Genomic DNA, 49536 nt, shown 5'->3' on the forward strand with positions numbered 1-49536 from the left:
CTCGTACGGACCAAGGAGCGACGACGTCAGCGAGCGACCAACACGATTTTCAGCCCGGAACGGGCCGCATCGCCAGAGGCGACAGGGACTAACCCCACCCCACCCCCACCCCCACCCTCCGACCGCCCGCCCCGCCACCCCTGCCCTCCGGCCGTTGATCATGGAGTTATTGCCCCTCGCCTCGGCGTGTCGTGGCTATAACTCCATGATCAACGGGGCCGGGCGGGTTGGGGGGCGCCGCGGTGGGCGGGGTGGGAGTGGGTGGGCGGTGGGAGTGTTTGATCAGGAGTGCGGTCAGGACCAGGGTTCCCAGCGCGGCCAGCAGCACGGGTGGGCCTACGGCGTCCAGGGTGGTGGACAGGGTTCGTTGCAGGTGGGACGCCGCCTCGATCACCGGGTCCCGCAGGGCGTCGCGGCGGCCGGCGGACAGTCGTAGTTCGTACCAGCCGTACCAGGCGACGTACCCGCCGGCGAGCAGTAGCACCAGGCCGCTGAGCCGGGGCACCAGCGCGCCGGCGACGCGCAGCCTCGCCACCAGCCCGTCGCGCAGCAGCGCCACAGCGAGCGCGGCGACCGCGACCACCAGGCCCATCCCGAGGGCGTACGCGCCGAACAGCGCCAACCCCCGCCCGGTCGAGCCGGCCTGGAGGCTGGTCACCACGATGGCCAGGAACGGCGCGATGGCGCAGCCGAGCGACGCCAGCGCGTACGCCGCGCCGAACAGCGCCATCGACGGCCAGGTGCGGGTCAGCCGGGGCGCTCGGGCCGACCAACCGGGGGCGGGCAGCCGCCGGCCGGCGAGCAGCCAGCAGCCGGCCGCCACCAGCAGCACGCCGAGCACCACGGTCAGCCACGGCAGCCGGGGCCGCAACCAGCCGGCCAGCGGCGCGAGCGCCAGACCGAACGCGCCGAACACCAGCACGTACCCCAGGGTCAGCCCGGCCGCCGCGGTGAGCGCGCGGCCGACCGCGCCGCGGGCGTCCGACGTACCGGCAACCAACAGCGAGAGGTACGCGGGCAGCAACGCGAAGCCGCACGGGTTGACGGCGCCGAGCATGCCGGCGGTCAGCGCGAGCAGCAGGGCGGCGGTCACGCCCCGGCCAGGGCGGCGACCCGGGCGGTGAGCGCCTCACCGTCCAGGAAGCCCTGGTGGACGACCCGGCCGTTCCGGTCGATGATCACGAAGATGCTCTGCTCGGTCACCCTGAACCGCTTCCAGAGCGCGCCCTTGCGGTCGTCGATCTGCGGCGTTCCGCCGAGGTCGAACTCGGTGACGAACTCCTTCATGGCCCGCTGCTCGCCCAGCCCGGCGACGCCGATGATCGGCACGGTGTCCCGGTAGCGGGGCTCGATCTCGGCGACCGTCCACGCCTGGCTGGCGCAGGTGGCGCACCACGGCGCCCAGAACCACAGCACCACGGGCTTGCCGGCGAGCTGCGCCGCGTCGAACGCCGCCCCGCCGAGGGTGGTGCCGGTGAAGCGCAGCACGTCCGGGACCGCTGCCGGGGCCGTGCTCGGCGAGCCGGTCGCGGTGACGGTGGCGGCTGGCGGGGCACCGGTGGTGGCCGGCGCGGCGACCGCCGCGGGCGGGGCGGCCGTACCGGTGCAGGAGGCCACGCCGAGCAGCGCGGCGGCCAGCGCCACGGCGGCGCCGGCCCGCCGGCCCACACCGAACCGGGACCGTCGCCCCCGAGCGTGCCAGCTGCGCATCCGTGTCTCCGTTCGACAGTTGTCCGGGAGGTGCCCTTCCCTACTCGGCCTTGGCGAGGCGGAGAGCCAGCTCGGGGCACACCTTGACCGCCTTCAACGCGCCCTCCCGCAGCCAGGTCGGCACGGGGGTGGGCGGGAAGGCGGGATATCCGTTCGCGTCGAGCCGGATGAAGTCCGGTACGACGTGCGCGCACAGGCCGTGCCCGTCGCAGCGTGACCAGTCCAGGGTGAGCTTCTGCGGGTTCGCGTCGGGTGCGCCGGGCAGCCCCATCACACCCTTGACGCGCCGGCCACAGCCGTCACCGGTGCTGTGCAGCCGCAGGTCCTCGGCGAAGACCTCGATCGCGGAGAGCGCGAACCGGGCGGTGCCGTCCGGGTGACTGCACGCGCCCCGACCCTTCACCTCACCGGCGGCGGCCCGCACCACCTCGGCCGGCTGACTCCCGGCCACGGCCAGGTCCACCGCGCGGGCCAGGTCCGGCAGGCCCATCTTGCACGGTCCGCACTGGCCGGCGGACTCCCCGGCGAGATAGCGCACCACCTGGGCGGCTTCCCCGAGCGGGCAGGTGTCGACGCCGAGCGGGATGATGATGCCCGCGCCGAGCGTGCCGCCGACCGCCGCCAGGCCCTTGCGGGACACCTCGGCCGTGTCCGCCGCCTCCGGGGTGATCCACTTGCCGTGGTAGCCGCCCATCAGGATGCCCTGGATCTCCGGCACCTCGCACAGGTCGAGGACGTCGCGCAGCGGCATCCCGGCGGTGCACTCCACCACCGCCGGCCGGCCCGCCGCGCCGGTCACGGTGAGCAGCACGGTGCCGGGCTCGTCGTCGGTGCCGAGGGCCGCGTACTCGTACGGGCCGAGTCGGGCGCCGACGGCGAGCTGCGCGTACGTCTCGGCGTTGGACAGCAGGGTGGGCAGGCCACTGACCCCGGAGTCGCTGGAGCGCTTCTTGGTGCCGGGCGGGATGTGCGGCAGCCCGTTGATCCCGTTGACGAGCGCGCCGCCCTCGCCGGAGATGAACCGGTGCGGCACGGTGACGATCGTGGTCAGCACCGGCATCCGGCGCTCTTCGAGGGCCTCCATCAGCGAGTCCCGACCGACCCCGTCGTCGGCGACACCGATGACGATCTCGTCGGCGTCCAGCGCGTACGCGGCGAGCGCCGCACCGTCCAGGATCAGGTGCGGGGCGCGGGTGAGCAGCACCTTGTCCTTCCAGCTGGCCGGCTCCCCCTCGGTGGCGTTGACGACCACGACGGCGGCGAGGTCCTGCCGTTCGCAGGACTCCAGCACGGCACGCAACTTGCGGGCGAACGGGAAACCCGCCCCGCCCTTGCCCTTGAGCTGCATGCCCTCGGCGAGCCGGAGCAGTTGCGCCGGTTCCATCGGGCCGATCGGTCCGTGCACCTCCTCGTGCGCGGCCAGGTCGAGTCGGCCGTACTCGGCGAAGCCGGCGGTGAGCCGGGGCTCGCCCACGCAGGCGACCGGTGGCACCGCGGTGCGCATCACTTCGCCTCACCCCGCAGCCCAGCCCAGTACGCCCCGTCCACCGCGTCCGCACTGGCCTTGCGACGCTTGGCGGACCGGCCCTCGCCGGCTGCCCGCCGAGCGCGCCGGGACGCCAGGTCGACGAGGGTCGGGGTGTCGTCGACGGGCGGCGCGACCTCGTCCGGCACGTACCGGGCCGGCGGACGCCAGTAGTCCGGCTCCTCTGGCACGTCGTCCTCGACGCTGTGCCGGCCGCTGCCGCTGCGCGGCGTCGCCGAGATGGGGCTGGCCGAGATCGGGCCGGCGGAGATCGGCTCGACGGAGACCGGGCCGGCGGAGATCGGCTCGGCGGCCTGCCACCGGCGCGGGCTGTCCCACGGCTCCTCCGGCTCGACCGTCGGCCGTGGCGGTGCCGAGTACCGGGTGCCGTCGTCCTCGTCGCGGGACCGGCGGCTGGACCGTTCGGCGGCCGGTTCCTCGACGCGTCGCCGTCCGGTCGGCACCGCCTCGTCCCGGGTACGCGAGCCGCGCCGCCGGGTCACCGGCTCCGCCTCTTCGTCGTCGCGCCCGCGGGTGACGGTCTCCTCGACGCTGCGCCGCGACCGGCGGGTCGTGGGCTCCAGCTCGTCCCGCCGGCCGCGCGAGGGCCGTTCGGTGTCGCGGCCGGCTGCCGGCTCTTCCACCCGCCGGCGGCGGCTGGGCCGGGTCGGCTCGACGAGGGAACCGGGTTCGGGCACCACCGGGACGGTGAACCGGTCCGGGTCGCGACGCGCGGCCGGAGCGGCCCACGTCGCGGTGGTGGTGTCCGCCCAGCCGGGACGCGTGTCGGCGTCGGCGTTCTTGCGTCGGGTCAGCCCGGCCAGCAGCGACCGGCCCGTGTTCGTCTCGTTGGCCCGCCCGGCCAGCACCGCGTTGCGCACCGCGGCCTGGTGCTGTTCGCGGCTGCGCCGGCCGATGGTGACCGAGAGCCGGACCAGCAGTGCCAGCACCACCAGCAGGATGCAGCCCAGGTAGCTGAACACCACCCAGGGCGCTGCGGCCCGGCCGGCGTTGAGGCCGTGCAGCACGGCGAACGGCCAGGCCAGGTACGCGGTGGAGTGCAGCGTGCGCCACAGCCACTTGGGACCGACGCCGGCGAAGCGAGCCCGGATGATGCCGGTCCAGATCACGCTGACCATGAGCAGGGCGGCCACGGTGCCGAGCCCGACGTAGAGCCCTCGGCCGCCGACGAACGGCACCAGCGCGTCGGTCGCGGCGGCCCGCCCAGTGGCGATCTTGGTGAGGACGTGGAAACCGAGTCCGGCCACGCCCAGTACGCCGGTGGCCCGGTGCGCCGACTGCATCAGCACCCGGTGCGAGATGCGCAGCACCAGCCGGTCGGTGGCGAGCAGCCCGAGCATCACGGTGAGGCTCAACGTCACCAGGGAGATCACCCCGGCGAAGAACTCGGTGAAGAAGAAGCCGTACGCGTACGCCTTCTGTCCGGCGCCCGTCAGCATGACCGCCGCCCACAGTGCGGCGAGCACCGACGCGATCAGCATGGTGGCTGCCGACCGGGACGGTGTGCGTACCCCCCGACTGCTGGCGCTGGTCCGGACGGTGGCCGCCTTCTGGTTCTGCTGTGCCCGGGCCATGTGCTCCTCGATCGTCTCGCGGCGGCGTACCACCGGCCGACCCCTGCTCCCCCATCCAGTACGGACCGGCGGGGCGCGCGGATCATCCGTCAGGAAAATTTCTGGGCCGGGATCGAACCGAGTGGCGTCGACGTGCGTTGCCGTCCACCTCGGACCGGGTCCGGACCTTCGGCTGGCGGGTATCACCGAACCGGGGTCCTTGGACCGTCCGCCACCTTAGAGTGGTTTAGTGCTGTTTGACGGAAAGTCCCCGTACCGCCGCCGTGGCCCCTGGGTGGCCGCCGTCATCGCCGTGCCGGCCCTGCTGGTGGCCGCGCTGCTGGTGGGCCAGGCCCTGACCCCCGGCACGACAGCCCCCGACCGACGGATCGCGGCGGCCGACCCGACGCCGAGCATCGTCGACCAGAGCCCCGAGGAGCCGATTCCCCCGGCCGCGGCCGCCCCGGCGGGGCTGCCGGTGGTCGACTACGACCCCGCGCCCGGAGGCTTCCCCACGGACCCGGCCACCATGGACACCACGCCGCTGACCGAGGGCGCCCACCCGACCAGGCGGATCACCGCGTACGACGCGCCGGGCGGCCGTCCACGAGCCTTCCTCGAACCAACGATCAGCGGCGTCGACCTCACCATGCCGATCGCCGAACGGCGCTCCGGCTGGATCGCCGTCCTGCTGCCCTCCGCCAATCGGCGGCTCGCCTGGCTGCCTCCCGGCGGGTTCGACACCGTGGCGTTGCGCGACCAGATCGTGGTGGAACGCAAGGTCCACCGGCTCACCTGGTACCGGGCCGGCACGGCGGTGCGCTCCTGGGAGGTCAGCCTCGGCCAGTCGGGGCAGGACACTCCGCTCGGGCGGACCTTCGTCCTGGGCCGCACCCCGCCGCCCGAGGAGGTCTACGGCGGGGTGGACATCTACGCCCTCGGCTCGGTGCCCGACGACCCCGAGTCGGTGCCGGCCGGGCTGCGGGGCGCCCACATCGGGGTGCACACCTGGCACAACGACGACGAGTTGGGCGAGAACACCACGAACGGCTGCATCCGGCTGACCCGCAGTGGCCAGCGGGAGTTGCTCGCCGAGGTCCGCCCCGGCAGCAGCGTGGTGGTTGTCGACAGGCTACCCACCCCGCCCCCGACCGCCTGACCGGCGGCCGTCACTCGCCGAGCAGCCAACCGTTCTGCTCGGCGGCCCGGATCGCCTCGGCCCGGTTGCGGGCACCGGTCTTGCCGATCGCCGCCGACAGGTGGTTGCGTACCGTCCCCTCGGACAGGTGCAGCGCCCCGGCCAGGTCGGCGACGGTGCCACCCCCGCGGGCGGTCCGCAGTACCTCGGTCTCCCGGTCGGTCAGCGGGCTCACCCCGGCGGCCAGGGTCTCGGCGGCCAGCGTGGGGTCGACCACCCGCAGGCCGGCGTGCGCCCGACGGACCGCGTCGGCGAGTTGCCGGGCCGGGGTGTCCTTGACGACGAAGCCGCTCGCGCCGGCCTCCATCGCCCGACGCAGGTAGCCGGGCCGACCGAAGGTGGTCACCACCAGCACCCGGCAGGTCGGCAGCGCGGTCCGTAACGCGGCGGCGGCGGCGATCCCGTCCAGGCCGGGCATCTCCACGTCCAGCAGGGCGACGTCGGGGTTGCTGCGGCGGGCCGCCGGCACCACCTCGTCGCCCCGGCCGACCTCGGCCACCACGCTCAGGTCCTCCTCCAGCGAGAGCAGCGCGGCTAGCGCGCCGCGAACCAGCGCCTGGTCGTCGGCGAGCAGCAGCCGGATCGGGTTGGACCGGCCCGGGCCGGAGGCACTCACCGGGCCTCCGCCGGGGCGTGCACCCGCAGCAGGAAGCCACTCCCGTCGGACCGACGGCCGACGCTCACCACGGCGTCCAACTCCCGCGCCCGCTCACGCAGGCCGACGAGTCCGTGCCCGGTGGTGTCGGGAGTGGACGGACCCCGACCGTCGTCGCTCACCTCGACCCCATCCGGGCGTACCCGGACCGTGCAGCACCGCGCCCCGCTGTGCCGGACCACGTTCGTCACCCCTTCCCGTACCGCCCACCCGAACAACCGGTCCCAACCGTCCGGCAGCGCCGGCACCTCGGCCGGCAGATCCGCCGCGATGCCCGCCGCGGCTAGCGCGGAGCGGGCGCCGGCCAGCTCCGCGGCGAGGGTGACCTCGCGGTACGCCCCGACGGTCTGCCGCACGTCGGACAGCGCCGCGCGGGCCAGCGCCTCCACCTCGGCGATCTCGGTGGCGGCGCGGTCGCGGTCCACCTGGATGAGCCGGCCCGCCAACTCCGCCTTGATCGCCACCACGGTCAACGAGTGCCCGAGGATGTCGTGCAGGTCGCGGGCGGCGCGGGACCGTTCCTCGGCGACCGCGAGCCGGCCGATCTACTGCTGGGCGGCCCGGAGTTCGCTGTTGCGCTGGGCCAGTTGGGACACCCCGAACATCGCGAACGAGGCGAGCAGCACCGCGAAGACGATGCCGCTCTCCGCCTGCCAGCCCGGCACCAGCCAGGACGTCAGCACGGGGGTCACGGCGCAGAGCAGTACGACTGCCAACGCCTCCCGGGGCGGCAGCAGGAACACGCTCGCCGCCGCCACGTAGACCAGGGTCGCCAACCAGTCCCCACCGGTGCCCGGCATGCTGGCCAGGCCCACCCCGAGCAGCAGCACCAGCCCGGCCCGCGCCCGACCCGCCGGGACCGGCCGCAGGGTCTGGCGCTGCTTGCGGGCCCACTGGAACAGCAGCACGTAACCGACGCCGAAGGCGACCAGGGCCACCACCCCGACGGCCCGCCGCCACGGCTCCGGCTGGTGCAACGCGGTGGCGAGCGGCACGTTGAGGAAGAACAGCCACACGGCCGCCAGCAGCCAGCCGGTGAACCGCCAGTGGCGGCTCACCGGCCAGGGCTTCCCGGTCGAGAGGTCCATCGGGTCCACGCTAGCCGGGGGCGGGGTCAGACCCGCGCGGTGTCCCGACGGAACAGCCGGGCCGCACCGACACCGAAGACCAGCGCCCAGCCGACGAGATTGACCACCGCCGCCACGCTCACCCCGTCGCCGGTCAGCGGGGCGCGGGCCAGCACACCCATGCCGTACACCGGGGTGAACTTCGCGACCTGCTGGAGCACCTCCGGCAGCACCTCGACCGGGACGAACAGCCCACCGAACATGGCCAGCACCGCCAGGATCGGGCCGATGAACTGCATGACGTTCTCGGCCGGCACCAGGTAGCCGATGAACAGGCCGAACGCGGCGAAGACCAGCGAGCCGAGCCAGGCGGCGAGCCCGGACAGCAGCCAGACGTACACCGGGATGCGCACACCGGCCGCCGCGCCCACCAGGAACTCGACGACCACGGCGAGCAGGCCGAGGGTCATCGCGGTGACCAGTTTCGTCGCCACGTACGCGGTCGGGCGCAACGGGGTGAGCCGTAGCTGACGGCTCCAGCCCAGGGCCCGCTCGGTGGCGACCGCGCCGCCCGCGCTGGTGGTCGCCACCATGGCCGCGTACACGGCCAGGCTGATCATGACGTACGCCGTGACCGGGCGGCCGTTGTCCAGCGACTGCCCGCCCTGCGGCAGACCGAAGATGAGGAAGAAGACGCCCGGCATGATCAGCGTGAAGGCGAGGGTGCGGCGGTTACGCAGCACCCGGCGCAGTTCGATGCGCAGGACGCCCGGGGCGAACCCGCCCAGGGCGGGCAGCCGACGGTCCGGCTCGACGGCACGGGTGGGGGTGAGTGTGGTCATCTCAGGCTCCGGGGTGCGCGGTGGTCAGGGCGAGGAAGGCGTCCTCGAGGTTGCGGGAGGTGATCTCCACGTCCCGGGCGTCGGTTCGGGTGAGCAGGTGCCGGGCGATCGCGTCCGAGTCGCCGGTGCGCACCAGCACGCTGTCGCCGCGTACCTCCACGGCGTCCACGCCGGGCAGCGCGGCCAGCGCGGCCTGGTCGGCACCGGGCAGGGTGGCCCGGACCGTGCGGCCGGCGGCCAGGTTCTTGATCTCCGCGGTGGTGCCGTCGGCCACGATGCGCCCCTGTCGGACCAGCACGATCCGGTCGGCGTACGCGTCGGCCTCGTCCAAATAGTGGGTGGCGAAGATGACGGTCCGACCGGCCCGCGCGTCGCGGCGAAGGGCCTGCCAGAAGTCCCGCCGGCCCTCGACGTCCATGCCGGTGGTCGGCTCGTCGAGCACCATCAGATCCGGGTCGGGCAACAGTGCCAGCGCGAAACGCAACCGCTGCTGCTGGCCGCCGGAGCACCGCCCGACGACCCGCCCGGCGATGTCGGCGATACCGGCCCGCTCCAGCACCTCGGCCGTGGGGCGGGTGTGCCGGTAGAAGTGGGCGGTCAGCTCGACCGTCTCGCCGACGGTGAGGTCCTTGAGCAGCCCGCCGGTCTGGAGAACGGCGGCGACCCGACCCTGGGCCACCGCGTTGTCCGGGGTGCCGCCGAGGACGCGGACGGTGCCCCCGTCCGGGCGGGCCAGACCGAGCAGCATGTCGATGGTGGTGGTCTTGCCCGCCCCGTTTGGGCCGAGGAACGCCACCACCTCGCCGGGCTGCACCCGCAGGCTCAGCCCGTCGACCGCGGTGACCGCGCCGAAGGTCTTGGTGAGGCCGTTCAACTCGACGGCCGGATGCGTACTGGTCATGGCACTCATGCTCCGGCGGCGCGGACCCCGGGGCCCGGAGCGGTCGTCACGTTCCGACCGTGACATTTGTCAGGGGTCATCCCGGCGCGAGCCCATCGCGTTCTCGGAGGAATTCCGCGTGTGGGAGCGGGTAACCGCCGGGCCGGACGCCGCGACACCGGGAGGATGCGATGGGTGCCATGCCGCAGGGCCAGGTCGACACGATCGTGCTGATCCACGGACTCTGGATGACCCCCCGTAGCTGGCAGGGGTGGGTCGAGCGGTACACCAGGCGTGGCATGCACGTCATCGCCCCGGCCTGGCCCGGGATGGACCGGTCCGTGGAGCAGTTGCGCGACGATCCCAGCCCGATCGCCGACCAGAGCATGGCCACGATCGTCGCGCACTACGACAAGATCATCCGGGCGCTGCCCCGACCGCCGATCATCATGGGCCACTCGTTCGGTGGCCTGTTCGCCCAGGTCCTCGCCGACCGAGGGCTCGGCTCGGCGGTCGTGGGGGTGCACCCGGCGGCGGTGAAGGGGGTGCTCAAGGTGCCGCTGAGCCAACTGCGCTCCGGCTTCCCGATCCTGCGCAGCCCCGCCAACCGGAGCAAGGCCGTCCCGTTCACCCCGGACGACTTCGCCTACACCTTCGGTAACGCGATGAGCCGTGCGGACTCCGACCGGGCATATCAGCGCTACGCCGTCCCCGGTGCCGGCCGGGTGTTCTTCGAGGGTGCCTTCGCCAACGTCGACCCGCGCTCGCCGGCCCGGGTCGACACCACCCGCGACAACCGCGCACCCCTGCTGCTGCTGGCCGGCGGGGCCGACCACGTGGTGCCGGCGTCAGTGGTCCGGGCCAACGCGGCGCTCTACCAGAAGTCCCGGGCACTCACCGCCTACCAGGAGTTTCCCGGCCGATCACACTTCACCGTCGGGCAGGACGGCTGGGAGGAGGTCGCCGACTACGCGCTGGACTGGGCGCTGCGGGCGGCGGCCCTGCCCCGGGAGGCGACCATCGCCAGCGAAGCACCCCGCCGCTGAAACGGCCATCAGGCGCAGCTCAAGTAGGTGAGCACGGCCACGGGGGTCATCGCCGTCTCGCGAGACGCCGGGAACACGCACCGTCGTGGTCGGCCCGCAGCAGGCAGCGCCGACCCTCGGACAGGATGCGGTCGCAGAAGACCCAGTGGCGTACGTTCTGGTCGTCCTCGGCCGACACGCTGGTGCCGCCGGCTTCGAGCTGCGGCAGGACGTGCGCCCAGTGCGCGACCACCCGGGCAAGACGCTGGGCGGAGGGCAGATCGGTGGCGACGACGAGGCCCAGCGACCCGGCAACACCGTCCAGATCCTGACCTTCGAGGCCGGCGAATACGGCTCGATGGGCAGCGCGTTCAGTGTGCTCGCGTTTCCCGAGCCGGCCGACCCCGGGGTGGTCTACATCGAGACCCGCGCCGGTAGCCTCTACCTCGAAGGCCAACAGGTCAGGGAGTACAGCCGCATCTTCGACCACCTGGTCGCCACGGCGGCCAGCGCTCGTGAGTCGCGCGACCTGATCCAGGGGGCGATCGACGAGCGATGAGAGGACGGCGCGTAATGGAAGAGATCCACGTGGCCCCCGTGATCTGGCGGAAGAGCACCCGCAGCAACGGCTCCGGCGACTGCGTCGAGGTCGCGGACAATGTGCCCGGCCTCGTCGGGCTGCGCGACAGCAAGGACCCGACCGGCCCGGTGCTGATGTTCGGCCCAACCGCCTGGTCGACCTTCGTCGCCAGCGTCAAGCAGGGGGCACTGTAGACGTGAGCGCGCCGTAGGGTGCTGCGACAGCAGCGCCCGGCAAGCCTTCCGGCCGGTTGACATGGACGCTTCACCGCTCGAAGGTTGATGCAGATGCGCCTCGAAGCTCGCTGGAGGGCGGACGCGTCAAGGACAAGTCAGCATGCCGTCTCGGCGGGGCGTGACATCAAAACTTCGCCATCTTCATATCATCGATGGCGATCGCCATGCTGAGGAGACACCGTGAGCCGGACGATCCTTGACGTCGAAGACGAACTCCTAAACGAGGCTGGCAGGATTCTCGGCACCACGACGAAGAAGGCCACTGTCAATGCCGCCCTGAAGGCCGTCGTCGATCGGGATAAGCGGCGACAGTTCGCCGACTGGCTCAAGAGTGGCGGGTTGCCCGATCTGTCCGGCCCCGTCGGGACCGTGGAGCCGGACACGGCGTGAAACGGGGTGACCCGTTTTGCATGACGACAGCGACTTCGCTTTCATCAGCGCGATGACCGGCGTGCCCATGCTCACTTGCCCGGCCTGCGCCGGACTGGCGATTCAGCCCCAGCCCAGCGAGATGTCGAGGATCTCCAGATCGGGTGGTGCCGCTGGGGCCACCCGCTTGGGGTCGCGGGTGACCAGGTAGCAGCGGTACAGGACGGCGGTCGCCACGGCGTGGGCGATGTCCAGCGGCACGTCGAACCGCGCGGCGATCCGGGCCACCCGCCGACTGCTCGGCGCGTCGTAGACCGCGACGTTGATGTCCCGCTCCTCACTGAGCAGCAGGTCGAGCAGGTGGACCGCTGGCGTGCCAGCCACCTCCAGCTGGGCCTGGCCCAGGCAGAGCGCGGGAATCCAGACCACCTGCTCCGGGTCCTCCTCGGCGAGGGTCAGGATCGCTCCCGGCTCGATGCTCGTGCCGGAGGCATAGGCGAGGAGTGCTGACGTGTCCAGGACGAGACCGTTCACGCGGCAGCCGTGCCGTCCTGGTCGAACTGGCGCAGCCACTCGGCGTTGCGGGCGTGCTGTTCGTCGGTGATCGGCGCTCGCGCGGCAAGGTGCGACCGGGTTCGCTCGATGTCCTCGTCGGTCACCACGTAGCCGAGTTGTGCCCAACGGGCGCGAAGGCTGTCGGCACGCATCTTCCGGCGCAGGATCCCGGTGATGAAGCCTGACGTGTTGCCCTGCGTGCGCTCAACGTACGCGGCCACGTCATCGGGCAGGCTGATGGTGATGCGGCGAGTCATACTCTGACCCTACCCGCTGCATACTCAGACAGGGACGACAGCGTCGCGTGTCCGGCTCAGTCGGGTCTCGCATGGGCGGGCCCGACTGGGGTATCTCGGTGGGATGAGGGCCAGTTTCCGACTTGGTCGGATCGCGGGAGTGCCGGTCGGGGTCAACTGGAGCGTTCTGGTCATCTTCGCGTTGATCGCGTGGGGTCTGGCCGCCAATCAGTTCCCCCGCTCGTACCCCGATCGCTCGTCCGTGGCGTACACCCTCGCCGGGCTGGCCGCGGCGGTGGTCTTCTTCGTCGGCCTGCTCGCCCACGAGGTGTCGCACGCGGTGGTGGCCAAGCGCAACGGGCTGGCGGTCGACGGCATCACGCTGTGGCTGTTCGGCGGTGTGGCCGAGCTGCGGGGCGAGCCGCGCGACCCGGGCGCGGAGCTGCGCATCGCGGGGGTCGGCCCCCTGGTCAGCCTGCTGCTCGGGGCATTCTTCGGCGTGATCGCCGCGCTGCTCGCGCTGGCCGGGCAGGACGGGTTGCTCTTCGGGGCGGTGGCGTGGCTGGCCGGCATCAACGTGCTGCTGGCCATCTTCAACGTGCTGCCGGCCGCACCCCTGGACGGCGGCCGGTTGTTGCGCGCCGCGGTGTGGAAGGCCACCGGTGACCGGACCAGAGCGTCGGTGGTCGCCGCGCGGGCGGGTTGGGTGCTGGGCGTCCTGCTGATCGGCCTGGGGCTGTGGCAGTTCCTGTCCGGAGTCGGCTTCGGTGGGCTCTGGCTGGCCCTGATCGGTTGGTTCCTGATCGGTGCAGCCGGGACCGAGGAACGGCAGGCCCGCACCGGCAGTGCCCTACGCGGGGTCCGGGTGGGTGACGTCATGACGCCGCACCCGCAGACCGCCTCGGCGGAGATGACGGTCGCCGACTTCGTCGACCACTACCTGTTCGCGTACCGGCATTCGGCGCTGCCTCTCACCGAGGAGGGCCGGCCGATCGGCCTGGTCACCGTCGACCGGGTGCGCGGTGTGCCGGCCGAGCGGCGGGCGTCGACCACGCTTGCCGAGGTGGCCTGCCGGGCCGACCAGTTGGTCCTCGCCCAGCCCGGCGAGCAACTCAACGACCTGCTCCCCCGGCTCAGCGAGTGCGCCGACGGCCGCGCCCTGGTGGTGAGCGAAGACGGCCGCCTAACCGGAATCGTCTCCCCCAGCGACATCAGCCGAGCAGTCCAACGCAGCACCCTGCGCACCCCGGCCACCCCCACCCCGGCCCACACCCCCGACCAACCCCGTTGATCATGGAGTTATTGTCACGACACGCCGGGCAGGGCGGCAATAACCTCATGATCAACGGGGGTCAGGGGGCGGGGCGGGGGGCGGCGGGGGTGGGGTTAGCGGGGGAAGTGGCGGTCTAGGAGGGCCGTGCGGAACTTGCCGGTTGGGTCCAGGTGGGGCAGCAGGGCGGCGAAGTCGGCATGGCGGGGGTAACGGGCCGCCAGCTCCGTCGGGTCGGTCACGAAGACCTTGCCCCAGTGTGGGCGCGGCGCGAACGGCGCCAGGCGCTCCTCCACCGCGGCCACCACCGGCAGTACGGCCGCGGTGTCGGCGATCCAGGTGAAGTGCACGACGAAGCTGTCCCGCTGGTGGTTCGGGCTGAGCCACAGCTCGTCCGCCGCCACGGTCCGCAGTTCGCACACCAGCAGTACCGGTGCGATCAGGTGCGCCACCTCGTCCAGCGCGGCGAGCGCGTCGGCCGCCGCCGTACGCGGCACGTGGTACTCGGACTGCAACTCGTCGCCGCTGCTCGGGGTGAAGCCGAGCTTGAAGTGCGGCAGCCGCTCGTGCCACGGGCCCGGTTCGCCGAGCTGCGGGGTGCAGTTCTCCGGCGGCATGCCGAGTACCGGGTGTCGTGGCTCGGTGGCGGCGGTGGTGCCCAGCCAGTCCGCCGAGGGCGGCGGCTGGTCGGCTGCCTGCTTGCGCCACACCTCACGCAGTCGGGGCGTACGCCAGTCGGTGAAGACGCTCACGCTGTACGCCGAGCCGAGCGCCTCGTCCAACGCCTCCCGGTCGAGGTCGAGCGCCACGTACTGGCGCAGCTCGAAGGCCGGCACCACGTCCAGGGTGACCCTGGTGACCAGGCCGAGCGCGCCGAGACCGACCACCATGCCGGCGAACGTGTCCGGGTCGGTCTCGCGGTCGACCCGCAGCAGGTCGCCGTCGGCGGTGACCAACTCCAGGCCGGCGACCGCGGTGGCCAGGTTGCCGTGCGCCTGACCGGAACCGTGGGTGGCGGTGGCCACCGCGCCGGCCACCGAGATGTGTGGCAACGAGGCGAGGTTGGCCAGTGCGTACCCCTGGGTGTGCAGGTGTCGGGCGAGGTCGCCGTAGCGCATCGCGCCGCTCACGGTGACCTGCCCGCGCTCGCGGTCCAGCTCGACGACCGGGGGCAGCCCGGCGAGGGTGACCAGGTCACCGACGGTGTCGCCGAGGCGGTTGAAGGAGTGCCCGCTGCCCACCGCCCGGATCCGGGTGCTGCCGGCGACCAGGCGGCGCAGGTCGTCGGTGGAGGTCGGTCGGTGGAACGCCCGCGCGGCGTACCGCACGTTGCCGGCCCAGTTGCGGCGCGGAACGTCGGCCGCGGTGGCCGGTGTGGCGGGCTGTCCGTGCGCGATCATGTTGCGGTCTCCCGATCGGTGGACGGGTGGTCGGCCAACGCGGCGACGAGGGCGTCCAGAACCGTATCCGTCTGGTACGTGTTGTAGCCACGCTGGGCGATCGGCAGACCGGCCGCGCCGGCGCGTTCGATCTCACCCCGGGCCGCCTGCCGGGTCGGGGCGTCCCCGGACAGCAGGGCGTCCTGGCCGCGTCGGATCAACCTGTCGACCCGGTCCATCTGGTAGCCGCGCAGGCCCACCGGGAGGTCCGGGTCGGCGAAGGCCGCTCGGCGCAGCGCCAGCAGGTCGACGAAACGGTCACCGGCGTACTGCGTGAGCGCGGCGGCCACCTGGTCGGGCTGCTCGCGGACCTGGTCGAGGACGAGCAGCTCGATGGCGGGCCGGCCGTCGACTGGGTGGCGGGCGGTCACCGGCTCCAGCGGCACTCCCGGCACGGGCACCAGCAGCAGTCGCGGCGGTTTCCGGTAGCCGTCGCGGCGGGGCGGCTCGTCGAGCACCAACGTGTCGACCTCGGCCCACGGGATGTGCCGGCGCAGGCCGGGTCGTCGGATGCTGAGCCCGTCGGAGCCGATCCCGAACCGGAACGGCCGCAGCGCGCTGGCCAGCGCCACGACGCCGAGCGCGACGGCACCGCCCGCGATGATCGTCCGTAGCAGGGCGCCGTCGCTGGGATAGACCAGGAGCAACACCCCACCGAGTACGCACACCAGAGCGAGCGCACGGGCCCCCCGATTCCGGCGTAGTTCCACGCTCGGACCCCCGTTCATGACCGTGGCGTCGGTTCCAGCATCTTCCGCCAAACCGCCCACCGGGGACACCGGTCGATCGGGCACGGTTGTTCTCGTCATCGCCGGGGAACCCTACGCCCATGAGCAGCTACCGTGATCCGGCCCCACGGGGCGATGTGTATCCCTCCGAGGAGGAGCTGGACCCGACCGGCAGCGGCGTGGAGCAGGCCAGCGCGCCGTCGGCGAGCGGGTTGCCCAGCCATCCGGCGCCCACACCCGGTCCCCGACCCACCCCGGCGCCCGCGCCGGCCCCGACGCCGGTGCCGGCACCCGGCCCGCCGCCGCGCACGCCCGGCACCGGGCCACAGTCGATCGTGACCCGGCACCTGGACGGCTCGGTGGAGGTGGTCACCGACCTGGACGGCGACGGCGTGGCCGATGTCGTCCAGATCGATGTCGACGGCGACGGGATTCCCGACATCACCTATGTGGACAGTGACCGGGACGGGCGGTTGGACACCGTGCTGAGGGACGCGAACGTGTCCGGGACGGGCGTGGGCGCCCATCGCCGCGTGTGAACCGCGAGCGGCACCCCCCAGGGCGGCTCGTTGGCTCAGAGCTTCGCCATCACCTCGTTGGCGACAAGTTCGAGGTGCGCCAGGTCGCCGAGGTCCAATACCTGGAGGTAGAGCCGCTCGCTGCCGATCTCCGCGTACCGGCCGATGGTGTCCAGCACCTCGCTGGGCGTCCCGGCCAGGCCGTTGGCCCGCAGTTCGTCCGGTTCGCGGCCGATCGCGGCGGCCCGACGCGCCACCTCGGCGTCGTCACGCCCGCAGCAGAGCACCAGCGCGTTGGACCAGACCAGCTCGGCCGGGTCCCGGCCGATCTCCGCGCACGCCGCGCGGACCCGGTCGAACTGCGCCGCCGTGTCCGGCACCGAGGCGAACGGCAGGTTGAACTCGTCGGCGTAGCGGGCGGCCAGCGCGGGGGTGCGCTTCGGTCCCGTCCCGCCGAGCAGGATCGGTGGACGCGGCTGCTGCACGGGCTTAGGCAGCGCGGGTGAGTCCCGGACCGGGTAGTACCTGCCGGCGTACTCGTAGCGCTCCCCCGCTGGTGTGGACCACAGTCCGGTGATCACGGCGAGTTGCTCCTCCAGCCGGTCGAACCGCTCGGCCAGTGGCGGAAACGGAATGCCGTACGCGGTGTGCTCCTCGGCGTACCAGCCGGTGCCGATGCCCAGCTCCACGCGACCGCCGCTCATCTGGTCGACCTGCGCAACGGTGATCGCCAGCGGGCCGGGCAGCCGGAAGGTGGCCGCGGTCATCAACGTGCCGAGCCGGATCCGGCTGGTGTCGCGGGCCAGGCCGGCCAGCGTGGTCCACGCGTCGGTGGGGCCGGGAGCCCCGGTGCCGTCGCCCATCCTGAGGTAGTGGTCGGACCGGAAGAACGCGCCGTAGCCGGCGTCCTCGGCGCAGCGGGCGACAGTGAGCAGTTGGTCGTAGCTGGCGCCCTGCTGGGGTTCGGTGAAGATCCGCAGTTCCATGATCCGAGCATAGGGTCCCCCGCTCGGACCCGGTCGGTGGTCGCACCGACCGGGTCCTCAGCCGCGGACTCAGACGTACGGCGGGGTGGAGTAGGCCGCCCGCAGCGCGGCCAGCCCGGTCGCCTTCGGCGTCAGCGTGCCCCACCCGGAGTTGAAGTAGTTGGTCCGGGTGATCACCGGCCCACGCTCGGCGTTGAGCTGCGCGATGGCCGCCGGCACGGTGGCGATCCAGGCGGCCTGGTTGGGGATCTCAGCCACCCGCACCCCCCACTCGGCGATGAGCACCGGACGGGACAGCGCCACCGGGCCGAGGTCGGCCACCGCCCAGTCCTTGGTACGGCGGAACCGGGCCAGCGCGGTGTGGCTGGCGTTGGTGCCGTAGACGTTCCACTGGAGGAAATCCAGCCGGGTCATCAACGACTCGGGGTGGACGCGCTGGAAGCAGGCTCGGTCGAAACCGCCGACGCCTACCGAGAATGTCGTACCGCCGGGCAGTGTCCGCGCCTTGAACCACGTGAGCATGTAGTTGAGCGCCTGCAACGCGCGAGCGTCGGACTGCGCCCAGGTGTACCCGACGCCGCCTTCGGTGGTACCGAACTCGTGGTCGGTGTCCAACTCGGACGCGAGTTGGATGTTCACGCCGAAGCCGAGCGTCCGGTACTGCGCCAGCGCGCGGGCGAACAACCCGTCACACTGACCGCTGACCACCTGGCCGTACCCGTAGGCCTTCGGCCAGGTGGTGCTGGGGCGCTGCTGGATGGTCATCGACGGCGCCGGCACGGTGTAGGTGGTGCCGTCCACGGTGAAGGTCTGCGGGCCGTCCGGGGCGCCGTAGTGCTTCAGCTCCAGGACCATGTTCATCTGGATTCCCGACCGGCCCAGGGTGATCAGCCAGGGCCGGTTGTAGCCGGGGAAGATGTAGCCGTCGGCGAAGCTGCGGTACTGGGTCAGTGAGCGGAAGTTGCCGCCGGCCATGTCGGCGGTCGGGTCGGCACCCCCGGAGAGGTAGTAGCCGCCGAGTACCGGCTGGCCACCCACGGTGTAGTCGGCGCTGGCCGTCGCGGTGTTGCCGGCGGCGTCGCGCACCTGCACGGTGACGCGGGGCATCACGCCACCGCCCGGTAGACGGCGACCGCGCCGTTGTCGGAGACCCGGGTCCAGGTACGCCCGGAGGTGTCGGTGACGGTCAGGGTGAGCGGGTCGATGACCGCGGTGACCTTGACGGGTGCGCTGCTGTTGCCCTGCGCGTCGGTCACCACGATGGTGACGGTCAACGGCTTGGTGTCGGCGTCGGAGTAGGTGACGGTCAGCAGCATCTGGGCGCCGGGCGGGAAGGCCGACGCGTTCAGGCTTGCGGTTACGGTGGGAGCGGCCATGGGGGTGCCTCTCTGAACTAGATCGCCGGGTCTGGGCGCGCTGGGCGACGCCGGACCGGCGGGACGCACACAGGTGCGGAAGGGAAGGCGGAGCACCGGCCCAGGCGACGCGGCCATGCGGTGGCGTCGGCGGTGATGACGTCCTTGTCCCGGTGAGGACGAACCCGCTGAGGGCGCCCCCAGCGGAGTCGGCACCTGCCCCAACAGTGCTCCGCCGGAGGCCCTACCGTCTTGTCCGTTGCACGACAGGGACCCCCGTTGAGCTGCGAAAACGTGAATCGCGGCTGCTGTTCGGCCGCGCACCCCGAACGGTCCAGACCCGCGCGCCGAGGTGGACCGAGCCGTCCGGATCGACCGGAAGGCGGGCCGCCAGCCCCTCCCGCAGAGCGGTCCGCGCACGCTCGGCAACCCGCGTGACGTACGCCGGCGTCGTGCCCTGTCCTCGTCGAGCGCCGCCGCGGCCGGATCGAGCTGTGCGGCGGCGCTGCGGGTCGGCGGCGTTGATCGCCGCCTCACAGTCCTCAGCCAAGACGGGGCTGGGGGTCGCGGCGAGGGTCGCTGGCTGTCCGCTGTGGCTGCCCGCCAGGTCGATGTGCTGGTGCGCGATATACCTGAGAGTCATAAATATGACGCTGAGGTATACCGCTCACTACCGCATCCACCCCCACGGAGGTGACCGACGGTTACCGCCGGCCGCCGGCCGCGCCTCTCGTCGGACCCGTGCAGGGCAGCGGCCTCGGCACGGCCGTGTTGCGCGACCCGCTGGACCGGTGCGACCGCGACGGCACCCTGGTCCGGCTGAACGTGTTGCGGGGCAGTGTTCATGGTGCGCGCGCCGCTACCTTTGCTGTCAATGTAACGTTGACAGATGACGTCGGAGTTGGCGCAGTTGGCGGACGTCCAGGTCGCCCGCGCCCATCTGGACGAGCGGGAACTGGACCTGATCGACCGGGCGCGGCACGACGGCGCGACGTGGGCGCAGGTGGCGCAGGCGTTGGGCCTCGGCAGCCGGCAGGCCGCCGAGCAGCGCCGACAGCGCCTGGTGGCGGCGCGGAGGTCCCGGCAGCAGCACCGCGACCTCGGCTACCCGGCGCAGATCGCGGCACTGCGCGCCGCCGTGGCCGAGCTTGAGCGATGGATCGCGGCGGACCGGCGGTGGAACGCCCGGTTCCGTCGAGCGGCGCTCGTGCGCAGCACGGTGGACGCCGCCCTGGACGCCGCCCCGGGGTCGCTGTACGCGCTGACCCTGCCCCTCGCCGCCGACCTCGCCGAAGCGGGCGACCGGCTGCCGGCACCCGCCCGAGCCGCGGCGGCGGCGCTCGACGCCGCATTGTCAATGCCACGTTGACGTGAGCCGTCAACATTGCGCCGACAAGCCTCAAGGCAAAGGATGAGTCATCCCGACTCAACCTGGAGGGCTCATGCGGCGCAACGCCGGACTGTTCGTGGCGATCTCACTGCTGTCCGGCCTCGGCAGCAGCGCCATGTCCCTGGTGGCCGGCATCTGGACCCTGGACCTGACCGGCTCCACCGGCCTCGCGGCCCTCACCGGGCTCTGCGTGTACGCCCCGGTGCTCGCCGGCCCGTGGCTCGGCGGCCTGCTCGACCGGGCACCCCGACGGCCGCTGGTCATCGCGGTCAACCTCGTGTTGGCCACCGCCCTGCTGGCCCTGTTCGCGGTACGCGGGCCGGGGCAGACGTGGCTGATCTTCGCCGTCTCGTGCGTCTACGGCGTCAGCTACGTGCTCATCGACGCGGGCGAGACGGCGCTGCTGCCGTCCGCGCTGTCACCCACGGAACTCGGCGACGTCAACGGGTGGCGATCGAGCGCAGGCGAGGGCATGAAGCTCGTCGCTCCCCTGGCCGGGGCGGGCCTCTACGCCTGGCACGGTGGCCACGCGGTCGTCGTCCTCAGCGCGTGCGCGCCGGTCCTGGTCGCCATCCTGTACGCGGCGGTGCGCCTCAACCGGACGCCACCGGTCCAGCCGACGCGGCGACGCCCGGGCCTGCGTACCGGATTGTCGGCCCTGTTCGGACAGCGGGCGACGGCCGTGCCGATCGTGCTCGCCGCCGTGTCGATCGCCATGTCCGGCTTCACGACCGCGGCGATCTACACGATCGTGACCACCGACCTCCGTCTCCCGACGACGTTCCTGGGGGTGCTGACAAGCGCACAGGGCGGCGGTTCCGTCATCGGCGGCCTGATCGTCGGCAGGCTCCTGGCCGGTCGGGGTCCGGGTGCGGTCGGCGTCGCCGGGACCGTGCTGTTCGCCGTCGGTTGCCTGGCGCGTGGCCTGCCATGGTGGCCGGTCACGGTCGCCGGCGCGGTGGTCGCCGGCATCGGCCTGCCCTGGACCCTGGTCGCCGCGGTGACGGCCGTGCAGACACACACGCCGTCGGAGCTGCTGGGCCGGGTGTCCGCGACGGCGAACACCGCGATGTTCGGCCCACTCGTGCTGGCCATCCCCCTCGGCTCGGCGGCCGTCCACCTCGGCGGTCGCCCGCCGCTCGTCGCCGCTGTCGTGATCTGCCTGACGGCGGTGGCCGTCACGCTCGCCCATCCGCTGACGACGACTGGCCGGGCACCCGGACGTGGTTGACTATCGAGCCATGCCACTCAGTCCGGACGAGGTCGAGCTCTTCGAACGCGCCAGGGCTCGCCTGGGGGCGATCGCCTATCGGCTGCTGGGCTCGGCAAGTGACGCCGAGGACGCGGTGCAGGACACGTTCCTGCGCTGGCAGGCCGCCGACCGGCAGCGCGTCGAGACGCCCGAGGCCTGGCTGACGAAGGCGCTCACCAACGTGTGCCTCAACCAGCTCACCTCGGCGCGGGCCCGACGCGAGACGTACGTGGGCACCTGGCTGCCCGAACCGATCCTGGCCGGGGACCGGATGCTCGGCCCACTCGACACCGCCGAGCAGCGCGAGTCGGTCTCCATGGCGGTGCTCACCCTGCTGGAGCGACTGTCGGCCAAGGAGCGCGCGGTGTACGTGCTCCGCGAGGCCTTCGGCTACACACACGCGGAGATCGCCGACCTGCTCGGCGTCAGCGAGTCGAACTGCCAGCAGATCTACCGGCGGGCCAAGCAGCACGTCGCCGGCGACCGGGCCCGCGCCGAGGTCGACGGCGCCACCGCGCGCCGGATCGTCGAGGAGTTCCTCGCGGCGGCCGCCAACGGCGAGACCCAGCGGCTGGTCACGCTCCTCACCGACGACGTAACGAGCATCGGCGACGGCGGCGGCAAGATCCCGGCCCGGACCACACCCGTCGTCGGCGCGCTGGCGGTGGCCCGGTTCCTGCGCGGCCTGTTCGCGCCCAGCACCGCCAAACGCGACATCGTGGGCGGCAGCCCCGCCCTCTACACCGAGGTCGTCAACGGCGGTCCGGCGCTGGTGGTGGTGCTCGACGAACAGGTCGTCGGGGTCATGACGCTGAAGGTGACGCCCGACGGCGTCGCGGCCCTGCACGTCCAGGTCAACCCGGACAAGCTCGCCCGCGCCACCCGCCACTGGTCCACATCCGCGCACGGGGAGCCCCTGCTGCACGTCTGGTGACCCAGCTCTCAGCCGACTCCTGTCAGGAATCGGGACGCTGTCCGGTTCAGGAAGCGACCCTCACCGAGACAGGAGTGACACCATGAAGCACCGGATCGTCGTCCTCGGGGCTGGATACGCCGGAGCCATCGCCGCCGGGCGTCTCGCCCGGCGGCTGCACCGCGACGACACGCAGATCACCATCGTCAACGCCGACGACGACTTCGTCGAGCGGGTCCGTATGCACCAACTCGCCACCGGCCAGCACCTCAGGCGTCGACCGCTGACCGACGTCTACGCAGGCACCGGCGTCGAGATCCGGGTGGCCCGGGTCACCGCCGTCGACGTCGACCGCCGGACCGTCGCGCTCGTCGCCGAGGACGGCACCGACGAGATCGCGTACGACACGCTCGTCTACGCCCTCGGCAGCACCAGCGCGGACCACGGCGTCCCCGGTGTCGCCGAGCACGCGTACGACCTCGCCGGCAGGCCGTCGGCAGCGCGGTTACGCGACCGCCTGGCCCAGCTCCCGGCCGGCGCGACAGTGCTCGTCGTCGGCGGCGGCCTCACCGGCCTGGAAGCGGTAACCGAGATCGCGGAGGCCCGCCCGGACCTCGACGTCGCGCTCGCCGCCCGGGGCGCGCTCGGTGACTGGCTCACCGCGAAGGCGCGGCAGCACCTGCGCGGGGTCTGCGACCGGCTCGGCATCACCGTCCACGAGCACACCGACATCGCCCGGGTCGACGCCACCGGCGCGGTCACCGGCGGCGGCCGGGTGCTCCCGGCCCAGGTGACCGTGTGGACGGCCGGCTTCGCCGTCCACCCCATCGCCGCCGCCACGACCCTGACCGTTGCGGACAGCGGGCAGATCGTCGTCGACGCCACGATGCGGTCGGTCTCCCACCCCGACGTGTACGCCGTCGGCGACGCCGCACTCGCCGAGGGGCCGGGCGGGAAACCGCTGCGGATGTCCTGCGCCTCGGGAACCCCGATGGCCTGGCAGGCCGCCGACGCCATCGCCACCCGCCTGACCGGTCGGACGAAGATCCCGAAGGCCCCGCTGCGCTACTTCAACCAGTGCATCAGCCTCGGCCGCCGCGACGGCATCATCCAGTACGTGACCGCCGACGACCGGGCGCGGCCCGCTCTGCTCAAGGGCACACTGGCGGCCCGCTACAAGGAGTTCGTCTGCGCGGGCGCGGCCTGGAGCATCTCCCGCCCGATCCTGTACCCGGTGCGCCGCCACCGCATCACCGCGACCCGATCGGAGACCCTCGCGACGATGTCGTGACCGGGTGACCCACCGGCGGACGAGGATCGACCTGCTTGACTCTTTCGTCATGCTGGCACGAGCACCGGAACTCCGGTCGTCACCGACCAACTAGGGAGGCCGGGGTACCTCACTCCGTCTACCTCGCGGGCGCGAGCCAGGTGGGCGCCGGTCGCGCGTACTCGATGGTGGCCGCGACGCGGTCGGCGGTGGCCGCGTCGAACTCTCGTTCCGTGATCCACAGGGCCAGGTCCAGTCCGGCCGCGAGCGCGCCGGCGGTGATGCGGTCCCCGTCGTCGACGACCCGCTCGTCGACGACGTCGACGCCGTAGGAGCGCAACTCCTCGTACGCGTTGCGGTTGGTGGTCGCCTGCCGCTGGCCCAGCAGGCCGGCGGCCGCCAGCAACAGACCGCCGGTGCAGACCGACGCCATCCAGCGGGTCGAGGGGGCCAGCGCGGCCAGCCGAGCGGGGAGTACGCCGTGCTGCGCCTGCGCCCAGGCACCCGCAGCGGCCCGGTTCAGCCACCCTCCGCCCGGCACGACCACACCGTCGGGCCGACCCAGCACCGCGGGCACCTGAAGGTGGACGCCCCGCATGCTGACCACCGGGCCGGGCCGCTCGACCGCGACCAGCTCGACCGCGAATCCGGCGATCGCCAGCACCTCGAAGGGGCCGAACACGTCCAACTCGTCGAATCCGTCGAACACCACGATCTCTATCCGCATTCGACGAGGATCCCGCCCCGCCACAGTGGACGGCGAGTGGCATCCTCGCCACTGTGCATAAGCAATCGGCCACGCACCGGGTCGCCGTACTGGCCCTGCCACCCGTCGTCGCCTTCGACCTGACCATCGCGACACACGTCTTCGGCCACGAGGGCGGGGGCCGGTACGCGACCACCGTCTGCTCGCCGGACGGCGGCGCGGTCGCCACCACCACCGCCGGGCTGGGCCTGACCGTCGATGCCACGATCGACGCCCTCACCGACGCCGACACCGTGATCGTTCCCGGTTTCCGCCGAGGACCAGCGCCGGCTCAGGCACTCGACGCCCTGCGCGACGCGTACCGGCGTGGCGCCCGCATCGCCTCGATCTGCACCGGCGCGTTCGCACTGGCCCAGTCCGGCCTGCTCGACGGTCGGCGGGCGACCACCCACTGGATGCACGCCGAGGCGCTGGCCCGCGAACACCCCGAGGTGACCGTCGACGCCAATGCGCTGTACGTCGACGAGGGACAGGTGTTGACCAGCGCCGGGCTGGCGGCGGGCCTCGACCTGTGCCTCTATCTGGTGGGTCGGGACCACGGCCAGCACGTGGCCATCGAGCGCGCCCGTCTCATGGTCACACCGTTGCACCGGGCGGGCGGTCAGGCGCAGTTCGTCCCCGCCCACACGAGCGGGGACGACGTGGAGATGGCCGCCGTCACCACCTGGGCGACCGCCAACCTGCACCTGCCGATCACCGTCGCGGACCTTGCCCGGCAGGGTCTTCAGTCCACCCGCACGTTGCACCGCAACTTTCGACAACTGTTCGGGTTGAGCCCGCAGGCATGGCTGACCGAGCAACGACTGCGCGCGGCCTGCGGGCTGCTGGAAAGCGACGACATCACGATCGACGAGGTCGCCAGACGGACCGGGCTGGGCACCGCCACCAACCTGCGCGCCCATTTCCGGCGAGCCTTCGCCACCACGCCCACCGCCTACCGCCGCGCCTTCACCCCCTGACGCGCCCGCCTCGGTGATCAGCTCGACGTTGCGGGCCGACGGCCGTACCGGGGTGGTTACTGGAGCAGGCCGCGCTCGGCCAGATAGGCCCGCAGCGTCTCGTCGTCCTCGGCGGACATCAGGCGACGTGGGATGACTGTCGCCGGCATCCGCCCGACGAACACGATCCAGAACTCGGGGGTGTCCTTCACCTGGCTTACCCCATCCCAGGCGATGCCGCTGGACTGCGAGCCGCTGCTCATCATGATGTTGTTGTCGGTGATGTCGTAGGCGCCCTCGACCGCGTAACCGCTGGAGCGGCGCCGGGCGCGCCACCGCACCCACGGCGAATACAGCATCGACAGCAGACCGGCCACGGCCACGGCCGTGAACAGCGGCGAGATCTGGTCGGCCCGGTCGGAGCCGCGCGAGACGGCGAGGCCGATCGCCCCCACCGCCACCAGCACCGCGCCGATGATGCCGTACCGGCGCAGGCGTACCCGGCTGAGCACGGCGGCCACGCGGCCCGGGTAGGCGGGATCGGCGGGGACGTCGAAGTGGATGTGCACGCCAGAACGATAGTGCCCGGCTAGCCTGTCCGGATGCGTGATCTTCGCTTCGAGGCGGTGCGGCCCGACGGCGACGACGCCGTCTGCTCGGACTGGCAGTACGTCCACAACCTGATCATCCCGACCAGCCCGCTCTCTGTCGACGAGATCCGTGCACGTGCCGACCGCAACCGCCTCAACGTCTCCTATCACGGCGACACCCTCGTGGGTTGCTCGACGGTCCGACCGCCAATGGACGACCAGGCGACGGCGACGGTCATCGTCCGCGTGCTGCCGGAGCACCGCCGACGGGGTTTCGGTGGGCAGCTGTACGACGAGGCACTCACCACGGCCCACGAGATCGGCGCCCGAGTCATCGAGACCGTCGTCCTGGCCTCCAACGAGGAGGGCCTACGGTTCGCCGAACGGCACGGTTATGTCGAGATCGACAGGTACGTGCTCGACGGTGACACAATCCCGTTCGTCGATCTCCGGTTAGCCGAACCCGCAGGATGATCTCATCGCCACAGCAGGGCAGCCGACACGCTCGGCGTCCCGGTCCGGGTGCTGGCGGGCGTTCGTCACTGACCCGGCTCCACCGGCACCGATGCGCTCGTCGCGCGGAGAGTGTCGTAGGGGTGGCAGCCGTACGCCTCGCGGTACGCCTGGGCGAAGCGCCCGGGGTGGGTCCAGCCCCAACGCCGGGCCGTCTCGGCCACGGCCTGCCCCGGCTTGGCGTGTTGCAGGTCCCAGTGCGCCTGGCGTAATCGGACGGCACGCAGGAAGGCCATCGGGGTCTGCCCGTGGTAACGCTGGAACGCCACCTGTAACGCGCGTTGGCTGACCTCGCAGGCTTCGGCGATCCGGCCCACGGTCAACGGTGACGCGGCGTGGGCCTCGATGAACTCGGCGGCCCGGCGCACGATCGCGCGGCCGACACCCGCCTGTCCGGGCAGGTAGTTGATGGTCATCGTGGTGTTCGGGAACACCGCGACGGCGGTGGTCGTCAGCAGGTCCACCAGGCCGGCGCGGGCCAGTGGACTGGCGGTCACCGCGTTGACGGCGAGTTGTCGCCGGGCGAACGCCGTCACCGACTGCCAGAGCAGGGCCATCGCTGGGGACAGGGGTGCCATCGTGGTGAACCGGAAGTTCGCGATGGGCAGGCCGGTGCGGACGGAGGCGGCCGCCGCGACCCGTTGCATCGGCAGCCGGACGAAGACCGCCCCCAGATCGTCGATGAGGTGGACCGCACCCGCAGCCGGGTACCGACCTGTCATGTTGGGGCCGAGGCGCAACTCGTCGTCCTCGGTACGGACGGCGTACCGGCCGTGCGTCACTGTGACGGCGGTGAAGTCGCGATAGGGCAACGACTCGGCGCGGTTCCGCATGGTGTATCGAGATTCGCCGATTTCCAGGTCCTCGACACGCAGTGTCGCCTGCCGGTAGCGGAATCGCGCGGGTGGTCCGGAGATGCGCACCCGGTGTTCCCCGTACTGGAGCGCGATCACGTGGTGTGCTTCTTCTGGGTCGTCAGTCTCGACGACGTCTCGGCTGACCGGCTCCTGCCCGTCAACATTCCCCGTCCACGGCATGGGCCGTCACCTCCGTCGGCCGTCGATCCGGCCCGATCTGTTTGAACGTGCCATGCGGTGGTTCGCAACGGCCTGTCGGAGACTTCCAGACCGCTGTCGCGGCATCCTCCGGGGCTTCGACACGCCGAGCCGACAAGTCGATCCAATTCCGGTACAAGACTGGCCATTTCACGAACTACAGGTCGCGTGGTGGTTCGCTGCTACGCAACAATCGAGTTCGATCCTGCATCTCCGGGCTGCACCGAGGCGGTCTCCGGAGTGAGCAGCATGACCGTGTCAATGTGGTTACGTGTTTTTTCGGCCAAGATTGTCGGGTTGCCGACAACCTCAGTCGGCAACGTCAATCCCCGTTCCCCACCTTTACCCCCTGCTGTCCGAGCCACTCACCCTGGGTCGGCCCGATCGGCCGGCCGATCGGGGTCCGCGACGATGCGACCCCGGTCGGCCGGTCCCCCTGACGATCCTGCTGGCTGCGCAGCGGTCAGCGCAGCCAGGCCGACGGGATCGGATGCCGCAGGATCTCGGCCAGCCCGTGCCGGTGTGGGTCGGGGTCACCGTCGAGCCAGGCGTGGGCGTGGAAACCGGCAGCCGGCGCGCTGACCCCGATCACCACGGTCCGCGGCACCCCCCGTCCGGCGAACCAGCGCTGCCGCACCAGCGCGCTCTCCAGACAGTTGCCACCGCTGCGGCGCAGCGCCCCTTGGACCACCGTGTCGGTACCGCCCAACGGGGGCGCCGTGAGGCGTACCGCGCTCAGCCCGCCGTGGGCGAGCTGGTGCCGTACCCGCCGACAGGCGAGCATCGTCCACGCCGCCAGGGCCACACCGCGTGGTCCGTGGCCACGGATCAGCCGGGCCAGCGCATTCAGGGTGCGGCCGGGGCTGGCCTTCACGGCAGCGACCCGCTGAGCGCAGCGCCGAGGAGTCGGTGGGTGGCATCGAGCGCCGCCCAGTCGCGGGGACGGGTCAGGTCGAAGCCCGGCCGGGCGGCGAGCGCGAGCAGCGCGCTCGGGTCGGAGGGCAGCTCGGGCAGGGATCGACGGGCGACGAGGCGGGCCAGCACCTCGGTCGGACCGACCGGCGTCACCGCGAGCTGGTCACTCCAGTGCAGGAAGATCCAACCGCCGATCGGCAGGCGGGGCGTGACGGCGGGCAGGGTGAGCCGAAGCCGGCTGTCGTCGCGGACGACCCGGGTGGGCAACCCGAGACCTTGGATCGGCTCTCGCAGGTCCACGCAGCGTGGACCGGCGAGCACGTCGCCGGCGGCACAGACCACGATGTCGTCGGCCAGCACCGGCACGTCCCGGGCGGCGAGCGCCGCGAGCAGTGTGCTCTTGCCGGCGGTACGACCGCCGAGCACCACCCAGGCACGTCCGGAGTGGACGAACGCGCCGGCGTGGAAGGTCTCCCGCTCGGCCCAACGGTTGACCACCACGGCCACCGGGGCGAGGTACGGGTGGGCGAGCAGGTCCGCGGCGAGCGGCGGCCCGTAGAAGGTGGCGCTGCCGCTGACCCGGTTCACGTCGAGGGTACGGCCGTCGGCGAGTATCCGGACCATCCGGTCGGCGTTCAACGGCGCGGGCGGCGGTGGGACGGCGTGCCGCTGCCGTACGGTCACCGGTCGGCTTCCCACGGGTGGGCAGGTGTCGGCGTCCAGTTCGACGACCTCGTCGAGTCCCTCGATGTGCAGCCCGTAGGCGGTTCTCATGGTGGGGTCTCCTGGTGTCGCTCGGGCGCGCGGCCGACACCGGGTGCGGCTACCCGCCCGGCGCCTGGTCCGGCGCGGAGCGTGTTCGGCGCGGCGTTTCGGCCGTCCGGGACGATCGACGCCGTCCGCCTGGCAGGTGCCCGTGGTACGGACTGGTCCATAGCGGAAATCCGCTCTCTCGGAACTACCACGTCCGGCCCGCAGCGGCCTCTTTTGGTGCCTCTGGTCGGCGTTGTCTGGCCCGTCTAGTGCGGATAATGGACAGCAAGGTTTCCGTCGTCGCTGTGGCGGGTAGGTTTCTACCCATGTCGGCGGGCGCTTGCCGTCGTTGAGGACAGTGGACCGTCCTCACATTCCAAGCACTCCGACCAATCCGCGCGTCGCCAAGCAGACGTGTCAGACGGCCCCAGCTTGGTAACGAGGAGCCGGCATGCAGCACGGTGCTGACGCGGTGGGTTCGCCCATCCGGCGCAGGTACGAGACCCGCGAGGTCTCGGGGGCGCACGAACTGATCAGCCAGGAGTGCGCGGGGATCGAACTTCGGTCGCACAACGTCACCGGGCAGTTCACCTATCAGCAGGAGTCGCTGGATGCGGGGCCGGTCCTGGTGAGTCGGGTGCGGTGCGGCGCGGACATCGAGGGTCATTTCCTCGAGCCACTGACCGACCTGATTTTCCTCTCGGTGCTGCACGGGCAGGTCGAGACACGGGATGGCCGGGACGAGACGCGCACCGGTCGCGGCGAGGTGCTCCTGAACCCGACCGGCCGCCCGTTCACCAATATCTGCCGGGATTTCGACATCTACTGCGTCAACCTGGACCCGCGCACCGTGACCGAGGCCGCCATCGAGCGGACGGGCATCGACCCGGTTGACTTTCGGTTCGAGGCCATCACGCCGGTCTCCAGGGAGATGGGTCAGTTCTGGCACAGCACCACGATTCACCTCTATGACCTCTTCAACGGGCCGTCGGAGCCGCTCCGCAGCCCGCTCGTGGTCGGCGCCGCGATCGACCAGGTCGCCTCGGCCGCGCTCGCCGTCTTCCCGAACTCCGCGATGACGATGTCGCACCGGGTCGAGGCCGTCCCGTTGCCCACCGGCCCGGTCCGCCGTGCCGTGTCGTTCATCGAGACGTACTCCGACCAAGCGATCACCGCTGCCCAGATCGCCGAGGCGGCCCGCGTCACGCCCCGCGCCCTCCGGGCGGCGTTCCGCCGCCAGCTGGGCACCACTCCGATGGCGTACCTACGGCGCACTCGGCTGAACCAGGCCCACCACGACCTGCTCGGAGCCGATCCGACCCAGGGGACCACCGTGGCCGAGATCGCGCTCCGCTGGGGCTACCCACACACGGGCCGGTTCGCCGCCGACTATCGAGCAGCGCACGGCCAGTCGCCCAGCGACACCCTGCACAGCTGACCCGGCGACGCTACTCGACGTTCGTCTTGATGATCACACCCTGGTCGGCGCATGCCGTCTGAAGTCCCGTCGACGCGGTGCCCGCCGCGGTGAGCAACCCGAACGCATCCGACTCCTGCCCCTTCGGCAGCTGCGAGATCCGCCAGGCGATGTCGATGAGCGTGGTGCCGTGCTTGCGAATGTCCTCGTACCGGGAGTCCTCGAACACCTCCCGCGTCTGCCGATACTCGGCTTCGGTGAGCTTGAGGTCGCCGGAGCCCTTGACGCTGCCGTCCGGGCTCTTGCCCTCAGCCAGCCGCTTGCAGGCGGCGAGCCCGGAGTCCTCCTTGATGAACCCCTCGTACACGGTGAAGCCGGCGGCCACGAGCATCAGGAGGGCGACGAAGGCGACGCCGGCGAGCAGCAGCGGTTTGCGGCGTGACGCGCCGGCCGGCGGCGGTGGCAGGTGGCCGGGCTGGCCCGACCCGGGGTCCTGCTGCCCGATCGGCTGGTACTGCTGTGGCGGGTGAACCGGGCCGCCCGGCTGGTACGGAGACTGCGGCTGCTGGGCTTGGTAAGGCTCGGTCACGGTGTGCTCCCCCATGTGTTTCTGACGCCGGATCCAGACAACCATGCGTCCGGCACACATGGTGCCCCGCGGTGCGAACGCCGGTGCCAAGGGGCACTCGTCTCCCGGTCGGGCCGCAGCGCGGCTCGGAGGCCGACCCCGACGGCAGGCGGTATCCCGGCGGTTTGGTTCCTGCGGCGGCGGGAAACCGGCGGCACCGGAAAGTTGGGGGAGGCTCATGCGCTGGTTTTGCGCGGCTCGGCGCGCCTCCAGGAAGGACGCGACCAGGTCCAGCATCCCGATCGGGGCCGAGCGAGATCCGAAGCGGGTCGTCTCGTTCAGCGACGCGGTCATCGCCATCGCCGTTACTCTGCTCGTCCTGGAGATCCGTCCGCCGGAGGACTTTTCGCACCTCCTTCGCGGCCTCGTCGAGCTGTGGCCCTCCTACGTGGCCTATGCGATCACGTTCCTGCTGATCGGGCAGATGTGGGTGAACCACCACGTCATGTTCGATCACATCCGCTCCGCCGACCGCATGCTGCTCCTGCTCAACACCCTGCTGCTGATGGTGATCGCGTTCCTGCCGTTCGCCTCATCCCTCCTGGCCCACGCGTTCGAGTCCGGCGAGGGCAAGACAACGGCACTCATCTTCTACGGGGCCACCTACGAGGTGGCCGCTCTCCTCTTCAATGTGATCTGGGAGTACGCCAGGTCTGGCCGGCGCCTGCTCACCTCCACCACCGACAACGACACCGCTTGGGCGATCAGCAGACGGTTCCGTCCCGCGCCCGTCTGGATCGCCGCCGGAACCGCGCTGGGCGCTCTCCATCCGGTCGTGGGTCTCATCGTGGTCATCGCGTTCATCCCCTTCTACTGGCTGCCCATCAGGGGCGAGGTCGCCAGCATCAGGCGCACCCGCGAGCAGAGTCCCGGCGACCCCTAGGGCGGGATGGATCCAGCGGGCCGTTCGGGGCTCGTGAGACGTCTGGCGATCTCCCACGCCGGCAGTTCGGGTTCGTCGTTGTGTACGACGATGTCCGCGTGCTCGGCCGGGCGCGCGGTAGCGAAGTAGAGCTGCTGGGAGGGGATGTAACGCTCGCGCCAGCGTCGTTCGACGGCCGCCCGAGTTGACACCCGGCGCTCCCGGATCACGGCACGATCCACGGTCCTCTCCAGTGCCGTCGACACGAAGATGCGCAGCTCCCACCGATCGATCAGTTCCGGGCGGAGGAGGAAGACGCCGTCGAAGACGAGCACGGCGGCGGCCGGGGCAGTCGTGACCGGCGGAGACAGCGCAGCATCCGCGGCGTGGTCGTAGATCGCGGGTTGGAAGCGTCGATCTCCGCCCGCGCCGAGCGGATCCAGCAGGACCCGGTTCAGGGCGTCGTAGTCGTGGGTGTCGTAGTAACAACCTTCGGCCGAGTACTCGCCGCGCGGATAGCGCTGTGCCCGGGGGTAGACAAAATCGTCGATCGTGGCACGGATGACGTCGCGGCCCTGTTCGCGCAGGGCGACCGCCAACTCGTCGGCGAGGGTGGTCTTGCCGGTGGCGGGTGGTCCGTCGATGGCGACCCGGGTCGGGTGGGCGACCGCGACTGACCCGACCGCCTCGGCAAGGCGCTCGATCAACTCGCCGCGCGTGCCGTGCATCATGTGAACGTCCTGCTGGGTCAGGTCGGCGTACTCCCCCTGCGTTCTTCGCGGTCGGGCCGTCCTGCGTGATCGACCGCGCCGACGTCCGCACATTGTCGTACGCCGGCGGCGGCCGCGCCAGGTCGCGGCCCGGCTCACGGTGCCGACATCACGTCCGGGGCCGGTAGGTCAGGCGGCGCAGGACGATCTCGGCGGGACCGGGTCGCGTGCGCCTGTCGAGCTGACGGGCCATCAGCACGGTGGCGAGCCAGACGGCGACCGCGATGATCAGGCCGGTCACCGTGGGGCTGCCGAAACGGTCGCCGAGGGCGAGCGTGAAGGGTGCCAGGAGGACGAGCCAGGCCACGGACTGGAACAGATACCCCGACAGGGACCGCTGACCCAGGGCGGAGAGTGCGCCGACGACACGGCCGGACCGCGTGGCCCGCATGGCGATCAGGCCGAAGACGGCCACGTAGCCCGGTCCGGCGAACATGCCGCTGGCGCCGTGGAGCAGCAACGCCAGACTGGCGGCCGACTCGTCGACGTGCAGCCATCCGGCGCTGACCAGGGCGGCCGGAAGGCCTCCGGCGATGGCGAGACCGAGACCGAGAATGGCGGTCCAGGTGAGCAGGGTCCGGTGGCGGGCCGGTTCCTCGAGGACGCGACGGCGAGCGGCCCACATGCCCAGCCAGGCGATCATGATGAAGGGCAGGACGGTGAGGGTGTGCATCGGCCATTCGCCGAGGCGGTCCAGCATGGCTGCGGCGTACCCGGGCGCGGCGAGGGAGTCGACGTGGGTCGACGGCAGCGGCGCCGACGAGCCCGAGGCGTCGAGGATGGCGCTGACCACGATGGCGCCGATGACCAGCACCTCGACTGTCGCCAGCGCCCAGAGCACCAGCGCGATCCGGTGGAACCTGTCGCTGCGGCGCAGGAGGAGCAGGGTCATCGCGATCCCGACGATCCCGTACGCGCCGAGGAAGTCGCCGTAGTACAGCAGTGCGGCGTGCGCGAAACCGAACACGACGAGCCAGAGGTTACGGCGTAACAGCACGGAGCGGACCTGCTTCGGCGTGGCACCGGAGGCGTCCTGGCGGTGGGCGAGCTGGACGAGTCCGTAGCCGAACATCACGGCGAAGACCGGATATCCGCGGGCATGGACGAGTTCGAAGAGCAGGAGGTTGAGGCCACGGTCGACGCCCTCGGGGGTGGCGTCGAAACCGGGCTCGCCGGCGAAGACGACTCCGACGACGTTGGCCAGGGCGATGATCAGCAGCATCGCTCCTCGGGCCAGGTCCGGGGCGAGGGCGCGTTCGGTGCGCAGCACCGGTCCTCTCGATGTCCGCACAGCGGTGTGCATGCTCACGTTCGTCTCCCCCGCTCGCCTGATTTAGTTGCGTGCAGAAAGTATCACAGGCACACTAATTGCGTCTGGCATGATGGTGCGGTGACTGTCCGGGGCGAACGTGAGAGCCCATGACCAGCGAGGACTTCGTTCCAGCGCCACTGCGCCGGCTGTGGGGGATGCCCGAGTCGTCGCGGCTCGGGCGGCCTGCGGCCCTCGACGTCAACATGGTCGTCGCCGCGGCTGTGACGATCGCCGACCGCGACGGGCTGGGCGGCGTGACGCTCCCCAAGGTCGCCGAGAGCCTCGGCTTCACGAGCATGTCGCTCTACCGTCACGTCGGATCCAAGGACGAACTGCTCACCCTCATGGCCAACGCCGCACTCGGTCAACCACCACGACTCGACACCGGCGACTGGCGGGAAGGGCTGCGCCGCTGGGCCTTCGCGCAGCGCTCGGTGTACCAGCGTCGGCCCTGGCTGACGCGTGTGCCCGCCTCCGGGCCGCCCGCCGGGCCGAACCAGATCGCCTGGATGGAGGCCGCACTGGCGATCATGTCCCGCACCCACCTGGACTGGGCACACAAAGTCGGCGCGCTGTCCCTGATCAGCGGCTACGTGGCCCAGTCCGTACGCCAGTACAGCGAACTCGCCGAGGGTAGGGCCGAAGGCAAGGGGCAGGCCGACGCCGAACGCGAATACGGCCGGGCGCTGGCCCGGCTCGTCGATCCCGCCCGCTTCCCCGAGGTGGCCCGCCTGTTCTCCTCGCCCCTGTTCGAGGCGCCACCGTCCGACACTCCCGACGCGACGATCGCCGACGCGGACTTCTCCCTCGGGCTGGAGTTGATCCTCGACGGCATCGCCGTCCGCATCGAAGGCTCCGACTCCTGAACCGAACCGATGTGGGTCGTCCCTGGGGTCCGCAGCGTGTCACCCCCTCCCAGTAGCCTGCCCGGCGAGCCGACTGACAGCCGCAGCGGCAGAGTCGTACGACAGGGGGTGTGATGTCCGCGATCGCGTCACTGACCGTGGTCCCGAGGGACAGCGTCACCGAGCTGGCCCGCCTGGCCGCCATATCGTCATCGTCGCTCCACTCGTACCTGGCGGAGCACGGGAGCCCGGCGCGCCAGGAGTACGACTGGTCCGGGTACTGCATGTTGTACGTCCTGACCTACCTGGAGGAGCGCGGCATCGACCTGGAGCAGTCGGAGTTCGACGCGGAGTCGAATGCCATCAACAGCGCGCTCGGCTTCACCGTGTTGATCATGCCAGCCCACCGGCAACTCCTGGATCAACTCGACCCCGGCAGGCACCGCGCGGAGGAGTTGACCGCCCATTTCAATGAGATGGGAATGGAGTTCGAGGAGAGCGGCACGGCCGGTCTGGACGGGCTGACGCTGCTGCGCGACAGCATCTCCGACCTCCGCGACGACCAGGTCCTGCTGCTGCACCTCGGCTGAGGGCGGCTCGGTCGGGCGCGTCACGACCGTGGGTTGAGTCGATGCCAGCAACTGTGGTTGGCTGCCCGGCACCAGCACGGCAGGCTCACGCGAGGGAGCGGCATGCGGGAAGTTTCGGTGGACATACCGCCGTCCCTGCGCGATTGCATCATCTTCTGCGAGGTCGAGTGTGTCCTCGGATGCTGTGGGATCGACGCCGTCTCCACCGATCCCGCCCACATCGAGGAGTGGTGCCGTCGCGTCGGGTCGGCCACGGTGGCCGACGCGTGGCTTCACCTTGTCGAGCTGATCGAGGTGGTCGAGGACCGCTCCCAACTCGTCACGTCCACATTCCTGAACCACCGCACGCCCGACGACGCCGCGCGGCGTCAGTTGCTGGATTTCCTGGCCGCCTTCGAAGCGTGCCTGGCGGCCTACGATCCGTCCTGACCATTTGCGGACGCCGGAGTCCCGCGCGACACGGCCAGGCGGTGGCCCAGCCGAAACCGGAGTGCGAGGTCATCGACAAGGTCGTCAATGTCACGCGCGCCGTCGATGGACACCACCGGCAGGTGCAGCTCGCCGGCCTGGCGGCGGACTTCGGCGTCCCACAGTTCGTCGCGACCCAGTCGCAGGGTGAGCGCCTCGCCGTGGTCGCTGTCTCCCCAGTTCGCGTGGGCTCTCCTGGCGTCGGCGAACCGGGAGCGCAGGGCCCGATCCCGGAAGCGCGGCGTGGGCAGCAGGAAGGCCGCCTGCTCCGGCCAGGTCAGCAGCGGAGCGACCTCGCCGGGCAGGGTACGGAAATCGTCGACCACGACCGGACGCTCAGCGGGCATCGAGAGCAGGTCGTCGACCACGAACCCGAACGTCTCCCCGTGCAGGCTCGGCATCGACTCGAAGATCTCCTGGGCGCTACGGCTGTTCCAATTTTGCGCGGGCGTTGCGTGCAGCAACGCCCAGAGGTACGGCTGCTCGTGCGCGGTGCACCGGCTGACGTAGCTGCGCTCCGCGCGGTCGCCGTCGTAGATCAGCACGTCGTAGCGCTCGGCCAGGGCGTGGGCGAGGGTGCTCTTGCCTGACCCGGTGCCCCCGCCGAGCCACCGCACATGAGACAGACGGCGAGCAAGATCTACTGCCTGGTTGTCAGCGCCCATGCCACGAAGACTGCCGACATCGCGGACGAAGAAACAGTCTTGTTCTTCCTGCGACGGCAGGTGAGGATCAAGGAGAAAGAGCCGGGACAGGCGTCTACACCTCCGCAGCCTGCGGAGCGCGGGCGGCCGCCGGCAGGAAGGGAGTGAGCAGGACGGCAAGGGCGATGACTGCGGCGTTGTACGACAGCGCCGTTCCTGCGGCGTCCGGAAAATTGCGGGACTCGAGCAGCGAGAAGAAGATGGCACCGACGATGGCGACACCGACGGCCGCGCCCAGTTGCAGCACCGCGTTTGTCACGCCGGAGCCCGCACCGGCGTTGTGCGCCGGGACGTCGGCGAGCACGACTGTCGTCACGATGGAGACGCACAGGCCCATGCCCAGGCCCATCACCAGGACCGGCGCAGCGAGTTGCCAGAACGTGACGGTCATTCCCCCGCGGGTGAACATGAGCACGAGCAGGACCATGCCGGCGGCCATGACGGTCAGCCCGATCTGGATGAGCCTGCGGCCCTGGGTGGTGGTGAACCGCTGGGCCACGCCGGTGGTGAGGAAGATGCCGACGGGGAAGCCGAGGCCGGTCAGGGCGGTACGCATCGGGCTCCATCCATAGCCGGTCAGCAGCGTGTAGTTGAGCACCAGGAACAGCGACGCCAGCGTGGAGAAGACGATAAGCAGCACGATCAGGCCGACCACGAACGACCGCTGCCGCAGCAGGTCCGGCGGGACCAGGGCGGAGCCGTCGCGCCTGTCCTGCCGCCGTTCCACGACAGCGAACCCCCAGAGCAGCGGGACCGCGGCGGCCAGCAGCACGATCATGCCGGTCGGCCAGCCCGTCTCCCGGCCCTGGATCACCGGGAACATCAGGGCGAACGAGGCGAGGCTGATCAGCACGATGCCGGCCACGTCGACGCGCAGCGGGGCCTCCGAGCGCGACTCCGGCAGCCAGCGCAGCGCGCCAAGCAGCGCGAGGACGCCGACCGGCACGTTGACGTAGAAGATCGCCCGCCAGCCCAGGTCGAAGACGCTGTACTCGGTGAACAGCGCCCCGAGCAGTGGGCCGCTGACGTTGGCGAGGCTGAGCGTGACGCCGTACAGGGCGAAGGCCTTGGCCCGTTCGGCGTTCTGGAACAGGATGACCACCACCGACATCACCTGCGGGACCATCAGGCCGGCGGCGACACCCTGGATCAGGCGTGCGACGACCAGGACCGGGGCGGTCGTGGCGACGCCGCAGACGATCGAGGCGACGGTGAACGCCGCGATGCCGATCAGGAAGACCCGGCGCCGGCCGTAGACGTCACCGAGGCGGCCGCCCGGGATCAGGACCAGGGCGAACGTGACCGAGTAGCCAACCAGGATCCACTGCGCGGCGGCATAGCCGGCGTCCAGGTCGGCTTGGATCCGCGGCAGGGCGATGCTGACGATCGTGCCGTCGACCAGGTCCATGAAGGCGGCGGTGAGCACAACGGCGAAGGCCAGCCACGGGCGGGCATCACTCCGCTGGGGCGCGACGTCGGTAATCAAGTCAGTCCTCCGACTTTTGCTAGGGTCGAAGCAGATGCACGAGACTAGAGCTTCTCGCAAGACGATCTGCTCGGTTTTAGATTCTCTCTAATTCCGAGACTTTATGGAGAGGGATGCCGGGTGTCAACGACGTTGTCACGGGTTGAGCTGGTGGCCGACCTGTACCGCCTGGAGCGCTCGTCGGCCCAGGCCGCTGTCCTGTTCCACGGCGCCCTCGCCGCGCGGGGCGGCATCACCGTGACCGACATCAGCTGCCTGGGTGTACTCGACAAGGACGGACCCATGCCCGCCGGCCGCCTCGCCCGCCAGATCGGCCTCACCCGCGGGGGCGCCATCACCGCGGTGCTGGACCGGCTGGAACAGGCCGGCTTCCTGCGCCGGCAGCGCGATCCCGGCGATCGACGGAAGGTGACAATCGAGCTGGTCCGCGGCGAGGCGTACGAGCGCCTGCAACAGACCCTCGACGAGTTCAGCCGCGACTACCTCGCCCTCATCGAGGAGTACTCGGACGAGCAACTGCGCCTGCTCAGCGAGTTCTCCCGCCGTTCCACTGTGATCCTCGACCGGCACACCGCCACGTTGCAGGGCACCGAGCGGCTACCGACGAAGCCCTCCTGAGCCGAACGGCCGGTCCGGCCTGACCGGCCTGGCCCGACTGCTCAGGGCGAAGAGGTCCCGGCTGGGCAGTGAGGGGCAACCTCGTCCCCAGCGGGTGGCTCCGGGGGTGGCGACCACAGCCAGAACCACGCCACCGGGCCGGCGGGTCAGGGGCGGCAGGCGTTTCCCTTGATCGTGCCGACGAACGCGTCCCAGGCGGCGGGCGCGAAGCTCAGCATCCCGGCATCGGGCGCCTTGGAGTCGCGGACATCGACCTGGACGCGCCGGTCGCGCACCTCCACGCACTGGCCGTTGTTGCCGGAACGGCTCGACGTGCGCCAGGCATCACGTTCCATGCTTGCTCAGCTCCTTGACGAATTTGATCGACTCGGCGGGTGACCGCGCCAGCGTCTTCAGATTGTCGTACGCCGCCGACAGCCGCGCCAGGTCGCGGCTCGACTCAAGGAACAACTCGCCGGCCAGGGTCTCGATGTAGCCCAGTGGCGGCTCGTCCCGCTCGAAGCTGAGCAGGGCGAAGCCGCTGCTGATCGCCAGGTGGGCGCCGGCCTCGAAGCGCAGCACCTGGATCGTCACGTTCGGCAGCCGACTGAGCGTGACCAGGTGATCGAGTTGCTCACGCAGCACATCCGGGCCGCCGACCTCGGTGCGAACCGACGCCTCGGAGAGGATGGCGTGCATCCGCAGCGGAGTCGGTTGCCGACGCAGCACCTCCTGCCGGGTCATTCGGGCAGAAACCCGCTGGTCGATGGTCTCCGGGTCGGTCTCCCGGCCGATGACGTTGACCTCGCGGGCGTAGCTCTCGGTCTGGAGCAGACCGGGCACGAGCATCGGCTCGAAGTTCTTGAGCTCCACGGCCTCGATCTCGTACGCGATGTAGGTGGCGTACTTGCCACCGAGGCGCTGCCACCAGCCGTCCTCACGCAGGCCGCGCGCCTGGTCGAGCAGTGAGGTCCCCGGCTCCTCGTCGATCTTGACGCCGTACGCGACAAGCAACTCCATCACGTCACCGACCCGAGGTCTGATCTCACCCGACTCGATCCGACTGATCCGTGACGGTGAGCAGTCCACGATCGCCGCTGTGGCCTCGCCGGTCAGGTCCTTCGCTTCGCGGAGCTTGCGTAGCTCCCGGCCCAGTCGCCGAGAGCGCGGTGTCGCTGGCGTAAATCGAGGCATGTCGTGATTCTGCACCCTGACTCGCATTTCGCCGTGCCCTGACTCATGTGCTCGGCGTGTCGATCATGGCCATTGTCTTGCCTTGCATCACGTGATGCGCAACGCTGATGACTGTCGGCCACGGATCCTCGCCACAGCGTGAGCAGCGGATGTGGCGACCTGCCGGCCTCCGGCCTCATCAGAAAGCGAGCGTGCGCATGGCCTCTGACGTCGTGTCGATCGTGTTCGGCGGCCTGGTGCCGGGCTTCCTGCTCGGGCTCCTCGCCTTCCGGGTCAAGTCGCGATGGTGCCCGCGCTGCGGGGAATCCACGGAGGCCATCGAGCCGTCACCGGGGCGGGAGCGATGACCGGGACCGGCCGCCGCAACGGCAACGAGCCGCCGATCGGGCGGCGGATGGCGGAGCTGCGAGCACGTCGGGGCATGAGCCAGCAGGTCTTCGCCGATCGGATCCGCAGGTCGAAGAGCTGGGTGGACAAGGTCGAGCGAGGAGTGCGTACCCTCGATCGGCTCTCGGTGATCGAGACGGTCGCCGCCGCCCTCGGTGTCGCACCGGACGTCCTACTCGCGGGCAAGGCCCCGCGCCAGCCGGTCGCCGACACCGGCGGCGACGTGGAACGCCTCCGCGCGGCGCTGGCCCGCTACGACCAGAGCGCCGGCGGCAAGCCGGCGCCGTCGTTGGCCCAGCTCGACGCCCAAGCGGGGTACGCGTGGACGGCGTACCGCAACGGTCACCTTCCCCAGGTGCTACGACTGCTGCCCGACCTGCTCGGCGACGGCCGCACACACCCGGGAGACACGGCCGAATTGCTGGTCCGGGTGTACCGGCTCGCCGCCCAGGTGCTGGTCAAGCTCGGCGAGGCGGACCTCGCCTGGTTGGCCGCCGATCGGGCGATGGCCGCCGCCTCCGGTGACCCTTCGCGTGCCGGCCTCGCGGCGATCTCTCTCGCGCAGGCGCTGCGAGCCCTGGGGCGAGGCCGGTTGGCGATGACGGCCGCCGTCGCCGCCGTACACCAACTGGACCTGGCACCGGCCCACGTCCGCCGGCCCGGCGTAACCGGGACCCTGTTGATCGAAGCGGCGCTCGCCGCCGCCGTCGGCGGGGACGCCAGCGCAGCAGGCGAACTCACCCAGCGAGCGGCTCACCTCGCCGACGGCCAGCGTCAGTACGACTGCGACGGCGTGGGATGCGGCCCCACACCTGTCGACCTCGCCCGCGCCCTGATCGCGACGTGGTCCGGCGACCACCAATCGGCCGTGACCACTCACCGACGGGTCACTGGCGGCAACGCCTGGCACCTGCTCCCCGCCGAACACCGGGCCGCCCACCTGATCGACATCACGCACGCCTACCTGGACCTCGGCGACCCGCGCTCCGCCGGCCGGGCGCTGGTCGCCGCCGACCGGATCGCCACCTGGGAGACACGAATTCGCCCCGTGGCCCGCGCAGCGCTGACCGCCGTGATCCGCGCCGGCCCCGGTGCGGCCGACGTTGCTCGGCTGGCCGCCACCATCGGATTGACGCGGTAGTGCAGAACCGGGGCTTCTGGCCCTGCCCTATCCTGAGTCGCGCTGCCGTCGCCGCAGCAATACGGCCGACACCAGGTAGCCCACACCGACGACCGCCCACAGGGCAGCAAATGCCCAACGCCACGGCGTGGGGTCTCCGATGGCCACGACCATCCACCCAATGGCCAGGAAGAGCCAGACGGCTCCCCGGACGAAAGCCTGCTTCGGCGTCTTGGCGGTCTGCCACCACGGATTCTTGGCTGGCTTCATCTGGAAGATCTTCGCATTGATCACGGGACCACGCCTAACCGGCCTGCTTGTGCTCGCCGGCTGGGCGCTGCTGTTCGTCGGTACCGCCTGGGCGCTGATCGTGCGCCGTGACACCTGACGGGTCCGGGCGTGCCCCGGCGACGACTCAGCCCTCGACGAGCGCGGCAAAGCGTTCGCCGCGGTTGAGTCGGTCGACGAGGTCGAGCACGGCAGGCTCCCCACCGTGCGCGTCGACCCACTGGTACACCCGGCAGGCGGCCTTGGCGTACACCTCCTCGTCTGCCCCGGCGGCGCGCAGCCACGCGTGCAACGTCCGTGGCAGCGGCTCCGATGAGGCATTGCGGCAGCGGTCCGGGGCGGTCCGGGGCAACAGATACCGCGCGTCGTCCGAGACCAGGACGGCAAGTCCCTCATCGAACCACTGGGGGATCTGATCACGTCGGGACCCGAGCCGCACATGGAACTCGACATGCGAGAGCTCGTGTGTGGCGATCACCGGGTCGATACCGCGCGGCGAGAGCATCAACGCCTGGTTGAGCACCGCGATCCCCCGTTCGCCGCCGCCACCGATCCGCTCGTAACAGCCGGGTGTGAAGCACGCGAGTACGGTCGGTGCGCTCTCGCGCCCCTCGTAGAAGCTGTCAATCCGCTGATTCGCCTCGCGGTACACCTCGATGAGCCGTTGCCGGTCGGCAGTCGACAGACCGCGTTCGGAATAGAGTCCGTCCTGGACCGGTACCAGCCCGTAGCAGCGGGGGCAGGTGGTCGCGGCGACCGACGGGAACGCCAGGACCGGCACCGCGGCCGCGGCCAGTATCAAGACGACCAGGCCGGCCGCGAACCATGGCCAGCGTCGGGTTCGACGTGGTCGCGTACTCATTCGATCTCCTCTTCGGTCCTCGGGTTGTCAGCGAGCGGCACCAGCCCGGAGGCAGCCGTAATTGATGGGGGGCCTCGCATGGTTGGACTCGTCCGGGCGTCTCGATCGCCACCGCTCCAGACTCGGGCAGGCGCGGGTCGTACGCGTCACCCGAAAGTGGACACCTGCACGGTGTGCCAACAAGACGGCGGATATATTTCCGGCCATGAATGGGCCTGCGGAGGTGAAGATGCCCGTACGCGTCCGCTCGTGGCTTGGGGTCGCGGCGGCCACCGTCATAGCGGTGACCGCCGTGGCGGCCTTCTGGTGGTTGGCCGTGCCGCGCTATGACATCTGCGCGGCCGTCCTGCCCGCGCGTGCCGGCTGCCGGATCGCCGATCGGGTGTCCACCGCGACGCTCTGGACGGCTGTCGTCGCGGTGCTGTATGTGGCGACCGTCGTCGTCGCCCTCGCCCGCCCGCGTGGTCGCTGGTGGCCGTTGACGGCGGGGATCGCGGTGCTGATCGTCGCGGCGTTGTGGGGCTACCGGGCGGTGCTGTACCAAACCTGACCGGCGGGGCGTGCCATGGCGGAGTTTCAGGTCGTGGCGCTGGCGATCGTCCCGCCTCAGGACGTCGCCCGGTTGCTCACCCGCGTTAGTGTGCCCCGTGATCGTATGGCTCAACGGCACCCACGGCGCGGGCAAGACGACGACCAGTGCGCTCGTGCAGCAACTGATCCCGGATTCACGGGTATTCGACGCCGAGAAGGTCGGCGAGACACTCATGGACATCACGCCAGGGCTGCCCGAGACGGACAACTTCCAGCACTGGCCGCCGTGGCGGCCGCTCGTCGTCGAGACCGCCCGCCGCGTGCTCGACTACACCGGCGGCACTCTGGTGATGCCGATGACCGTCCTGGTGGAGCAGTACTGGCGCGAGATCAGCGGGGGCCTCGCCCAGCACGCCATACCGGTACGGCACTTCGTCCTCCACGCTGACCAGGACACCCTCCGCAGGCGTATCGAGGGGGAACACCCCGTCCCCTCCCCGTTCCGCCTCACGTACCTTGAGCCCTACGCCGAGGCGGCCCGCACGTGGCTGCATGCCGAGGCCGAGGTCGTCGACACCACGCACCTCACGCCCGCCCAAGCAGCCCAGCAGATCGTCCTCCGAGCTACCGGGGGTAGCTCAGGCACTGTCCTGGCGAGACCTGAAGACTGCTACTGACGGTCGTCGCTGCGGCTGCGCGACCTGGCCCAGTTCGCTGCCGCCACGGCTGATGGCAACCCGAGCGGCCTCATGATCCAGTGGCGCGGGCTGCACCTGGACGCGGTTCGCCCGAGGTCGTCGGCAGCATGGCTGGCCAGGGGAACTACGTGGTGGGGCGGGCGGGACTCGAACCCTCACACCACTCCCCCGCCGTCCGCCGACCTCTTGTGGACCAGATGCGGACTGCGCCCACTGCGAAGCCGGCATGTGCGGCACTCAGTCGAGGCAGAACTCGTTGCCTTCGATGTCCTGCAGCGTGTAGCACGACTCGTTTTCCTCATCGGCATGCTGCAGCAGCACAGGTGTCGCGCCGAGCGCGATCAGCCGTGCGCCTTCGGCCTCAAGTACGGCCAGACGCTCGGCGCCCACGAGCCCGGCACCGGCCCGCACATCGAGATGTACCCGATTTTTTACGACTTTGCCTTCTGGGACGCGCTGAAAGAACAGTCGCGGGCCGACGCCGGTGGGGTCGATGCAGGCCGACCATGCGTCCCGCTGCTCGGACGGCAGGGCGAGGTTGTAGTCCTCCCAGCTGGCAAACCCCTCCGGTGGTGGCGGCAAGACGTACCCCAACACCTCGCACCAGAATCGAGCGACGCGCCCAGGCTCCTTGCAGTCGAAAGTGACCTGGAACTTCTTGATCGACTTCATGGCTTCACCCTAACTGGGTCGTTGGCAACCATCGAGCCTCCACTGTCCGGTCAGCTAGGCAGCAGGGTACGCAACAAGCGCACGAGCCTCCCGACGCTGCTGCCATCCCGAAGCTCCTATGGAGGTCGAGGGGCGAGGGCAGCGAAGTCGGCGCGTAGGGCGGTGCAGACGTCGCGGACGATGTAGCGCTTGAGGCAGCGCAGGATCTCCTGCTTGCTGAGGCCTTCGGTGATGCGGCGGTGGACGTAAGCCTGTGTCTGCGGACTGAGGGTGTCGGGCCAGACCTCGATGCGGTTCGCCCGGATCGTCGGCAGCATGGCTGACCATGGAAAACGGCTGGTGGGCCGGAGGTACCACCATGCGAACCACGGCGCCACGATCGCCGGTGACCCGCTACCGCTGACTTTGCCCAGCTCACGCGGATCGGGCGGTGCCCGATGAACCCGGCCCGACCGACCGAACCGCCGATTTGGTTCGCCGATGCGGAAGAGATCAACCCGTTCCAACTCCTTCTTGATCTTCAAGAGAATGCCGCGGCTCGGACGCCGGAATCCGGACGCGTTGCCGTCCTGGTGGACTCGCTGGCAACCCACGATGATCCACACCGCGCTGCGGGCTAGCGCGGACCTGACGGACATTGCGAAAGCGACCGGTCTCGACGCGGGCGAAGTCGTCGACCGCTGGCGGCGTTGGGTTGATGTCCAGACGCGGTTGGACATCGGCGGACGTCCGTCTGTGGACCCCGTCGAGGTTCGCGCGATCGAGCGACGGCTCGGGCCGGGGGTGGTTCGATGACGCCGACCCGGCTTGCCCGAGACGTGAGCACGGTGGCGGTGGCCGGAATTGCTGCCTGGTCGTCGTGGAGTCACATGCTCGCCGTGGCGTTGAGATTCGGTGAGCGTCCCGAGGTTGCCTACGTACTTCCGCTGTCGGTTGACGGGATGCTGGTTGTCGCGTCGGCGGCCATGGTCGAGGACAAGCGCGCCGGCCGGAGGGTGCGCTGGTCGGCCCGGACGGCTTTCGCGGTCGGGATGGCGGCCAGCGTGGCGGCGAACATCGCCGCCGCCGAGCCGAGCCTCGGCGCTCGGATCGTGGCGGCGTGGCCAGCGGTGGCGTTGCTGCTGGTCGTAGAGATGCTGACGAGATCGCAACCGGCCCCACACAACGACCATCGAACGTCAGACGACACCCGCCCGAAGCAACCGCCGGGCTTCGACGCTACGTCTACGCTGCCACCGCAGTCGCGCCCGTCGGACTTCGCGACTGAGGCGAAGCAAGCTCAGCAGGCTAGGGGCGCCGACGGCCGGACGACGAGTCAGGTGGCGCCGCCCCTGCGGGGAACCGGGCGACGCAGGCGGATGACGGGGCGCACGGAGCGGACGGCAGACGTCGAAGCCCGGCTGCGTGCCGAGCGTCCCCTGGCCAGCATGGCGGAGTTGGCTCTGGCCGCAGGCGTGTCCGAACGTCATATCCGACGCCTTGTAACGGAAAAGATTGTGGACGGACAGCCGGCAAAGAGCTCACCTTGACGTACTGATGACCTTGGAGCGGCCTCCCAAAATTTCGGTTTACCCCTCTCCCGCCCCTTACGAAATACGGCTTCGGGCCGCAACGGTCGGGACACGAAGAGTAGACCAAAGTCGCTACACTTCCCGGCTGTACCCAAACGGCGACGGGGAGACGTGACGCGGTGCGCAAAGCAAATCTGGGCGTGTTCGGCGTGAGCCTGGGCGTCATTGCCGCCACCATCGGCTGCGGAACCGCACCGGAGGCGCAACAGCCACCAACCCAAGCGACCGCAAGCGCGCCGAGCGAGCGCCCGACCTTCGACCCGCCGCGCACCTTCGACACGACTGATGCCATCCCGCTACCTGACAGCGCGTCGTTGTCTAAGATCAACCTGGGGGGACAACGCGTCGAGTCGCTACCAGTGCTACTCGAAGGGAAGCGCGTCTGGATCTCATCGGTGGACCGGCTGGAAATCGTTGATGTCACCTCCGGCACGGTCACCGGCACGCTGCGACCCGCGCACGAGCCTGCGCTGTCGCCGTCGACGCAGAACCCGTTCGTCGGCGGCAACCCCGCCCAACCGCCGGTGCTGGCCGACCTCGGTGCGCAGCGCCGTGTGGTGACGGCTTTCGCCACCACCGCGCCCGGTCAAGGCACGACACCGCCGCGCCCGGTTATCGAAGTCCTCGCCGCTGATGCCGGCACCGGGCATGAGGCTCAACGCATCGAGATCGAGCCCAGTGACGACGACCAGCACACGTTGACCCGGAAGCACCCGGTCGTCGTCGGCGCGCACGGCCCCGTGGTCGTCGCCCAGGTCGGCACCGACACCGTCGCCGTGAACCTTGATGATCGACGCGAGGTCTGGCGCCGTCCGGACTTCATCCTCGGTGCCATCGCTAGCGATGTGGCGGTCGGTACCGACGCCAAGAGTGCAGTGGCACGTGCGCTCGCCATCGACAGCGGTGCCGAGCGCTGGCATACCGAGCCGGCAGAGACGATCGCCATCAAGCCGGGCAGCCTGAAAATCGTGACCGCGACCGGAGCGTCGCAAGGCCGCAAGCAGTTCTTCCGCCTCCTCGACGCCGCCACCGGCCGCCTCCTCGACGAGTCAAAGGCCACCAGCAGCACCGCCTACAACATCACCTGCCTACACGACGGCCGCAGCGTCACCATCTGCCAGAACCAACGCCAGGACTGGGCAGGCGCCTTCGACGACAGCGGGAAGTGGCTCTGGGAACTACCCGACAAGAAGGCAAACCGCATCTCCCCCACCGTCACGACCGCCTGGCACGGAGCCGTCTACGGCCGCACGGCGAACGGCCCCGTAGTCCTCGACGGCCGCACCGGCGAGGACCGGGAAACCGCTCCCGGCCTCACGCCGTGGCTCGTCAACGACCACGCCGCAGTCGCCAGCCCACCGGATGCCAGCGGCGGGGTGAAGCTCTACCGCGCCACCAGCTGACAGGTGTACGACCCGAGCCAGCAGTGGATGCTCCAGCCCTCCATGTCGTGTCCAGCAATTAGCCTTCGCGTGCCGTCAGTTCGTCTGTCCGGTCGGTAGGTGCCGGCCGATGTAACCGACATAGATCCGGCCGCTCTGCGCCGTGTCGTCGTAGTAGTGCATCCGAGGGCTGATCATGGCGAACTGGACGATCTTGAAATGGGCTCCCATGAAGGCCTGTCCAACCGGAACGACGGAGGTTGGCACGGGCAGAACGCGCCTACTCCGGAACGTTGGGTTGGTTCGCACCTCCTCGCTTTCATCGCGGGCGTGCCGTCGCGTCGGCCATTCGTGGCAGCCATCAGGGGTGTGTTCAAGGAAGCCGTGCACGTCGCGGCCCCAGCGCCCGTCCGCCTTCGCCACTGCATAGTCATGAAGCACCAACAACGCGTCCCACGTCTTCGAAGCCCAGGCTCCCAGGGGGTCGTTGCTGTCGAGGTCCTCAGCGTGGTCAGGATCGCCGGTGAACACGACGTGCTTGAGCTTCGGTAGCCAACGGAGCAACTCGCCGAAGCTACCCGGCCGAAAGACATCCTCATCCGCCGGCTGCGCCGTCCAGGCCACCTCAGCTTGCCCCATCGAGGCCAGCCGATGGCGCAGCGTCCGTACGGTCTCCTCGGACCGGGTCAGAAGGTCGACCGCGTCCCGGTTCTCGATCTGCTCATCGTCCAGCTGCCATTTGACGTCGTGATATGCCTTCTGTGTCTCATCGAGTTCGGCTTGGAGCTGCGCGAGGCGGGATGCGATGTCTTCCTGTGCCTCCTGCGATGACCGGCCGACCTCGATCAGACGTACGATCTCGTCGATTCGGTCGACGGAGAGGTCATCGATTCCTACCTTGACTTTCAGGTAGTCCAGCAACATGCCTTGCTGCGCGCTGACGTCATCTTGCCGGCGACCACTCTCTCGCGTCTCGACGGCCGCCGCCTGGGGCTGCGACGGAACGAGCGATGGCCGTTTCGAACCGACGTCGCCGAGCCGGTGCACCAGCATGTCGTCGGCGATACGTTCCAGCATCCGGTGTACCCGCGCCACCGATGCGGGTAGCGGCTGTTCGAGAGCCTGAAGTTGGGCGTTGGAGGCGAGGACCCGCGCGAGCCGGGGCTGTTCGTTGTCGTCGGCGATCCGTTCGGCGCTCAGCACCCGGTGCCGAAGCCCGTCGACGACGGAGTCCGGTTGAACCTGAGAGCGATAGGTACGAAGCCGGCCGGGCAGTACGGCGTGGGCCTGCCCGAGCCGGTCGTTGAGCATCTGTGTGGCCTCGCCGTCCAGCACATAGCACGAGGCCATACCGATGGTGAACCGGGTCAGGTTGGCGATCCGGTTCGTCCATGGGACTGACGGCAGCGAGTCGTCGTTGCCGGCGACGAAGACGACACCTCGTCGCTCGGTGTCCATGAGCGCTCGGTGGACCTCGTCGACTTCGTCGCCGCGGATGACGATTGGTCTGGTCGTGAGGCGTGCGGCACCGTCCCAGGCATCGACGATTTCGAGCATGGGTGCGAGAAAGCGGGGTGTGCCTGCGAGGCGGGGGCGGCCGCGTGGGTCCTCACTGTCGGGGTCGGGTGATTCGATGTCGATCCAGGCCCACGCCGCCCGCTCTCTCGCGTTGGGCGAGTGTACGGTCAGTTGGATGATCCACTGCCCGTCCGGCTTCGTTTCGACGATCCGTACGCGCGTTGACGTCGATCCATCCTGCCCCTCGTGCTGCAGTAGGAGGGCCCTGACGTTGTCGCCGATGGTCGCCCACCGATTCTCCTGAAGCGCAGACGGATCCCAGCACTTGGGGCCCGCGATCCACCGGTCGAGTTGTTCCCGAACCAGTGGCTGCAGATGGTTACGTTCGCGGTGGGTCGTGAATACAGACCTGAAACCGAGCATTGTGCCGTCCTAAGGGGTTAGTCCCTGTCGCCTCTGGCGATGCGGCCCGTTCCGGGCTGAAAATCGTGTTGGTCGCTCGCTGACGTCGTATCTCCTTGGTCCGTACGA

Annotated in this window: 57 protein-coding genes and 3 pseudogenes; 26 read left to right on the top strand and 34 right to left on the bottom strand. The window is 70.6% G+C overall.

What is annotated here, in order from left to right:
• Positions 1-166: 166 nt before the first annotated feature.
• Genes AB0C25_RS34685 through AB0C25_RS34700 form a run of 4 tightly spaced genes read right to left on the bottom strand, consistent with a single transcriptional unit; the run spans position 167 to position 4863 of the window.
• Positions 167-1093 carry a cytochrome c biogenesis protein CcdA gene (locus tag AB0C25_RS34685; RefSeq protein ID WP_357379136.1) on the bottom strand — a complete coding sequence of 309 codons (927 nt, stop codon included), beginning with the start codon at positions 1091-1093 and terminating at the stop codon, positions 167-169.
• The gene (locus tag AB0C25_RS34690) at positions 1090-1710 is read right to left on the bottom strand and encodes a thioredoxin-like domain-containing protein (protein ID WP_357379138.1); all 621 of its coding nucleotides are present in this window, start codon (positions 1708-1710) and stop codon (positions 1090-1092) included. Before AB0C25_RS34690 ends, AB0C25_RS34685 begins: the two co-directional genes overlap by 4 nt.
• Positions 1711-1750: 40 nt before the next feature.
• Positions 1751-3214, bottom strand: a complete 1464-nt coding sequence (locus AB0C25_RS34695) for an NADH-ubiquinone oxidoreductase-F iron-sulfur binding region domain-containing protein (RefSeq protein WP_357379140.1) — start codon at positions 3212-3214, stop codon at positions 1751-1753.
• Complete coding sequence (locus tag AB0C25_RS34700) at positions 3214-4863, bottom strand: hypothetical protein (RefSeq protein WP_357379142.1); 1650 nt, start codon at positions 4861-4863, stop codon at positions 3214-3216. The genes AB0C25_RS34695 and AB0C25_RS34700 overlap by 1 nt, the downstream gene beginning before the upstream one ends.
• Positions 4864-5059: 196 nt before the next feature.
• Between AB0C25_RS34700 and AB0C25_RS34705 the strand changes: the two genes are divergently transcribed.
• Positions 5060-5968 carry a L,D-transpeptidase gene (locus tag AB0C25_RS34705; RefSeq protein ID WP_357379144.1) on the top strand — a complete coding sequence of 303 codons (909 nt, stop codon included), beginning with the start codon at positions 5060-5062 and terminating at the stop codon, positions 5966-5968.
• A gap of 10 nt (positions 5969-5978) precedes the next feature.
• Here AB0C25_RS34705 and AB0C25_RS34710 read toward each other — a convergent pair whose 3' ends face one another.
• Genes AB0C25_RS34710 through AB0C25_RS34730 form a run of 5 tightly spaced genes read right to left on the bottom strand, consistent with a single transcriptional unit; the run spans position 5979 to position 9472 of the window.
• Positions 5979-6623: a response regulator transcription factor gene (locus AB0C25_RS34710; RefSeq protein ID WP_357379146.1), complete on the bottom strand. Its 645-nt coding sequence runs from the start codon at positions 6621-6623 to the stop codon at positions 5979-5981.
• Positions 6620-7207 carry a histidine kinase gene (locus AB0C25_RS34715; protein ID WP_357379242.1) on the bottom strand — a complete coding sequence of 196 codons (588 nt, stop codon included), beginning with the start codon at positions 7205-7207 and terminating at the stop codon, positions 6620-6622. The genes AB0C25_RS34710 and AB0C25_RS34715 overlap by 4 nt, the downstream gene beginning before the upstream one ends.
• Complete coding sequence (locus AB0C25_RS34720; protein ID WP_357379148.1) at positions 7208-7750, bottom strand: hypothetical protein; 543 nt, start codon at positions 7748-7750, stop codon at positions 7208-7210.
• Positions 7751-7776: 26 nt separating this feature from the next.
• Positions 7777-8571 carry an ABC transporter permease gene (locus AB0C25_RS34725; protein ID WP_357379149.1) on the bottom strand — a complete coding sequence of 265 codons (795 nt, stop codon included), beginning with the start codon at positions 8569-8571 and terminating at the stop codon, positions 7777-7779.
• A gap of 1 nt (position 8572) precedes the next feature.
• The gene (locus tag AB0C25_RS34730) at positions 8573-9472 is read right to left on the bottom strand and encodes an ABC transporter ATP-binding protein (RefSeq protein WP_357379151.1); all 900 of its coding nucleotides are present in this window, start codon (positions 9470-9472) and stop codon (positions 8573-8575) included.
• Between the two features lie 170 nt (positions 9473-9642).
• On the opposite strand from AB0C25_RS34730, the gene AB0C25_RS34735 reads away from it, so the two are divergent.
• Entirely contained in the window at positions 9643-10497 is an 855-nt protein-coding gene (locus tag AB0C25_RS34735; RefSeq protein WP_357379153.1) for an alpha/beta hydrolase, read from the top strand.
• A 46-nt stretch (positions 10498-10543) separates the two neighbouring features.
• Here AB0C25_RS34735 and AB0C25_RS34740 read toward each other — a convergent pair whose 3' ends face one another.
• Complete coding sequence (locus tag AB0C25_RS34740) at positions 10544-10801, bottom strand: hypothetical protein (protein WP_357379244.1); 258 nt, start codon at positions 10799-10801, stop codon at positions 10544-10546.
• Between AB0C25_RS34740 and AB0C25_RS34745 the strand changes: the two are divergent.
• The 3 genes and pseudogenes from AB0C25_RS34745 to AB0C25_RS34755 all read left to right on the top strand — a co-directional run.
• A pseudogene (locus tag AB0C25_RS34745) lies at positions 10769-11035 on the top strand (Scr1 family TA system antitoxin-like transcriptional regulator); the annotation flags it as partial. The gene AB0C25_RS34740 and the pseudogene AB0C25_RS34745 sit on opposite strands and share 33 nt — an antisense overlap.
• A 14-nt stretch (positions 11036-11049) precedes the next feature.
• Positions 11050-11250: a DUF397 domain-containing protein gene (locus tag AB0C25_RS34750; RefSeq protein ID WP_357379155.1), complete on the top strand. Its 201-nt coding sequence runs from the start codon at positions 11050-11052 to the stop codon at positions 11248-11250.
• Between the two features lie 222 nt (positions 11251-11472).
• Complete coding sequence (locus tag AB0C25_RS34755; protein WP_357379157.1) at positions 11473-11682, top strand: type II toxin-antitoxin system VapB family antitoxin; 210 nt, start codon at positions 11473-11475, stop codon at positions 11680-11682.
• Positions 11683-11784: 102 nt separating this feature from the next.
• On the opposite strand, the gene AB0C25_RS34760 is transcribed toward AB0C25_RS34755, so the two are convergent.
• Together AB0C25_RS34760 and AB0C25_RS34765 are read right to left on the bottom strand one after the other, a co-directional pair.
• A complete protein-coding gene (locus tag AB0C25_RS34760; protein ID WP_357379159.1) occupies positions 11785-12195 on the bottom strand; it encodes a hypothetical protein in 411 nt (136 codons plus the stop codon).
• Entirely contained in the window at positions 12192-12473 is a 282-nt protein-coding gene (locus AB0C25_RS34765; protein WP_357379161.1) for a hypothetical protein, read from the bottom strand. Before AB0C25_RS34765 ends, AB0C25_RS34760 begins: the two co-directional genes overlap by 4 nt.
• A gap of 103 nt (positions 12474-12576) precedes the next feature.
• On the opposite strand from AB0C25_RS34765, the gene AB0C25_RS34770 reads away from it, so the two are divergent.
• Entirely contained in the window at positions 12577-13743 is a 1167-nt protein-coding gene (locus AB0C25_RS34770; protein ID WP_357379163.1) for a site-2 protease family protein, read from the top strand.
• Between the two features lie 95 nt (positions 13744-13838).
• Here AB0C25_RS34770 and AB0C25_RS34775 read toward each other — a convergent pair whose 3' ends face one another.
• A complete protein-coding gene (locus tag AB0C25_RS34775; protein ID WP_357379165.1) occupies positions 13839-15122 on the bottom strand; it encodes an FAD-binding protein in 1284 nt (427 codons plus the stop codon).
• Positions 15119-15889, bottom strand: coding sequence for a hypothetical protein (locus tag AB0C25_RS34780; protein ID WP_357379167.1), 771 nt, complete (start codon positions 15887-15889; stop codon positions 15119-15121). Before AB0C25_RS34780 ends, AB0C25_RS34775 begins: the two co-directional genes overlap by 4 nt.
• Positions 15890-15990: 101 nt before the next feature.
• Here AB0C25_RS34780 and AB0C25_RS34785 point away from each other — a divergent pair, with 101 nt between their 5' ends.
• Positions 15991-16428, top strand: coding sequence for a hypothetical protein (locus tag AB0C25_RS34785; protein ID WP_357379169.1), 438 nt, complete (start codon positions 15991-15993; stop codon positions 16426-16428).
• 35 nt (positions 16429-16463) lie between these two features.
• On the opposite strand, the gene AB0C25_RS34790 is transcribed toward AB0C25_RS34785, so the two are convergent.
• From AB0C25_RS34790 to AB0C25_RS34800, 3 genes are all read right to left on the bottom strand, one after another.
• Entirely contained in the window at positions 16464-17393 is a 930-nt protein-coding gene (locus AB0C25_RS34790) for an LLM class F420-dependent oxidoreductase (RefSeq protein ID WP_357379171.1), read from the bottom strand.
• 69 nt (positions 17394-17462) lie between these two features.
• Entirely contained in the window at positions 17463-18500 is a 1038-nt protein-coding gene (locus AB0C25_RS34795; protein WP_357379173.1) for a hypothetical protein, read from the bottom strand.
• On the bottom strand, positions 18500-18769 hold the full coding sequence (locus AB0C25_RS34800) for a hypothetical protein (protein WP_357379175.1): 270 nt from the start codon (positions 18767-18769) through the stop codon (positions 18500-18502). The genes AB0C25_RS34795 and AB0C25_RS34800 overlap by 1 nt, the downstream gene beginning before the upstream one ends.
• An 868-nt stretch (positions 18770-19637) precedes the next feature.
• On the opposite strand from AB0C25_RS34800, the gene AB0C25_RS34805 reads away from it, so the two are divergent.
• From AB0C25_RS34805 to AB0C25_RS34820, 4 genes are all read left to right on the top strand, one after another.
• Positions 19638-20117, top strand: coding sequence for a hypothetical protein (locus AB0C25_RS34805; RefSeq protein ID WP_357379176.1), 480 nt, complete (start codon positions 19638-19640; stop codon positions 20115-20117).
• A 73-nt stretch (positions 20118-20190) separates the two neighbouring features.
• Positions 20191-21369: an MFS transporter gene (locus AB0C25_RS34810; protein ID WP_357379178.1), complete on the top strand. Its 1179-nt coding sequence runs from the start codon at positions 20191-20193 to the stop codon at positions 21367-21369.
• 10 nt (positions 21370-21379) lie between these two features.
• Entirely contained in the window at positions 21380-22324 is a 945-nt protein-coding gene (locus AB0C25_RS34815; protein ID WP_357379180.1) for an RNA polymerase sigma-70 factor, read from the top strand.
• An 82-nt stretch (positions 22325-22406) separates the two neighbouring features.
• Complete coding sequence (locus AB0C25_RS34820; RefSeq protein WP_357379182.1) at positions 22407-23594, top strand: FAD-dependent oxidoreductase; 1188 nt, start codon at positions 22407-22409, stop codon at positions 23592-23594.
• Between the two features lie 118 nt (positions 23595-23712).
• Here the strand turns inward: AB0C25_RS34820 and AB0C25_RS34825 are convergent, their stop codons facing one another.
• On the bottom strand, positions 23713-24300 hold the full coding sequence (locus AB0C25_RS34825; RefSeq protein WP_357379184.1) for a DJ-1/PfpI family protein: 588 nt from the start codon (positions 24298-24300) through the stop codon (positions 23713-23715).
• A gap of 53 nt (positions 24301-24353) precedes the next feature.
• On the opposite strand from AB0C25_RS34825, the gene AB0C25_RS34830 reads away from it, so the two are divergent.
• Positions 24354-25298 carry a DJ-1/PfpI family protein gene (locus AB0C25_RS34830; protein WP_357379186.1) on the top strand — a complete coding sequence of 315 codons (945 nt, stop codon included), beginning with the start codon at positions 24354-24356 and terminating at the stop codon, positions 25296-25298.
• Between the two features lie 56 nt (positions 25299-25354).
• Here AB0C25_RS34830 and AB0C25_RS34835 read toward each other — a convergent pair whose 3' ends face one another.
• Positions 25355-25846: a YcxB family protein gene (locus AB0C25_RS34835; protein ID WP_357379188.1), complete on the bottom strand. Its 492-nt coding sequence runs from the start codon at positions 25844-25846 to the stop codon at positions 25355-25357.
• 33 nt (positions 25847-25879) lie between these two features.
• Between AB0C25_RS34835 and AB0C25_RS34840 the strand changes: the two genes are divergently transcribed.
• Entirely contained in the window at positions 25880-26341 is a 462-nt protein-coding gene (locus AB0C25_RS34840) for a GNAT family N-acetyltransferase (protein ID WP_357379190.1), read from the top strand.
• A 65-nt stretch (positions 26342-26406) separates the two neighbouring features.
• Here the strand turns inward: AB0C25_RS34840 and AB0C25_RS34845 are convergent, their stop codons facing one another.
• From AB0C25_RS34845 to AB0C25_RS34855, 3 genes are all read right to left on the bottom strand, one after another.
• Positions 26407-27333 carry an AraC family transcriptional regulator gene (locus tag AB0C25_RS34845; protein ID WP_357379192.1) on the bottom strand — a complete coding sequence of 309 codons (927 nt, stop codon included), beginning with the start codon at positions 27331-27333 and terminating at the stop codon, positions 26407-26409.
• A gap of 565 nt (positions 27334-27898) precedes the next feature.
• Positions 27899-28309, bottom strand: a complete 411-nt coding sequence (locus AB0C25_RS34850) for a lasso peptide biosynthesis protein (protein WP_357379194.1) — start codon at positions 28307-28309, stop codon at positions 27899-27901.
• Positions 28306-29124, bottom strand: coding sequence for a hypothetical protein (locus AB0C25_RS34855; RefSeq protein ID WP_357379196.1), 819 nt, complete (start codon positions 29122-29124; stop codon positions 28306-28308). The genes AB0C25_RS34850 and AB0C25_RS34855 overlap by 4 nt, the downstream gene beginning before the upstream one ends.
• A 430-nt stretch (positions 29125-29554) precedes the next feature.
• Here AB0C25_RS34855 and AB0C25_RS34860 point away from each other — a divergent pair, with 430 nt between their 5' ends.
• Positions 29555-30541 (top strand): AraC family transcriptional regulator, encoded by a 987-nt coding sequence (locus AB0C25_RS34860; protein WP_357379198.1) that lies wholly within the window; start codon positions 29555-29557, stop codon positions 30539-30541.
• A gap of 10 nt (positions 30542-30551) precedes the next feature.
• Here the strand turns inward: AB0C25_RS34860 and AB0C25_RS34865 are convergent, their stop codons facing one another.
• Positions 30552-31109 (bottom strand): hypothetical protein, encoded by a 558-nt coding sequence (locus AB0C25_RS34865; protein WP_357379200.1) that lies wholly within the window; start codon positions 31107-31109, stop codon positions 30552-30554.
• 217 nt (positions 31110-31326) lie between these two features.
• Between AB0C25_RS34865 and AB0C25_RS34870 the strand changes: the two genes are divergently transcribed.
• The gene (locus AB0C25_RS34870; protein WP_357379202.1) at positions 31327-32031 is read left to right on the top strand and encodes a TMEM175 family protein; all 705 of its coding nucleotides are present in this window, start codon (positions 31327-31329) and stop codon (positions 32029-32031) included.
• Here AB0C25_RS34870 and AB0C25_RS34875 read toward each other — a convergent pair.
• Together AB0C25_RS34875 and AB0C25_RS34880 are read right to left on the bottom strand one after the other, a co-directional pair.
• The gene (locus AB0C25_RS34875) at positions 32028-32741 is read right to left on the bottom strand and encodes a uridylate kinase (RefSeq protein ID WP_357379204.1); all 714 of its coding nucleotides are present in this window, start codon (positions 32739-32741) and stop codon (positions 32028-32030) included. The two genes, AB0C25_RS34870 and AB0C25_RS34875, sit on opposite strands and share 4 nt — an antisense overlap.
• Before the next feature lie 148 nt (positions 32742-32889).
• Entirely contained in the window at positions 32890-34083 is a 1194-nt protein-coding gene (locus tag AB0C25_RS34880) for a DUF418 domain-containing protein (protein WP_357379246.1), read from the bottom strand.
• 116 nt (positions 34084-34199) lie between these two features.
• Here AB0C25_RS34880 and AB0C25_RS34885 point away from each other — a divergent pair, with 116 nt between their 5' ends.
• The 3 genes from AB0C25_RS34885 to AB0C25_RS34895 all read left to right on the top strand — a co-directional run bounded on the left by AB0C25_RS34885 (position 34200) and on the right by AB0C25_RS34895 (position 35956).
• Complete coding sequence (locus tag AB0C25_RS34885) at positions 34200-34958, top strand: TetR/AcrR family transcriptional regulator (RefSeq protein WP_357379206.1); 759 nt, start codon at positions 34200-34202, stop codon at positions 34956-34958.
• Positions 34959-35071: 113 nt separating this feature from the next.
• Positions 35072-35527 carry a hypothetical protein gene (locus tag AB0C25_RS34890; protein WP_357379208.1) on the top strand — a complete coding sequence of 152 codons (456 nt, stop codon included), beginning with the start codon at positions 35072-35074 and terminating at the stop codon, positions 35525-35527.
• 57 nt (positions 35528-35584) lie between these two features.
• A complete protein-coding gene (locus tag AB0C25_RS34895) occupies positions 35585-35956 on the top strand; it encodes a DUF6331 family protein (protein ID WP_357379210.1) in 372 nt (123 codons plus the stop codon).
• Here the strand turns inward: AB0C25_RS34895 and AB0C25_RS34900 are convergent.
• Positions 35941-36660: a hypothetical protein gene (locus AB0C25_RS34900; protein WP_357379212.1), complete on the bottom strand. Its 720-nt coding sequence runs from the start codon at positions 36658-36660 to the stop codon at positions 35941-35943. The genes AB0C25_RS34895 and AB0C25_RS34900 overlap by 16 nt on opposite strands.
• A gap of 94 nt (positions 36661-36754) precedes the next feature.
• The gene (locus AB0C25_RS34905) at positions 36755-38185 is read right to left on the bottom strand and encodes an MFS transporter (RefSeq protein WP_357379214.1); all 1431 of its coding nucleotides are present in this window, start codon (positions 38183-38185) and stop codon (positions 36755-36757) included.
• A 120-nt stretch (positions 38186-38305) separates the two neighbouring features.
• Between AB0C25_RS34905 and AB0C25_RS34910 the strand changes: the two genes are divergently transcribed.
• Positions 38306-38803, top strand: coding sequence for a MarR family transcriptional regulator (locus AB0C25_RS34910; RefSeq protein ID WP_357379216.1), 498 nt, complete (start codon positions 38306-38308; stop codon positions 38801-38803).
• Between the two features lie 146 nt (positions 38804-38949).
• Here AB0C25_RS34910 and AB0C25_RS34915 read toward each other — a convergent pair whose 3' ends face one another.
• Both AB0C25_RS34915 and AB0C25_RS34920 read right to left on the bottom strand, forming a co-directional pair.
• Positions 38950-39138: a DUF397 domain-containing protein gene (locus AB0C25_RS34915; protein WP_357379218.1), complete on the bottom strand. Its 189-nt coding sequence runs from the start codon at positions 39136-39138 to the stop codon at positions 38950-38952.
• Positions 39128-39976 (bottom strand): helix-turn-helix transcriptional regulator, encoded by an 849-nt coding sequence (locus AB0C25_RS34920; protein ID WP_357379220.1) that lies wholly within the window; start codon positions 39974-39976, stop codon positions 39128-39130. The genes AB0C25_RS34915 and AB0C25_RS34920 overlap by 11 nt, the downstream gene beginning before the upstream one ends.
• Before the next feature lie 197 nt (positions 39977-40173).
• Here AB0C25_RS34920 and AB0C25_RS34925 point away from each other — a divergent pair, with 197 nt between their 5' ends.
• Together AB0C25_RS34925 and AB0C25_RS34930 are read left to right on the top strand one after the other, a co-directional pair.
• Entirely contained in the window at positions 40174-40323 is a 150-nt protein-coding gene (locus tag AB0C25_RS34925) for a hypothetical protein (RefSeq protein ID WP_357379222.1), read from the top strand.
• Positions 40320-41504 (top strand): helix-turn-helix domain-containing protein, encoded by a 1185-nt coding sequence (locus AB0C25_RS34930; protein WP_357379224.1) that lies wholly within the window; start codon positions 40320-40322, stop codon positions 41502-41504. Before AB0C25_RS34925 ends, AB0C25_RS34930 begins: the two co-directional genes overlap by 4 nt.
• Before the next feature lie 27 nt (positions 41505-41531).
• On the opposite strand, the gene AB0C25_RS34935 is transcribed toward AB0C25_RS34930, so the two are convergent.
• Both AB0C25_RS34935 and AB0C25_RS34940 read right to left on the bottom strand, forming a co-directional pair.
• Positions 41532-41777, bottom strand: coding sequence for a hypothetical protein (locus AB0C25_RS34935; RefSeq protein ID WP_357379226.1), 246 nt, complete (start codon positions 41775-41777; stop codon positions 41532-41534).
• A 121-nt stretch (positions 41778-41898) separates the two neighbouring features.
• Positions 41899-42633 carry a hypothetical protein gene (locus tag AB0C25_RS34940; protein ID WP_357379228.1) on the bottom strand — a complete coding sequence of 245 codons (735 nt, stop codon included), beginning with the start codon at positions 42631-42633 and terminating at the stop codon, positions 41899-41901.
• Positions 42634-42838: 205 nt separating this feature from the next.
• On the opposite strand from AB0C25_RS34940, the gene AB0C25_RS34945 reads away from it, so the two are divergent.
• Positions 42839-43183 (top strand): hypothetical protein, encoded by a 345-nt coding sequence (locus AB0C25_RS34945; protein WP_357379230.1) that lies wholly within the window; start codon positions 42839-42841, stop codon positions 43181-43183.
• A gap of 97 nt (positions 43184-43280) precedes the next feature.
• A complete protein-coding gene (locus AB0C25_RS34950) occupies positions 43281-43841 on the top strand; it encodes an ATP-binding protein (protein WP_357379232.1) in 561 nt (186 codons plus the stop codon).
• 258 nt (positions 43842-44099) lie between these two features.
• Here AB0C25_RS34950 and AB0C25_RS34955 read toward each other — a convergent pair whose 3' ends face one another.
• Together AB0C25_RS34955 and AB0C25_RS34960 are read right to left on the bottom strand one after the other, a co-directional pair.
• Positions 44100-44534 carry a VOC family protein gene (locus AB0C25_RS34955; protein WP_357379234.1) on the bottom strand — a complete coding sequence of 145 codons (435 nt, stop codon included), beginning with the start codon at positions 44532-44534 and terminating at the stop codon, positions 44100-44102.
• Between the two features lie 116 nt (positions 44535-44650).
• Positions 44651-44797 (bottom strand): annotated as a pseudogene (locus AB0C25_RS34960) (IS110 family transposase); the annotation flags it as partial.
• 174 nt (positions 44798-44971) lie between these two features.
• Between AB0C25_RS34960 and AB0C25_RS34965 the strand changes: the two are divergent.
• The 3 genes and pseudogenes from AB0C25_RS34965 to AB0C25_RS34975 all read left to right on the top strand — a co-directional run bounded on the left by AB0C25_RS34965 (position 44972) and on the right by AB0C25_RS34975 (position 47508).
• Positions 44972-45329 (top strand): annotated as a pseudogene (locus AB0C25_RS34965) (hypothetical protein).
• Positions 45326-46063 carry a DUF2637 domain-containing protein gene (locus AB0C25_RS34970; protein ID WP_357379236.1) on the top strand — a complete coding sequence of 246 codons (738 nt, stop codon included), beginning with the start codon at positions 45326-45328 and terminating at the stop codon, positions 46061-46063. The pseudogene AB0C25_RS34965 and the gene AB0C25_RS34970 overlap by 4 nt, the downstream one beginning before the upstream one ends.
• Before the next feature lie 161 nt (positions 46064-46224).
• Positions 46225-47508 carry a hypothetical protein gene (locus AB0C25_RS34975; protein ID WP_357379238.1) on the top strand — a complete coding sequence of 428 codons (1284 nt, stop codon included), beginning with the start codon at positions 46225-46227 and terminating at the stop codon, positions 47506-47508.
• A gap of 75 nt (positions 47509-47583) precedes the next feature.
• On the opposite strand, the gene AB0C25_RS34980 is transcribed toward AB0C25_RS34975, so the two are convergent.
• Positions 47584-49428 (bottom strand): hypothetical protein, encoded by a 1845-nt coding sequence (locus AB0C25_RS34980; protein ID WP_357379240.1) that lies wholly within the window; start codon positions 49426-49428, stop codon positions 47584-47586.
• Positions 49429-49536 lie beyond the last annotated feature (108 nt).

The sequence above is a fragment of the Micromonospora sp. NPDC048839 genome (genome assembly GCF_040649915.1).
Taxonomy (GTDB): Bacteria; Actinomycetota; Actinomycetes; order Mycobacteriales; family Micromonosporaceae; genus Micromonospora.

Bases quoted from the DNA above. Each gene is read 5' to 3' on its own strand.
- AB0C25_RS34690 (WP_357379138.1), bottom strand. From the start codon at position 1,710: ATGCGCAGCTGGCACGCTCGGGGGCGACGGTCCCGGTTCGGTGTGGGC.
- AB0C25_RS34695 (WP_357379140.1), bottom strand. From the start codon at position 3,214: ATGCGCACCGCGGTGCCACCGGTCGCCTGCGTGGGCGAGCCCCGGCTC.
- AB0C25_RS34720 (WP_357379148.1), bottom strand. From the start codon at position 7,750: ATGGACCTCTCGACCGGGAAGCCCTGGCCGGTGAGCCGCCACTGGCGG.
- AB0C25_RS34725 (WP_357379149.1), bottom strand. From the start codon at position 8,571: ATGACCACACTCACCCCCACCCGTGCCGTCGAGCCGGACCGTCGGCTG.
- AB0C25_RS34730 (WP_357379151.1), bottom strand. From the start codon at position 9,472: ATGACCAGTACGCATCCGGCCGTCGAGTTGAACGGCCTCACCAAGACC.
- AB0C25_RS34735 (WP_357379153.1), top strand. From the start codon at position 9,643: ATGGGTGCCATGCCGCAGGGCCAGGTCGACACGATCGTGCTGATCCAC.
- AB0C25_RS34750 (WP_357379155.1), top strand. From the start codon at position 11,050: ATGGAAGAGATCCACGTGGCCCCCGTGATCTGGCGGAAGAGCACCCGC.
- AB0C25_RS34765 (WP_357379161.1), bottom strand. From the start codon at position 12,473: ATGACTCGCCGCATCACCATCAGCCTGCCCGATGACGTGGCCGCGTAC.
- AB0C25_RS34770 (WP_357379163.1), top strand. From the start codon at position 12,577: ATGAGGGCCAGTTTCCGACTTGGTCGGATCGCGGGAGTGCCGGTCGGG.
- AB0C25_RS34775 (WP_357379165.1), bottom strand. From the start codon at position 15,122: ATGATCGCGCACGGACAGCCCGCCACACCGGCCACCGCGGCCGACGTT.
- AB0C25_RS34780 (WP_357379167.1), bottom strand. From the start codon at position 15,889: ATGAACGGGGGTCCGAGCGTGGAACTACGCCGGAATCGGGGGGCCCGT.
- AB0C25_RS34785 (WP_357379169.1), top strand. From the start codon at position 15,991: ATGAGCAGCTACCGTGATCCGGCCCCACGGGGCGATGTGTATCCCTCC.
- AB0C25_RS34790 (WP_357379171.1), bottom strand. From the start codon at position 17,393: ATGGAACTGCGGATCTTCACCGAACCCCAGCAGGGCGCCAGCTACGAC.
- AB0C25_RS34795 (WP_357379173.1), bottom strand. From the start codon at position 18,500: ATGCCCCGCGTCACCGTGCAGGTGCGCGACGCCGCCGGCAACACCGCG.
- AB0C25_RS34800 (WP_357379175.1), bottom strand. From the start codon at position 18,769: ATGGCCGCTCCCACCGTAACCGCAAGCCTGAACGCGTCGGCCTTCCCG.
- AB0C25_RS34805 (WP_357379176.1), top strand. From the start codon at position 19,638: ATGACGTCGGAGTTGGCGCAGTTGGCGGACGTCCAGGTCGCCCGCGCC.
- AB0C25_RS34810 (WP_357379178.1), top strand. From the start codon at position 20,191: ATGCGGCGCAACGCCGGACTGTTCGTGGCGATCTCACTGCTGTCCGGC.
- AB0C25_RS34815 (WP_357379180.1), top strand. From the start codon at position 21,380: ATGCCACTCAGTCCGGACGAGGTCGAGCTCTTCGAACGCGCCAGGGCT.
- AB0C25_RS34820 (WP_357379182.1), top strand. From the start codon at position 22,407: ATGAAGCACCGGATCGTCGTCCTCGGGGCTGGATACGCCGGAGCCATC.
- AB0C25_RS34825 (WP_357379184.1), bottom strand. From the start codon at position 24,300: ATGCGGATAGAGATCGTGGTGTTCGACGGATTCGACGAGTTGGACGTG.
- AB0C25_RS34840 (WP_357379190.1), top strand. From the start codon at position 25,880: ATGCGTGATCTTCGCTTCGAGGCGGTGCGGCCCGACGGCGACGACGCC.
- AB0C25_RS34855 (WP_357379196.1), bottom strand. From the start codon at position 29,124: ATGAGAACCGCCTACGGGCTGCACATCGAGGGACTCGACGAGGTCGTC.
- AB0C25_RS34860 (WP_357379198.1), top strand. From the start codon at position 29,555: ATGCAGCACGGTGCTGACGCGGTGGGTTCGCCCATCCGGCGCAGGTAC.
- AB0C25_RS34870 (WP_357379202.1), top strand. From the start codon at position 31,327: ATGCGCTGGTTTTGCGCGGCTCGGCGCGCCTCCAGGAAGGACGCGACC.
- AB0C25_RS34875 (WP_357379204.1), bottom strand. From the start codon at position 32,741: ATGATGCACGGCACGCGCGGCGAGTTGATCGAGCGCCTTGCCGAGGCG.
- AB0C25_RS34880 (WP_357379246.1), bottom strand. From the start codon at position 34,083: ATGCACACCGCTGTGCGGACATCGAGAGGACCGGTGCTGCGCACCGAA.
- AB0C25_RS34885 (WP_357379206.1), top strand. From the start codon at position 34,200: ATGACCAGCGAGGACTTCGTTCCAGCGCCACTGCGCCGGCTGTGGGGG.
- AB0C25_RS34890 (WP_357379208.1), top strand. From the start codon at position 35,072: ATGTCCGCGATCGCGTCACTGACCGTGGTCCCGAGGGACAGCGTCACC.
- AB0C25_RS34900 (WP_357379212.1), bottom strand. From the start codon at position 36,660: ATGGGCGCTGACAACCAGGCAGTAGATCTTGCTCGCCGTCTGTCTCAT.
- AB0C25_RS34915 (WP_357379218.1), bottom strand. From the start codon at position 39,138: ATGGAACGTGATGCCTGGCGCACGTCGAGCCGTTCCGGCAACAACGGC.
- AB0C25_RS34920 (WP_357379220.1), bottom strand. From the start codon at position 39,976: ATGCCTCGATTTACGCCAGCGACACCGCGCTCTCGGCGACTGGGCCGG.
- AB0C25_RS34925 (WP_357379222.1), top strand. From the start codon at position 40,174: ATGGCCTCTGACGTCGTGTCGATCGTGTTCGGCGGCCTGGTGCCGGGC.
- AB0C25_RS34930 (WP_357379224.1), top strand. From the start codon at position 40,320: ATGACCGGGACCGGCCGCCGCAACGGCAACGAGCCGCCGATCGGGCGG.
- AB0C25_RS34940 (WP_357379228.1), bottom strand. From the start codon at position 42,633: ATGAGTACGCGACCACGTCGAACCCGACGCTGGCCATGGTTCGCGGCC.
- AB0C25_RS34945 (WP_357379230.1), top strand. From the start codon at position 42,839: ATGAATGGGCCTGCGGAGGTGAAGATGCCCGTACGCGTCCGCTCGTGG.
- AB0C25_RS34955 (WP_357379234.1), bottom strand. From the start codon at position 44,534: ATGAAGTCGATCAAGAAGTTCCAGGTCACTTTCGACTGCAAGGAGCCT.
- AB0C25_RS34970 (WP_357379236.1), top strand. From the start codon at position 45,326: ATGACGCCGACCCGGCTTGCCCGAGACGTGAGCACGGTGGCGGTGGCC.
- AB0C25_RS34980 (WP_357379240.1), bottom strand. From the start codon at position 49,428: ATGCTCGGTTTCAGGTCTGTATTCACGACCCACCGCGAACGTAACCAT.